Below are 57,671 nucleotides of genomic sequence, written 5' to 3'. Positions count from 1 at the left end.
CAATACTTGAGGTCGCTGACATGAATCCACGGCATTCCATCTGTTTTGATGGCATTTAACCACGAGTCTTTTCCGGCATCTAACGAAACACTCACGATTTCGAATTTATCGCCCTTTAATGCATTATACGCTTTAACTACATTCGGATTTTCGGCCCTGCAGGGTACACACCAACTTGCCCAAAAATCAACCAATACATATTTGCCACGTAATGAAGAAAGTGTAAATGGTTTACCGTTAACATCGTTTTGCGTAAAATCTGTTGCTTTTGCACCTTGTTGGCGGCGTTTGCCGATTTCAATTCTGTTGATTGCGCTTTGGCCTAAAGGAGATGCCTGTAATTCAGGAGAAAACCGATGCAAAAGTGATTCTGCATCTACCGGATCGAACTTACTATCCAAAACATGTGTTGAATAAGCCAATAAACCAGCAAAAGAATTAAGGTGATTTTCTACAAACTGCCTGTTGATACTTTTGATTTTGACCACCAGTTTTGAAATGCTATCGCCAGCCTTTTTTCGATCCTCAATTGATTTTTGATAAACACCAGCCTGATCTTTTTTACCATAAAAGTTCTGCAGGTGAATGATCTTATCGGTGATGGGTTTAATCATCGCTTCGCGTTCGCTATTTTCTTTTTCGGCAACTGAACCAGTAATTTTAGCGTTATAGATTGAATCTTTTCCCTCGATGCTAATTTTCGAATTTTCGATGATGAAACTTTGGTAATCATTCTGTTTTCCAGACTGTTGTGCTCCGCTTCGTCTGATCGCAATAATAGCGGTTTGAGGCTCGGCTAAGTTGCCGTTAAACTCGAACTTTCCATTTTTAATCTCCACAGAATCTGTTTCCCGCCAGGCCGCGTCTTTGTAAAAGGCCAGGTAAGCTTTAGCGGGTTCTTTCAGTTGAGGAACTTTCCCGCTTAGCGTGTATCCTTTTTGCGCTGACACAAAAAAAGGGAGTAGCATTGAAAGTGAAATCAGTAATTTTTTCATTTTTAATATTTATAGGTACGAGTTGTCTTCGATTAATTTCTTAAAACTATTCCACCCACAAAACCAATGCTATATGTATTGGCACCTGATACATATGGGGTTGACGTCAAAATGGTGAAACGGAGATATCTGGCGGTAGTTACTGACGGTAGATCGATAGTTTGTTTCTTCGCGGCGTTGTTAACATCCACTGTATAAGTGCCTTTATCCGTCCATGTTGTGCCGTTTGAACTCGTTTCAACTTTAGCAGAAGTTGTATAGCCCCCAAGTGTTGGTGTTACTGCAGTTGGAAAGAAATAATCCAGTCCTGAAAACGTAACATCCCTTCCAAAATTGATACTTACCCATTGTGGCAATGTGGCTGTAGTAGCGCTGGCCCAGTAAGTTGTACCCGTTGCTGCATCTACAGCTCTTCCGGCCACGTTTGTTCCTGATGTGGATGAAGCTGTGGCCGTTAGTGTATATCCGGTATGGTCTACATAAAGTGCATCGCCCGTATTAAATACATAATACACTACCCTTCGGGTTTTCGGATCTTGAACCTGTCCGTCAACCGCTGCAATTACCAGTGGAAGAACATAAGTGCTGTGGGCTCTCAATGCGGTTTGATAGCTGAGATTAAGCACTGCAGGTTCGGAAGTCGTACTTCCGGCGGAGATCGCTACAGTTGGTTTGTAATAAAGATAGGTTGAGGTTGGAAGTAAAAGTGCGCTACTTCCATATTTGGCCCTGTAATCAACAATTTTTGTGGTATCTGTAGCGAAGGTAACATAATGATCGCCTGATGAAGTACCGCTCTGCATTGCAGCTTTCATCTCCATACTCAATAAGGTTATATTCTTGATGTCCAATGATCTGGCGACCACTTCCGTCGTTGCTGGTAAATCGAAGGTTACACGGCCTTCTGCCAGGGTTTCGCGATCGGCCGCATCTTTTTTGCAGGCTGCAAGCAGTACTATTGCAACTATAGCCAGCACATTAGGTTTATATATCTTCATCTTTTAGGTTCTAATAATTATGGGTTCTGTATCATATCGGGGTTAAAAGCCAATACCTGGATAGGTATCTGCAGCGTATACTTACTGCTATGCGGCTCCAGTGTCGCAATCACGTTATTCTGTGCGTTTGTACGGATAACTGCCGGCATTCTGTTTTCCAGGTCGAATCTTCGCATATCGAACCAGCGCAGCCCATGAAAAGGTAATTCTCTTCTTCTTTCGGCAAACACCTCATTAAGCACAGCATTCTGGTCGGTCGAAGTAAAATCTCTACTTGTAACTGGCGTACCTGTGTAGCGATTACGGCGTACTTCATTCAGGTGGCTGAGTGCTACGCCAAGGTTATTGCTGCGTGCGGCTCCCTCTGCCGCAATGAGGTGCATTTCCTGCACCGATGTGCCCGAATTGGTTAATTGAAAAACAGGTGTAACCAAATTAGCATAAAATAAGGTTGAGCCTCTTACATTACTCGCCCAGTTATAATATAGCACGGTTCTTCTCGCATCGTTAGTCGCAAATGTGCTTTTAAATTCGGCGGTTATCGGCAATCCGATCGCTACAGAAGAGCGGCCGTAAATTACATCAGGATGTGATACCACATTGGTTGTGGTGGGGAAAGTTGCAGCATTGGTATAATCGATAATGGTTGCACGGGTGTTGGCCAATGCCAGTTCTGCATAGCGTTGCGCTTCGGCATATTCTCTCCTGTACAGGTAAACACGTGCCAAAACACTATAAGCCGCACCTTTTGAACCACGGAACCTGGCGTTACTGTTATCAGCTGGCAGATTAGGAATCGCCTCATTAATGTCGCTGATAATGTGTTGATAAATTTCTGCTGTTGTACTTCTTGCGGGTGTTTTCTGACTTACATCGTCTGATGTGATATAAGGTACTGCAAGGTCTGTTGCGGCAGTTGCGGCATCATAAGGTTTGGCATATTCATTTACCAAATAAAAGTAAGAATGCGCCCGGCCAAGTAATGCCTCAGCCCTGATGCTGCTTTTTTGCGATGGAGTGCCGCCTTCAGCTGCGTTGATACCTACCAATACCGTATTAAATAAACTAATGCGTTTATAATGTTCGCCCCATAGGTAGGTAGTTGAAGTAATATCGGTTGTAAATTGTGGCGCCCAGGTGTAGATGAGTTCTGAAAGTGTTGTAGGAGGCGTGTTTACATTTTGTAAATCGATATTATCTGTCATATAATTCATGATATTATCTGCGGAAGTTTCGCTGGTTAGCACCTGATTATTCAGCCACAAATCAAAATCATTGGTCGTTTTTAACAATTGCTTGCCTTTGGGTTCTACATCCAGATATTTATCACAACTACTCAAAACCAGGCAGCAAAGGAGTAACTGGGTGATATATTTAATTTTTTTCATCGGTACTAAATTTTAAAAGTTGGTGAATAAACCCAGTGTGTATGTTGGGGTTAGGTACGATTTTGCATAGCTTCCGGTGGCCATGCTAAAGTTATATCTGTTAAAGCCCACGGTGTATAAATTTGAAGCCTGAGCTTTAATCTCAAAGTTTTTAAAGCCAGCTCTTTTAATAAAAGGCATATTATTTAAACGATAAGAAACGGTTACGTCGCCCAGGGTTAAGTAATCGCCATCAACTACATAGTTGCTGTTGTAGCGGTAAGCCCATGATGGGTTGGTGGCAGTCAAATCAACCAGGTTTGGGATATCGGTATTCAGCTCATCGCCAGCAACCCTCCAGTAATTATTTGCGCCCACCAAAGGCCGGTTATCCGCTGGTGTAGGTCGGGGTACCCGCACCTTAAAGCCGCCATAATAATTTATCATGGCAAAGAAATAAAAACTGCCTACATCTATACGGTTACTTAAGCCTGCGTTTATGCTTGGAAGAGTTGTACCCGAATATTGCACAAGACCTGAGTCTTTACTTGACATTGCTGCCACAATCGGATTGGTTATTGTACTTGTACTTACCACGTACGATTTTCCGCTTGGATCTACAATGATAGGATGGCCTTCGTTGTTAAGGCCCACGGTATTGTACGAAAACATAGCACCTACCGGATAACCACTTACATAACCCAATACATCAAGTGCCTGCGGATCGTATCTTCCTGCCCTGTAAACATCAAGTACCTTACTGCCGTTTTTGGCAATTACCAAACCGGTATTCCAGTTAAATGTTTTAGTAGATATCCAATCGGCTTTGAGGCTAAATTCTAAACCATTATTTCTGATGGTAGCATAATTGATTAAGGCTGAGCTGGCCCCAAGCGTCGGATCGATGGTAGAATTGCCCATTACATCGGTTGTTTTTTTGGTGTAGTAATCGATGCTACCAGTGATGTTTTTGAAAATGTTAAAATCCAAACCCAGATTAAAGTTTTCTGTTTGTTCCCAGCGAAGACCGCTATTGGCATTTGATGCTAAAACGAGCGAAGTAAGGGTAGGGGTGTTTGCCAGATTGTTCAGTGCCTGGGCAATTACCTGCGGAAGAGAAAGTTTAGCCACATTCCCGTTAAAGCCAAAAGCACTGCGTAGTTTCAGCTGGTGCAACCAATTTATGTTGGCCATAAAGTTTTCTTTGTGGATATTCCATGCTGCACCTAACGACCATAATGGTTTGTATTTATATCTCGGGTCGGTTCCAAAAAGGTTTGATTGGTCGATACGGATACTTCCCGATAGCGAATAGGTGTCTTTAAAGGAGTAAACTACATTAGAAAAGGCAGATAAATAGCGGTCATCGTTATAGGTCTGATTAAAGAAACTTGTTAACGAGCCTAGTGTATTTCCGGTAACGAGTGTGCCTCTAACCGCTGCAGCACCATTAAATATAGCAGCATAGTCTACCGGTTGTTGTAGCAAACTCTGGTCGTTGTAACCAAAATAAGAGGCTAAATTACCTTTGTTTAATATACTCCGTATCTCTCCGCCAGCTATGGCGTTAATTGAATGGTTGCCAAACCTTTTGTTATAGTTTAGTTGTGTACGTGCGGTATACCCTGTTGAACTTGTATTTTGCTGACGAAGGAAATCGCCGTCGGGGATGTTTCTTTTGAAAGTTCCACCCGCTGTTACGGTATAATTATTTACCCAGGCATTTACTTCAGAAGCGCCCTGGCCAGCCAAATGCCTGATTTCTGCACGCGATGTTTCATATACGCCGCCAAATAGCAGGTTAAAACCGTTTCCGATGTTGTAATTGAAGTTGGCAATGGTTTTGCTGTTCGTGGTCTGCGTTTTATCGCTTACTGAGTAAGCATCAACCAGCGGATAATAATTTTGATCCAGCAGCCCTTGCGATTGAATGAAATTGTTATAAACTGGCGCATAACTCATCGAATTAATCGCACTGGGATTGCCGTTAATATCTTCATAACGCTCGTAACCCGCAAACTGTGCAGCTGTGGGTATTGGCGCAGCATTAAAGCGTTGTTCCTGGTATTCTGTCGTCAATTCTAAACTTAGCCGTTTCGCCAGTTTAAGCGTAGTTCTTCCTGTTAATAAAAATCTGTTATTATCATTAAGGATCGCGTTACTGGTATTACTGGTGTAATTGGCGGTAATATAATACAGTGCATTAGGAGTTCCGCCAGATACATTCAGGGTATTCGTTTGCGAGGCTGCCGTTCGTTGGAACAGGCGGCTATAATCATCCAGATTGTCATAGCCGGCGAGCTCAGCAAAAGACGTTTCGGCCTGCGCAGGTGAAATAATTCCGGCGGCAAGCTGAGCTTGAATATAAAACGGAAGAGACCTGCGGATACTACCTACGCCGGGGTTGTACAAGGTTGCCCACGTAGATGGTGTAATATTTAGGCTTTGTCTTTCTCTTACATAATTTGCGTTAATGGCAGATGCGTCTCGATCCCAGCGGTACCGGCTATAATCTTCCTCCGGTTTCAGTCCCAGCGTGCTTCTGAAATTGAATTGCGCCGCTCCCGGATTGGCCTGCTTTCTTTCGATAATAATTACTCCGTTTGATGCCCTAACGCCATATACCGTTGCAGAAGCGGCGTCTTTGAGGATGGTAACTGATTTAATCTCATTCGGATCAATCATATCAAGCGTAAGTTCGGTGGGGTAACCATCTACAACAATTAAAGGGCTTTGGTTGGCCGACATTGTAGAAATTCCGCGAATATTGAACAAAGGTCTGGAAGAGGTATTACCGTTGGGGTCCGTGCTGTTAAACATCACCGAGTTATTGATCAGCAATCCCGGTAACCTGTTTACCAGTCCGTCAAGAAAATCAGAACTTACCCTCGATTCGTATTCTCTGGTGCCAATTTGCGAAACAGCACCTGTACTTTGCTCAGGCTTAATGCGTTGGTAACCCGTATTTACGGTTACGCCTACCTCTTCCAGTTCACTAACATCAAGACTTAGCCGAATAACACCCAGGTTTTTTTCAGCCCGCACTTCTCGGGCTTTATAACCAATAAATTTGATGACCAATATTGCATTTTCGTCTACGTTTAGCAGTTTGAACGAACCATCGGCGCCACTTCTAACGGCCTGATTTTTACCTTTAACTGCAATTGTTGCACCAGGTAAGGGTTTGTTGGATAACGAATCTACAATTGTACCGCTCACATCTGTTACCTGGAACAATTCTCTAACACGATCTAATAAGCCAACCGGTTTTGCCCTTAATGTTACCGTGTTGTTATTAATTTCGTAAGTAATCGGCTGTTCGTTAAAAATCTGATCTAATACTGCTTTAAATTCTGTGTTTTTCACGTTGATGCTCACAAGGCTGGCTTTGTTGAGTAACTCTCCGGATGCGATAAAATTATAGCCACTTTGTTTTCGCAACTCAGTGATTACATTCACCAATAACACATTGGATTTGTTAAGGCTTATTTTTTGCGCAAAGCCAGCAGCACTAGCTTGCATAAAGGTTGCGATTAAAATTACGGTGGTTAGTCGCATAATAAGTTTGGTTTTTTGGATATATCGTTTACCTATATCCGGTTTTAGGGTTGATTTTTGATACACTATGTTTGGTTTGTGAACATTCCCGGCAGGCAATAGTTGCCACATTACATTGCTTTCACAGGCAATATTTGCTAAGTTTGTTTCTGGTTAATTTGCAGATGATCTGTTCGTAGAAAAATCGAAAATCTGCTTTAGTTGATTTCAATCGACGCCAATTTTTCCATACCCTGCGTCCAGGCGGGGTATGGTTTTTTGTTATCGTTAGTTTGGTTTAATGGAGGTTATGGTCGTTATTTCTTCATATCATTCAGTTTAGGTTTGTGGGAAAAGCCCCTTGTTTATAGTTGTTTAGGTTTAACGAGATACATAAATTTTTCTTCCCTTAATTTCGAAATGAACATTTCCGGTGGCCTCAAGCGAGATTAATACTTGAGAAATATTGTCAAAACGAGAAACTGAACCCCAAAATGTTCCTTCAGGAATGTGATCAGTATAAATTACATCTACATTATACCAGCGCTCCAACATTCGCATAATTTCTTTAATGCTGAGTACGTCGAACACAAAGTTGTTGTTTTTCCATGCTACGGCCAGCTCAGTATCTACCTTGCTGATATTAATATCTCCATTTATGTTTACGGCTTGATTACCAGGTGTTAGTATTTTGGTCTTTTGGTTTGCGCTTATCTTTACGCTTCCTTCCAACAGCGTGGTTTTAACACCAGGTTCGTTTGTGTAACTATTGATATTAAAATGCGTGCCGAGTACTTCAACCTCTTGCTGTCCGGTTTTAACAATAAAAGGATGCGCTTTGTCTTTCGCTACTTCGAAATAGCCTTCTCCGGTGAGCGAAACTTCTCTTTCATCTTGTTTAACAAAACTTGTTGGGTATTTGAGCGACGATTCTGCATTGAGGAATACCAGGGTTCCATCAGGTAGGATAACCTGCATTTGTTCACCCCGCATAGTTGAAAGCATGTTACTGCCTGTTGCCGCCAAATCGCGATCGACGATTTCATAGACAATCTGACCGGATTTGTTTTTATAAATCTTTACGCCAGATTCCGCTGCAATGTTTCCCGTCATGGCCTCTTTAATTAAAATTTTCCGGCCATCGGCTAAGGTAAGTGTTGCACCCGGTTTGCCTGGGGCAACATCATTTTGATAAGTTATGGTTTGCTTTTTAAGGGTGTTTTGCGAAATAAAATAGTAGGTGCCAATGCTTAGGATAGCCAAAATTGATGCAGCAACAGCAATTCCAGGCCATGATTTTATGCGATTTATTTTTGGTAAGGAGACCGCTTGAGGCTGGTGTTCAATAGACTTCAAAATCCGATTGTGAAGCGCAGAGGCGTTACTCGTGCTAATGCTCTCAATTTCGATTTCAGCATCGATCACTTCATCTAAATCCTTTGTCAATAGGCTATCCCATTCATCCTGGTAGCGCCCGTCTTCCAACGTTTTTAAAACCTGATCAATTTCTCGCTGGCTAGCTTCACCATCTATATATCGCTGAAATATATGGCGTATTTCTTTATTCACTTTTAATCTTTTAATACTAATACAACTGGCGGAGAAAAAACATCCAGTCGATTATAAAAAAAAATGAAAAAAAGTTGTCGGCGGTTGGTGTAAAAATTATTTATGAACCGTAATCAATGCCAGCAGAACTGCCAGGGCATTTTTGTATTTGATATATTCTCTGATCAGTTTTAAAGCCTTATGCATATGTTTATTTACAGTACTTTCAGTAACGCCAAGTTCTTCGGCAGCTTGTTTGTAAGTTAAACCCTGAATACGACAACGAATAAATACTTCTTTTGGCTGTCCGGTTATTGAGTTAAGTGCATCAACCATTAACGAATTACTTTCATTATACTCAATTTCCAGGTCAGTAGTGTTTTCTGTTTCTTGAGCATATTTTCGTATTTCTGTTATAATAGAAACTTCATGGTTTGCTCTTTTCAAAACATTAAGGAGCGTTCTTTTGGCTATGGTGTATAAATAGGGCTTTAACGGTTTGGCAGCATCAATTTCTTTTCTGCTTTCCCATAATTTCACAAAGGTATCGTGAACAATATCTTCGGCCAAATGTGGGGATTTTGTTGTTCTTTGAATAAAATATTTAAGTTTTTGGATATTTTGAAAGTATAGCCTGCTAAAAGCACCCTGATCGTCCTGTTTTAAAAGCTCAATCAGTTCTTTTTCGCTACGTTCGCTATAATTGTTCATGTTTAGGAGAAACGAATCTAGTAAAAAAAATGTTTAACTTTGGTGTTTTGGAAATATCGTAAACAAATATGGGGCGATTGATTGTTTTTTCGATTCAAAACATGCCATATTTTACTTTTTCGACTTCCTTTTACTTATAAAGTACGGCAAAAAATGTAAAGGGGCACTATTTTTCATCATGCACAGGAAATTAACCGGGCGGCTTTCTTTGGTTTTTTTAGCACAACCTGGGGGCCTGCCGTTAAATAGCTCAGCTTGTTCATCATACTATTGGGTGCAAAAAACAAAGGTAATGATGTTGTATCTTCAATATGGCTTCAACATCATTCGATTTCCAGTTGGGAAGCGAATCGCCCCAGCTGTACTAAGTTCGAACCGTCAGTGCTAAAAAACACCGCTACTGTACTTTATGCGCTAACAGGAAACCTTAAAGGGTTGCTTATTAAAAAGCAGCCCTTTTTCGTTTGAATTGAATAGGCCCAAAGAATTTGCGTAATCTGATCATTTTTTTGTCGATTTGCCTCAATTTAGCTATTCATCATAAAGATGATGCCATATTGAATATCTTCGCCCTGAGCTATCTACTGCTATTTATAGTAAAGTTGTTTCCAACAAAACTGACCAACATTGTGCGAATAGGAATAGCACTAAAACGCATGTGATTGGTTTGAGGGCACAGATTTTTAAATCAGTTATTGTTCTTAACCGCCAAAAAAGATGGAACGATCAACTTTTATTCAGGTAGGGTAAATAGTTCGCTAACCAGGTATCAAATGAATAAAATCCACCTATTTTTGCTTACAACAGGCTTTTTGACAGCCTTTGCGCTACATTCAAAAGCTCAGCCTGATCCATCAATTTATACTAGCTGGGAAAATGGATTTACAACTTCCCTGAAGAACACGCTCGACATGGCACTGCCACCGTTTGGGCCTTATTCAGACAGATACAACGGGATATCGCACATCCCGGCCAAAAATAATGGATTTCGTTTTGATGTAATTGTACAGCCGTCTTTTTATATGCGCAATATTACCCCATTAGCCAATGTAAAACGAGAATCTGGCTATCATCCCTGGGAGTCGACACCTGACTTGTCTTTTTTCTCCTATCGTTATCAGTTGGAATGGAAAGATAGGGTGTATTGTGATGTTTCCTTTAATAAAGTTGATGATCAAACCAGACTGATCAGAGCTGAATTTGTAAATAATACCGAGAACAACAGGAGTTTAGCGCTGAACATCTTCAATACCATTGTATTTCCTTTCGAGAAGCGTATTCGTGCGATATTACCTCAAAATGCGGTTTGGCAAAAGGCTGCCGATTATAAAAGTTTTAGGGAAAAAACATATTCGTGGAATTACAATTTGGTTTACGACGGGCAATTGCGTGGACAAGTAAAAGATGAGTTGGCGGTAAGTGGAAACGCGATCATTGCAGGAGCAAATAACACCGTAATTGATTATCTCCGCTTGATCAATAATGGCCGGCTGCGCAAGGGAACGTTATTGCTGCGGTATAAAAAACTAGCTGAAGGGAATACAACCATTCAGGTTAACTTAAATAATGAATTGGCCAATACAGTTGACTTGGGAAGTGAGCGGGAGTTTGCTTTAGCCAAAATACCTTTAAATAAAATTCCGGATGGCGAAGTGACGCTTTCCTTAAAGTTTTTAAATGGTTCTGCGGTGAGGTTAGAAGGATTTACATTGATAAATGAAGAAGACGCTGCTAAAGTAACCTTTACTGAAGATAAACTAAACTACATTTCGAAACGAATAAAAGCAGGATTGCCAAATGCCATTATTCTAAAATATGATGACATTAATGAATACTATGGGCTGATTTGGAGTGATTTATCAGCTGAAAAGAGGGAATTGTTTGATAGTAATGCTGATAAAGCAATAGCTGTTTTTAATAATTTGGTTCGTAGCGGAAACAAACCATCGGAAACGGTTAGAATAAAAGGTAACAATGAGGGTTGGTTCTTTAATATCTTTTCTGCTCCAATTATTGTTAAGCCTCATGAAACAGCAACAGGATATGCCTATTTGGTTTGCGGAACGGACGAAAACGAGGTGACTGAAAAACTGAATGATTTGAATACACGTTGGCCTCAAGCCGAATCTATATATCATCGCCAGCGCGTCAAATCGAAAGAAAGTAATATCAACCCAACGGGCGAAACTTATCGTTTCAGTCAACAATTGATGAAGGCTACTGCACTAACAAACCTGATTTATCCGTCGTTTGCACAAAATCAATTTATAAAGCATACCACGCCTGGTAAAAGGTGGAGTTCGCTTTATACCTGGGATTCGGGCTTTATAGGTTTGGGTTTCTCCGCATTAAATTTGGGGCGGGCTTTAGAAAGTTTAAATGCCTATACAATGGATTCTACCAGGCAATCGGCTTTTTTAGAACATGGCACACCGTTGCCAACACAAGCTTATTTGTTTAACGAAATCTGGAATAAATCGCAGAATCTGGAGTACCTAAAATACTTTTACCCCAGGCTAAAGAGATATTACAATTATTTAAGCGGGGCAGAAAGTTCACCTACCCGAAAGTTGAAATCTAATTTGATTGCAACCTGGGATATCTTTTACAATTCGGGCGGTTGGGACGATTATAGTCCGCAGGTTTACGTACATCAGAAAAAATTGGAAAGTACTGTTGCCCCAACAATCAATACTGCACACCAAATCAGGTTTGCTAAATTTTTAAAGATGGCGGCCTGGCAGCTCGGGCGAAATGAAGACATCAAAAAATACGATGAAGAAATTATTAAGTACACGAAGGCATTACAGCAACTGGCGTGGGATGAAACCTCGGGGTACTACGGCTATGTACAACACGACAAAAGTGGAAACGCTTTAGGAATATTGAGACATTTAAGCGGTAAAAACTTTAATATGGGCTTAGATGGATGTAGCCCCCTGCTTGCCGGTATTTGCAACGAAGATCAAACCCGGAAGATTGTTGATCATCTTTTTACAAAGGGCGAACTGTGGTCGGTACATGGCATAACTGCTATCGATCAGTCTGCTCCCTATTACGATAAAGATGGCTATTGGAATGGCAGGGTATGGATGCCGCATCAATGGTTTTTTTGGAAAACAATGTTGGATTTGAACGAGCCCGACAAGGCCATCCAAATAGCAAAAACCGCTTTAGAGGTGTGGAAAAGAGAAACAGAAGACACCTATAATTGCTGGGAGAACTTTAGCGTTGAAACCGGTAATGGGGGCGGGTGGCACCAGTTCGGTGCATTGTCATCTCCAGTATTAAATTGGTACGAAGCTTTATATAAGGCGGGTACTGTTACACATGGTTTTGATGTTTGGCCAATTAGTGAAAAATTCAGTGCGTTTAATGATGAGTTTAATGGGAAGTTTAAGCTCTTTGGTAGTTCGAGTAAACTTAAATCAACGCTTCTCATTTGCCTCGACCAAAAAAATGCGTATGAAGCGTTTTGTAATGGAGAAAAAGTGCAGCTCAAAAAAATACACGAGGGATTGTATTCGGTTGCGCTTACTGCGATTGATAATGATGATAACATCGCCGACCTCTCGATAGTGAAAAAGAAATAGCCAGCCAGGCGTGTTTCTATTGTGAAGGTTGATGACTGTGCTGGTGTTAAACAGATAATTTTGAGATGATTCGACAAGTTTTTGACCTGATGGCTCATTGGAAAATAGCTAGTTTTGAAATCAGATAACCAAATAGTAAACCATCATCCCTATCTAATCATTTGCTGAAAACGTAATATGATCAGCGTTAATTCAGGAAAACAGCTTAAAGTAAGGAATTAAATTGAGCGTATTACCCGGCGCCATCTGCCGCAATGCTTTTACTTTGGATAGATTGGGATGATACAGAAAAGTTAACCAAATATGAAAGACCCAAAAGAACCAATTGTACGATCTATTGCCCGTTTTTTGTTCGATTATAACTGAACCGCTTGTCGAAAAATTTTAGCCATAACCATACCGCCAGCGCTTTTAGTAGCGATGTACCGCAAAAAGGAAGCTTTCAAAACTGATGCCGCAAGGTAAAAACCAAAAAAGGCAAAATTTCCTCGTGAATGTATCAACTGGTTTATTACAAGCCGATTATAAACTATAACCAAATTAAATATGAATTTAAAAGCCACATGTATAAACACAATGGCCAGAACACTGGTGCAGGTAATTATTGCTACCGGTTGCTATGGAATATGTGCCGCGAGCGTAAATGGAGATCACTTTGCGCTGCATAAAAACTATGCCTTTAAAGTAATAGACATCGCAATAACCGGGAAAGTTGTAGAGGAGGGAACAGGATTGCCATTGCCAGGGGTATCTGTTAAAATAAAAGGAACTTCTAATGCGGTGGTTACGGATAACCAGGGTAACTATCGAATTGTGGTGCCTGATGCACAAACTACACTGGTATTTAGTTATCTGGGGTTTGTACCGCAAGAGAAACTTGTGTCAGCTGCTGGCGTAATCAATGTTACACTCGTGCCCAGCGACAATAAACTGGATGAAGTTGTGGTTGTTGGTTTTGGTACACAGAAGAAAGCAGACGTTACGGGGTCGGTTGTGCGAGCAAATCTCGAAGATTTCAGAAATGCCCCTGTAACCAATGTTGCTAATCTACTGCAAGGAACTGTGCCGGGTTTAAACGTTGGGCAGGTTAACAGGGCCGGCGCCACGCCATCAATTAGCATCAGGGGTGCGAATACCATTGCCGGAAATCAAAATGTACTGGTAATTCTTGATGGAGTGCAATATAATGGCTCGTTAACTTCAATCAATCCTGACGATATTGCTTCTATTGATATATTAAAGGATGCCAGTGCGACAGCGGTGTATGGCGCTCAGGCAGCAAACGGGGTATTATTGGTGACCAGCAGAAAAGGGGTAGCAGGGAGAACCCGAATAACATTTTCTTCTCAGTATGCTACCCAAAATCCGAATATTGATACGAGACCAATGGGGCGGGAGGAATATCTGGATAAGATCAGATACTTATATTATGACCAGGCTTTTTTGGCGCCAACCTACACGGAGCCCAATCCGGCATTCGATCTGTCGAGCGTTGTCGATCGGTCGATGAAAGATCCGCAGGGAAACCTTTTACCAAATGATTTTAGTTGGTATGATGAGGCTTCGCAAAATGGCTATGTGCTCGATAACCAGATTAGCTTTTCTGGCGGCAGTGAAAAAATAAACTACCTGCTTTCGGCTAGCCTTACGCGTAACACAGGCTTTATTGTAAACGATATCTTTAGAAGGAAAAGCTTGCGGGCTAACCTTGAAACTAAGGCGACGGACTGGTTGACTGTGGGTTTGCAGTCGTTCGGTACATTTGTTAATGAAGACGGGGTTGAACCCACAATTGGTACGTTAAGAATCCTTTCGCCTTTGATTCTACCACGCGACGAAAATGGGAACTTATCTATTAACCCTTTTGCTACCAACATTGTCAATCCATTTTTATCGTATGAAACGGATGATTATGACCGTAAAAATTATTTTTTCGCAAACGTTTATGCCAACGTGCTTTTACCGATAAAAGGGTTGAGCTATAAGTTGAACTTTGGCAACAATTACCGCCAAATATTAAATTATGTTTCGAATAGCTACGATGCTAATTTAACGGGACAGGCTTCAAAAGAAAGTACAAATTATTACGATTATACATTAGATAATGTACTTACCTATAACAAAACCTTCGGCAAACACAATATAACGGGTACGTTACTTTATGGTGCTGTAGAGCGCCGACAGGAATATACGCGTGCTTACTCAAACGGGTTTTCGCGACAAACTTTGGGGTACAATGATCTTGCCCAGGGAAATAATCGATTTGCCATATCAAACGGCTTTAGCGAATCTCTGAATTACCAGATGGCTCGTTTAAATTATGGCTTTGATGGTGGACGGTATTTATTGACGGCTACGGTGAGGCGAGATGGCTTTTCGGGTTTTGCAAAAAACTATAAAGCAGCGGTTTTTCCGTCGGTTTCTGTAGGCTGGGACATTTCAAAGGAATCGTTTTTTAAGGCCAGTTGGGTTGATCAGTTAAAGTTGAGAGCAGGGTATGGTACGGTAGGAAACCAAACCCCGAGGTATACTTCACTGGCTCGGGTGAATACAAATGCAGCTTACGTTTATGGAGATGGTGGTGGTACGCAGTTTGGCCAGGAAGTGGGCTCATTGCCAAATCCCAATTTAAGGTGGGAGCGGACTACGGGGCTCAACATAGGGCTTGATTTTACTTTGTTAAAGAACCGCATTTCGGGTACAATTGAGTATTACAATACCCGAACCACAGATTTACTTTACGAAGTGGCATTACCTACGGTTACAGGTTTTAATGTGATACAATCAAACGTTGGTCAGCTCGATAATAGCGGTTATGAACTGTCTATCAATTCAAAAAACATCAATTCGGGCGGTTTTCAGTGGAATACGACGCTAAATTTCTCACGCAACAAGAACGAACTGGTGAAATTATTGGGCGATCGTGATGGAGATGGTGTTGAAGACGACCTGCCGCAAAGCGGATTATTTATCGGGCAGCCGTTGGCAGTAATATATGATTATCAAACTAACGGAATCTGGCAAATCGGAGAACAAATACCGAGTGGTTATTCACCGGGCACATTAAGGATTGTAGATCAGAATGGCGATGGTTTAATTAATGCAAACGACAGGACTATTTTAGGCTCAGGTGCACCTTCGTTCAGGGTTAGTTTACTTAATAATTTTCAGTACAAAAACTTTACATTAAGTGTTTTCTTAAACTCAGTACAGGGAGGCAAAAATTCTTACATCGCCGGTAACACGCCGAGGATGATCAGGGATGATAACCAAATTAGAAATAACCATTTGAGCGGCATTGATTTTTGGACCCCTAACAACCCGGATGGCAGGTACCCAAGGTCTATTTTGGCAGCTACGATACAGCCGGCACTTTATCAACACAGAAGCTTTATACGCCTGCAAGATGTGTCGCTATCGTACAAAGTTCCAGCAAAAGTGATCGAGAAAATTAATTTACAAAGCGTTAATATTTTCGTTAGCGGCAGAAACCTGGCTACCTGGACAAATTGGGAAGGCTGGGACCCGGAAACGAATGAGGGATTGACCACGGGCGGCAGGCCGGTATTGAAAGGTTATTCCTTGGGATTAAATGTTACATTTTAAAAAATTAGAGATGAAAAAGATTACAACTGTTTTACTATATCTAACTGTTATTTTATCAACGTCTTGCAAGAAAACTTTCCTGGATGAAGAACCGGTCGATTTCTTAAGTACCTCGAACGCGTTTGTAACAGCAAAAGATTTCGAAAGTTCTGTTAACAACCTATATAATCAAACGCGTTTCGAGTTTTACAGCAGCTCGGAATCAAGGCCCTTTGATTATATATTCGGCACCGATTTTGTTTTCGATGGTAACCCTGGAGTACAGCGTCATACGCCCATGATTTCTGCATATGCTGCGGCTGGCAGTATCGGAATCCCGTTAAATCACTGGAGCTCTTTGTACAAAATCGTTTCTGAAGCCAATACCATCATCGATCGTATTCAGGATTCTCAATTGTCGGCGGCAGAAAAAACATTGGTAGAGGCACAGGCCAAGTTTTTCAGGGCTTTTGCTTACCGAACGTTGGTGTATATGTACGGCGGTGTACCGCTCAATTTAGCGGAAGTTACCTCTCCAAAAGCCGATTACGTTAGAGCCTCAAAAGCAGAGGTATTGGAGCAAGTGATTAATGATGTCAAATTTTCGGCAGAAAATTTACCTGCAATAACTGCTGTGCAAGATGGGCAAATTAACAACCTTGCAGCCTACCACTTGCTGTCGGAAGTTTATCTTGCTGCAGGCCAGTTCCAAAACGCGGTAGATGCAGCAACTAAGGTAATTAGTAATCCAAATGTAGGTTTAATGACCGCCAGATTTGGTGTTAAAGCTTCTGATGCCACTAAAAATGTTTACTGGGATTTGTTTCAGAAAGGGAATCAAAATCGCAAAAATGGAATTAACAAAGAGGGACTTTGGGTAATTCAGTTCGAAACTGATGTGCCTGGTGGTGGAACGCTATCTACGAGCATTTCGGGATCTTATCAGAGCGAGCGGGCCTTTGGGCCACAATTATCGGGGTTCAGGTTGCCGGGCAGCACGGTGCTACCTTTCAGGTACCCGCTAAGTGATTATAGTGGCGGTAGGGGAATTGGATGGGCAGTATCTACGAAACATTTTTCGGACGGGATTTGGGCAGGTAACTTTAACAACGACTTGCGTAATGCGCCCTTTAATTTCGTTCGGGAATTTAAAGTGACTAATCCTTTACACCCGCGTTTCGGACAAGTTGTTTCAACAATTACGCCGCCTGCAGGGGTAACGGTGCCAAGCCGCTTCCTTTATGCGTTTCAATCGAAGGTTACCACACCGGGCGACCATCCTGATGGAATGTTTGAAGATAAGGCTACTTTGTTGCTTAAAGCCAGCGCCGGAGGCAATTATGCCGATCAATACATGTTCAGGTTGGCAGAAACCTATCTTTTAAGAGCGGAAGCCTATTTGGGGCTGGCTCAAACAACCAATGCCGCCAATGATATTAATGTGGTGCGCCGTCGCTCGAATGCTAAGGATGTTTTGCCTGCCGATGTAAATATTGATTATATTTTGGATGAGCGCTTAAGAGAACTGGGATCTGAGGAAAAGAGAAGGGTTACGTTAATGCGCCTTGGCTTATTGTTCGATAGAGTTAAAAGGTTCAACCCATATTACTCAGATGTGTTGCCAACCTACAACTTGTGGCCAATACCAGCCAGCGAAATTGAGCGTAACAATGGCGCTAAACTGGAGCAAAACCCAGGTTATTAGGATGAATAGGAGCGGGTTAGCAAAAAAAAAGCTGTGGTTGTTATATAACCTGAGGTTTGTTAATAAAGGCGCTTAATGGAGATTATATTTGCTATTTGACATGACCGGTCGTCATCCTGAGCTTTAATTTTTTTTAAAAAATAGATTGCCTCGTGCTTCGCTACAAAGTAGTTCTTTGGGACAATGACGACCGCTTTAAAAACGTGATTCATATTGATTTTAAGTGGCTAATGAGATTGCTTCAATCGATGAAAAATCGATCTCGCAATGACGAAACGTCAATGGTAACTTGATTCACTAAGTATGAAAGGTGCTGAAATAAATTCAGCATGACGGAATGGTTAAGCGATGTGCCTATAACACTTTCGCGATTGCCTAAACGCTTTTAGTCATCCGATGAATACTATGCCACTCGCCTATATTGATCGGATGACTGGTTGCACAAAATAAACAGGGTATTCAATAATCCCAAATACAGGCGCTAATTCTTAGTTGCAGGTGCCAGGTTATTAAATGTAGGTGCTAGGTTATTAAATGTAGCTGCTAGGTTATTAAATGTAGGTGCTAGGTTATTAAATGCAGGTGCCAGGTTATTAAATGCAAGTGCCAGGTTATTAAATGTAGGTGCCAGGTTATTAAATGTAGGTGCTAGGTTATTAAATGCAGGTGCCAGGTTATTAAATGTAAGTGCCAGGTTATTAAATGTAGGTGCCAGGTTATTAAATGTAAGTGCCAGGTTATTAAATGTAGGTGCTAGGTTATTAAATGTAGGTGCTAGGTTATTAAATGCAAGTGCCAGGTTATTAAATGCAAGTGCTAGGTTATTAAATGTAAGTGCTAGATTATTCTTCTTTTCCGGGTTATAATTGGTGATTTGACATGGCGATCGTCATCCTTTCCGGAAACTTCGGGAGGGATCCTAATAGTAAAGCTTTAGGATTCCCGCCTGCGCGGGAAAGACGACTGCAAGCATTAACGTCATTCATATAGGCAACCTGATTTCGATCAGTAAAACTGCTTTTCCGGGTTATAATTGGTGATTTGACATGGCGATCGTCATCCTTTCCAGAAACTTCGGGAGGGATCCTAATACTAAAGCTTTAGGATTCCCGCCTGCGCGGGAAAGACGACTGCAAGCATTAACGTCATTCATATAGGCAACCTGATTTCGATCAGTAAAACTGCTTTTCCGGGTTATAATTGGTGATTTGACATGGCGATCGTCATCCTTTCCGGAAACTTCGGGAGGGATCCTAATAGTAAAGCTTTAGGATTCCCGCCTGCGCGGGAAAGACGACTGCAAGCATTAACGTCATCCGATAGCTATCGGTAGGGGATCTTAATGCAACACAATAGCAATGGATTGATGCGGATAATGGAGACCGCCTGCCTGCAAGACCTGACACGCCCATAAAGGCCAGACTTTTATGGGCTGCTGTTTTTCTTTAATGAATTAAAATAATCTCTCGGAGCCAAATTGAAATAACGTTGGAAACTTTTGGTAAAAACGCTTTGATTGCTATAACCAACGGTATTGGCGATTTCGTATAAATTAAATTTATTTTCGGCAATTAAGCCGGCTGCTGTTTTCAATCGGGTGATATCAATGAGCTCTTTCGGCGATAATGCAGAAAGGGATTTTATTTTTCTGTAAAAGGTCGGACGGCTCATGTTCATGTGGTAGGCAAGCTGATCAACATCCAAATTTGGATCTTTCATGCTTTTACGGATAAACTCGTCGAGTTTTTTGAGGAAAACCTCATCGGTTTTTGAATGTGCCATTACCCGCATATCTTCAAAGGGGGAGCTTGCAAAATGATCTTTAATCTTTAAGCGATTTTTAAGTAAATTGGCAATCTGTGTACGCAGCAGCAGTTGCGAAAAGGGCTTTTGAATGTACGCATCTGCGCCATTTTCCAATCCCTCAATCTGCGCATTAAAGGTGTTTTTAGAAGTGAGGAGGATGATAGGGATGTGGCAATAATCGACATTGGATTTCAGTAGTTTACACAATTCAAATCCATCAATGCCCGACATCATTACGTCTGATATGATGAGGTGTATCACTTCAATATCTAAAATCGTTTGTGCAATTTCTCCACTTTCAGCGCTGTGAACAGTATAGTCTTCTTCGAGGATATCCGACAATAACTCTAAAATTTCCTTGTTATCATCAATAATTAAAATACTTTCGTTCATGCTCAATTAATTTTCTTCCAATTACTTAATTGAAATTCAAAATCCTGATGTATTGGTAAGGTGAGTTCAAATACAATTTGATTTACCTCGGCAGATGTCAAAATTAGCATTCCTTTATGTAAATCTGTAAGCGATTTAGCCAAAGGTAAACCAATTCCAGTGCCTGGTTTGTCTTTGCGCCGCAATCTAAAAAAAGGTTCAAAAATCTTATTTCTGAACTCTTGTGGTATCGCAGGGCCATCATTAGAAAAGCGTATTATAAAATTTTGTGCGCCTTCGTTTGGCGCAATCAATTCGATAGTAGTTGTTGATGTGGCATATTTAATGGCGTTTGAAATCAAATTACTGCAAATTTTTATTAGTGCTTCTCTATCTACAAACGCAATGATATGTTTTTGAGGCAATTTAACTTTCATCACAATTTTGTATTCGGCAGCAAGTTCTTTAAATGTTTCTGCCTGATTTTTAACTACAGCATTAATATCAACGTTAACAAAGTTTAAACCAAACTGCTCAATTTCGGTTTGCCTGAAATCTAACAGCTGGCCAATAAGATCGACCAGGCGTTTGGTGTTTTTCTCAATCATCAGCATGCTCTTTTTAATTCGGGGGTACTGGTCAATACCATCAACAACCCGCTCTACGGGTACGCTAATGAGGGTAAGCGGTGTTTGAATTTCGTGGGCAATGTTGGTAAAAAATTCGATTTTTGCCTGATAGACTTCCTTCACCTTTTCATGCTCAAAAAACTTCAGCTTATTGGCGTTTCTTCGCTCCTGAGCCTGGTGGTAAGTGCGTATGCCGAAATAAAGGAGTAATGCAACGATGATTGTATACAGCAGATAAGCGACATTACTTTTCCATAGCGGAGGCAAAATTTCAATATAGAGTTTGCGTTCTTTACCAACCCAGCTACCTACATTGCTTTGTGCCTGTACCAAAAAAGTGTATTTACCGGGCGAAAGATCGGTAAAGTAGGCATTTCGATTGCTGGCAAGATAGGTCCAGGTATCTTTTACCCCCTTCATTTTGTACTTATATTGAGTTACCTCACTAAGCGAATAGTCTAAGGTTGAAAATTTGATGCTGAAATTATTTTGATTGTAGTTTAAGGTTAAGGAATCGGTGTAGGCGACCGATTTTTTTAACGGGCTGTTTGCCTCGTTTGGTACAATCTCTTTATTATCTATTTCAAAACCAGTGATGTAAGTAGGAGGGCTGGCCTGCGGTTGTGCCAATTGAATTGGGTTAAAGGAGATCATTCCGTCAACAGATCCGAAATACATGATCCCTTTTTGGTCTTTGTAGGCGGAATGATAGTTAAATTGATCGGTAATGAGGCCATTAGCTCTTGTAAACACTTTTATTTTTTCGGTGGCTATATTTAAGCAGATTAAGCCTTTAAGCGAGCTGATCCACAAGTTGCGCTTTTGATCTTCTAAAATTCCATAGAGAACATTGGAGGGAAGACCGTTTTTCTGAGTAAACTTCTTCACGATTTTGCCCTGATGATCAACCTTTATCAAGCCCCCGCCTTCAGTGGCAAACCACATATTTTTATAACTATCCTCTAAAATTCCATAAACAGGAAAATCGCCATCGCCATTTTCGCCTAACCGGATATTACCAGCTTTACCAGTTTTTTGCTGGTAAAAGTACGCACCTTGTTTTGCACTGCCTGTCCATATATTTCCTTTGCTATCTTCAGCAATGGTAAGCACATCAGAATTGTAGGGTATTTGTTTAATCCGTTTAAAGCTTTTTTGTTTCTGGTTGTAAATAAATAAGCCCGATCCGTTATATACCGTACCTACATATAAGGTGCTATCTTTGGATAGCCATAAACTGAGCACAAAATCGCTTAAACTATCGCCTTTGTCATCAATATATTTAAAGCGATTAACAATCAGGCCATTTCGAATATCCATTACCTCGAGTCCATGAAAAAAGGGACCAATAAACAGGTTGTTGCCTACGGCTAATAATCCATGGATATTGGGATAGGAAATGCTTTCTTTTTTATTGGTAACGTTATAAGGTGTAAATTTTTCGGTTTTGGGATCAAATTTGTTAATTCCGGCATCTTCGGTTCCAATCCACAAATTGCCCTGGTTATCGGCGCAAATCTCGCGAACGGCGTTCCCCGATATCGAATTGGTATTGGGAATGGGGTAATATTTCTTGAACCGGGCATTTTCTTTGGAGTAATAGTTAATCCCCCCAAAAAAAGTTCCGGCCCAAATGCCGCCTTTATCGTCTCTGCAAACCGTATATACTGCGTTGTCAGCTATGGAGTAAGGATCGCCAATCTTTTTTTTGAGGTTAATACTCGTTTGCTCAGCAAGATTGTAAATATAGATGCCGGATTCGGTAGCAATCCAAAAATTTTGTCCATCGCCTCTTTCGATATCGCGTACGAAGATTTCTAAATTTTTATCGCCACTTAAGTTTAAATTTTTAACTGTACCACGCTTAACATTATAACACTTTAAACCTTTTTTAAAACAGCCTATAAGTATCTGATCATTATCGATTGGCAGAAGCGCAGTAATGGATCGTAAATTCGGAGCAACGCTTTTATCAATTATTCTAACTTTACTTATTGAGTTAGCTGATGGAATTAATTTACTGATTTCACCGTCTCTGTTACCGAACCAAATGTTCTGGTGTTTATCTATGGCTATACTTGAAGCAGATGTACTGATATTGATCACTTTTTGATCTTTTGGGCTATATTGAAACAGCGAGCCATCGGCAATAATCCACAGGTTGTTTTTTTTATCAACAATAACGTTGTTGATATAACCGTTTACGCCTGCGAGCTTTGAAAAAACCTCGGTAATGGGGTTGAAACTAAAAAGCGCTCTTCCGGAGCCAATCCAAAGTATTCCGGTTTGATCTTCGATAATGCTGGTGATGATATCATTGCCGATATACCCAAATTTATCGGACTTGTTTTTGTAAAGCTTAAAAGTATATCCGTCAAATCGGCTAAGGCCACTGCGTGTTCCTATCCAAATAAAGCCCTTTTTATCTTGTATAATACTTCGTACTGAATTATGAGAGAGGCCATCGTTGGTTCGATAATGTTTGAAATAATATTGACCGCTACAAGCTAACGCAAATAGATGTAGCATGGTTAATAGGAAACATAAAGGTTTAAACAGGCGCATAATAGGTTTAAACAAATATAGGTAAAGTCGGCATATCTCGTTTGTTGTGCCAGTTGCGATGTTCTTGGAGCTGAATTGCTTTTTTGGGAATTAGTTGGTTATGGGCGCCTTTTAAGCTTGTATCTATTCTTTAGGACCAATTGGCAGTACGTTTTTGACATAAATCGACAAAAAATTGAAACGCTGCCATAAATTATATTCATTTACTTTGAGGTGTTTAACCGCCAGCGGATAAAAGCAGGCTACCGATTTGACCTTTAGGCCAGGGTGGGCTGCACGGCTGCCATGTGCCTAAATGGATGGGGTTAAGGTTAGGCAGAATAGTTAACCAAATATAAATCGCTGTACATGTCAAAGTCTGTTAGTTTTTAGGGCTCTTGTGTACTTTACCTTTTTGTTAATATGATCACTTATTGTTTGAGCGCTAAATTCTCTTTTTTAACAGGCGAATGGAATACGCTGTTAGTACCTCAACGGAAAAAATAAATAAGATATGAAATATAAGAAACTGTTTGTTTTGGTGTTTGGGCTATTTTCTTCTCAATGGCTGTTTGGGCAAAAGCGAGGGGTAGACGGGCCCAATATTGTACTTATTATAGCAGACGATATTGGCTGGGGGGATATAGGATTTTTTGGCAATAAGGACGTTAAAACACCGAATATTGATGCGCTGGGCGCCTCGGGATTGGCATTTAAGAACATGTATGTAACCACGAGCAGCTGCAGCCCGAGTAGATGTAGCATCATTTCTGGCCGATATCCGCATAATACGGGTGCGCCGGAACTGCATGATCAGTTGCCGGATGACCAGTTTATGTTTCCTGAGCGGTTAAGGAACATGGGTTATTATACAGCACTATCTGGTAAAAATCATATGGGGGGCGCTGTGAAAAAAGCCTTCAACTTAATTTCACCAGGGAAAGGCCCGGGTGGTGAGGAGGATTGGGTGAGTATACTTAAAGCCCGACCGGCAAACAAGCCTTTTTTCTTGTGGTTTGCTGCGCATGATGCTCACCGCGACTGGCAAACTAACGATAAGGGGGTGGTTTACGATGCTGAAAAGCTTAGGGTACCGCCTATGCTGTATAATGGTATGGAAACCCGAAAGGATCTGGCTTCATACTACCATGAGATATCAAGGTTAGATCATTATGTGGGTAATGTTGTAGGGGAGCTAAAGCGGCAGGGCATTTTAGAAAACACGTATATCATTTTTATTAGTGATAATGGCAGCCCTTTTCCACGAAACAAAGTTCGGCTATATGATAGTGGAGTGAAAAGCCCCTTTATTGTTAAAGGTCCGGGTGTTAAAGTGGGTGAAACTGAAGGGTTGTTGAGTGCCATTGATATTGCGCCGACGATATTGGAAATTGTAGGTTTAAAAAAAGACGAGCGTATACAGGGTACAAGCTTTTTGAGCCTACTAAACGGGAAGCAGCACAGCACACGAGATTTTATTTTTACTGAACACAACTGGCATGTTTTTCAGGGGTATGAACGAATGGTGAGGTACAAAAACTGGGTGTACATCAGAAATGGATTTCCTGAACGCAGGGCAATGGCAGGCGAGTCGTCTAAGTTATTTCCGGCAGGCAAAGAGCTATGGGAAAAACATGAACAAGGCCTGACTAAAAAGAACCAGGAAGATATTTTTCTAATGCCACGACCTGCAGAAGAACTTTTTAACGTTGCGGAAGATCCTTTGGAGTTTACGAACGTGGCTACGGTGGCGGGCAATAAAAAAATGCTTTCTTATTTGCGTGAGGCAGTTGATAGGTGGATAATGGAGACGGGCGATTCGAAACCCAAAAATCCTACTCGGGATCGTGATGATATTGATGGAAAAAAGTTGCCGGGAGAATGGCTTAAGGGCGAAAGACCGGGTGAGGCGAATAAAGCAAGCCGGATGAATAGACCTGGGCCTGTGCTGAAAAAGGATATCAAAATGAAAGAACCGGTTTAACGACATCAAATTAAAAACACCACAATTTAATAAACTAACAGAAATGATGTATAATAGAATATTATCTATGTTAATTGCCTTAATAACCTGCCAGGTGCTATTTGCACAGCATAAGGAGCTGGCTGGTTTCTCGAAAGGTTTTACACCCAACGAAGTGGGTAAGCGTTTGGCTTATCACTTTGTAGATAACAAACATGAGTTTTACGACAGATATATTCATTACGCTGAAGTGTGCACCTGGAATGGTGCTTTGGATTATGCGGTAAGGGCAAAGGACAATAAACTGATTAAATTACTAGTTGATAAGTTTGAGCCATTATTTAGCTATGAAAAGGAATTGTTGCCACCGATGAACCATGTTGATTATAATATGTTTGGCAGTTTGGCCTTTAAACTTTATGAAATAACGAAAGATGAGCGGTATAAAAAGATAGGACTGGCTTATGCAGATTCGCAATGGGAGTTACCGCAAAATGCTAAGCGAATAGAGAAAAGCTGGGCTGATAAGGGTTTTTCGTGGCAAACCCGCCTTTGGATAGATGACATGTACATGATTACGGTAGTACAGGGGGAGGCTTATAAAGTAACTGGCGACCGAAAATACATTGATAGAGCAGCTAAAGAAATGGTGCTTTATTTGGATGAACTGCAACGCGGGAACGGCCTGTTCTACCACGCACCGGATGTTCCTTATTATTGGGGGCGTGGAGATGGCTGGATGGCGGTAGGTATGCCGAATTTATTGCGCATGCTGCCTACCGACCATAAAGACCGACCACGGATTATGGAGGGCTACCTGAAAATGATGCAAAGTTTAAAGCAGTACCAAAGGCCAAATGGCATGTGGAACCAGTTAATCGATGAATCTGATTTTTGGGTGGAAACCTCTGGATCGGCAATGTTTACTTATGGCTTTATTATAGGGGTACAGGAGGGTTGGTTAAAGGCGAGTGAATATGCACCTGCAGCGAAAAAAGCCTGGCTGGCAATGATTCGCTATATCGATTCTCGCAATAACGTTACTGAGGTATGTATTGGTACGGGTAAAAAAAATGACAAGCAGCATTATCACGATCGGCCACGCAACGCGGGCGACTTTCATGGTCAGGCGCCATATTTGTGGTGCAGTGCAGCACTGTTGGAAGAGTAGTTTTTTGATTCAGTTTCATCAGCGGTCGCCAAAGCCTAATGATACGTTAGGCGAAGTGATATTGAAAAGCAAACGTCATTGATTTTTTCTGTGGGGATTTCAGGTGAATATTAGACACTGGATATCAACCCAAAGTATGCAGTCGGCTTTTGACGCTGAAGAGAAGGAAATTTGAAATAATCTCTTCGCAAGATAAAAGTTCATCAGAATTTTATCTTTCAATTTTTGAACATGTCAATCTGCTCTGTCAAAACTTCAAACCTTATAAATAAGTGAAGATGGCAATGGAATCTATCGCTCGGCAGCCTTCAACTGATTTTCTGGCGATACCATAGCAATCAACAACTGCAAGCACTACCGTCTGCCAGTGGTATGAGTTATGATCAAAAAGACGATAACTTCGGCCAGTGAAATAAACCTGGTATTTTTGTAGCTCGTTTGTGTTTAACGAATATTTTCAAAGAGAAAAGAGGCATATCAGAATCAAATCTGAATTATGCCTCTTTTGCTGATTTGGTAGCGGTTACTGGACAAATTTCGAATTTTTTCCTGCCTGATTTACAGGAATTGGCTAAAGTTGCGAATTATTTCAAAACTTAAAAGATCGTTACTAGACAATTTTCGAACTGGTTAATAGGCAATGCTTGATACCCAAAATTAATCTTTTGAGACTTGGATTATTATATAATTAACATATGAATATTACACACTCGACTTTAATACGTATTTGCAATGCATCAAATTTAGATTTTACTTTGTCAAATATCGTTTGCGGCTAGGAAATCACTGTAGCTGGAGATTTCGCTGAAATTGACCACCCCGTTTCGGTTTAAACTGTATCTCACTTGAAATAAATACCGACCGATTCATAACTGTTCCCAAAGATCAGATCGGGGAAAATCCTAAACGGGCCGTTCTTCAAAAATATTACTAGGCACATCGGCAAAGTCAAATGGTAGATCTATCGCAACTTAAAACTTTAAAGGATTCCATTGACAAACGATTAAGTACTAATTACACAGGTAAAGCTCCCAGCTGATTTAGCACAGGGGTCATCAGGTCAATTTCAACATTTGCAGTTTCAAGCGTTACAATCAAACTATATCTAACAATAGAATCGGTTTTCCCCAGTTTTTTGCGACTTCTATACCAACCTGGCTTCGGATAAATGGCGATCTTATTCCTGGCCGACATATCCGCTCCGGACATCGTCACAAAATCCTTCTTGATGGAACCCCTGGACCTTACCCTTTTAATTGACCATTTTTCCTCCGTCCTGTCGATTTGATCATCTTCGAGCTCAGAAGCCTTTGATATCCGCCGTTTGAACATCTCTAATGGTTCATTTTCTTTGATTACAGCAAATTCTAAAGCATGTGAGTGATAATGGAAATTATTCACATAGCGCTTATTTTTGCTTCCTGGATTAGGTTCAATAAAGTAAGATAGCGTGATTTTTAATGTAACATCCTGATCAAAAAGTTGATTTAACAAAACGTCTTCTGGCCAGGGTAAATCATAAAGGTGATACTCCCTGCTTTTTCCAACCGAGCTGACCAAATGATAAGGTTGGATTTCCCTTTCAGCGATCAGTGTCAAACTGTTATTAGCACTATAAAGAGCATTTTCCAAAATAGGCACGCCGTAACCGACTGATCTTAACAACAGTTTTCGGTCAGTTTCATTTAGTGCCTCAAAAGAACGGTTATTCAGCATGCCGGCAGTCCAGTCTGCAGCGTGTACCATTAGAGCTCTTATTGTTTCAGGCCAGAACTCCGGATAAAAGGTGCGCAGCTCTGCCGCCATTTTAGCCGCTAAGCCTGCAGCTCCGCTAGTATCCCCGAATGGCATAAAGGTATAACTAGGAAAATCTCTATCGGCGGTTAACATTTTCAAGTCGTAATGATCTGAAACATATACGCCATCAGTACTGCAGTTGCCGCCTTCCATAACGATATCAGGTTTGATCGGCCATTGACTTTCCCATAGTGTCGAAGTAGAATTGCTGGGCGACATCGCGCCATTAGGGGCCAAATGAATATGCCCGGTCGCAGGATCGATCCTGTCTTTTCTCGTGTAACTTCCAACAGTGACTGCATTATATGCCTGTGCCGGATCATGTATAGATTCCCTCAAGTTCAAATCGGGATAATCATCGTGATTTTCGGTGATCACATTTCCACTGCTCACGATCACCAGTTGGGGGGCGACAGGTTCCAGGGCAGAGCCAAAAGCTATTTTGTCTATTGCTGCAGACCATGCAGATGGCCGGCCCTTAAAAGCAAATTCCTTATCAGTAATGGTCATACAAAAAACGCGGGGATTCTCAGGACGGTCTACTAAAGGCGTACTGGTCGCATATTCAGTAATAGCTCCGTATAACTCAGGGTCATTTGCATCAGCCTGGTTAATTATTTTAAAAGATTCCAGCCCATGTAAGATCCTGATGCGGCCAGGTTCATTTAACGCATCAACCATATCTCCATAAAGAGTCAGCCCTGCTACGCCCGTACCATGACCACCATTAGGCCAGTCATCTCCGGTTCCCCAGTCGTCTGGCTTAAACGACCCCATGTGCGCATCTGGAAGAAATGGCTGTATCAATGGATGCGCGTTGTTCACTCCGCTATCAAGTAAACAGATCAGGACAGAATTTCCGTTTATTTCAACGTCAGTCCGTTCCAGTAATTCCGACATCCACTCGGCGTGATCCTGATAGTCCTGATCTTTATGGCAGATGAAATCAGCCGTTTCCTGTGGTTTTCTAAGCTCAGATAAATTGTCCAAAAGCATAATGGAACGGGACAGTTGGATGGCAGTTCCTTTGACCAGGCGAACCCGGTGCTCTGCAAAAACCAGTTCGGATTGGCCGACCTGAACACCCGTTAAAGCTAGGTTTTCCAAAACCCTGGCTATCCTGAATTGGTCATTGCCAGTTTTTCTAAACCAAACTTCCCACCAGAGATCTTCATTTTCATCTGGAAAATCTATTTCCGGTTCATCAGCCCAAAATGATTTCAATGTTGCCGACTGAATGCTTTCAATATTCAAAAATAATTTATAATATTTTGCATTTCCGGTATCCACTCGTTCGCCGGTGATTTTGTCCTTTCGGAAAATATTTTCATTAATATAAAGCCGGATTTTTTCAATGAAATTGCTGATACCACCCTGGGTCATCATCATTGTGACATGATATCGAAACCTATGGTTTTCTTCAACATCTTCCTGCTCTTCGCGTATATTCAAAATTTGGAAAAGTGGATCTGTCTTATCCTGATCCATACTATTGAAATCTAGCTTGTAACCCCATTCAGAAGTGAACTCCACATAGACAGCTTCATCCCTAAGTATGCCTTCGGGCAGATCCACCTCAACAGGAATATCAAATCTTTGGCGGATGGCATCGAGCTGGGCTAGGATGCGGTTGCCGTGTTGGTTTCTATTCCGCTGCGCAAGGTCGAGGTTGCCTGAGAACGTTTTTTTTGGGTAAGCATAGTCTAAACTTTGGGCAAAACCATCAAGTTTGATGTGTTTTTTGGGATTCTGTCTGGCCATGTTTAAGAGGAGTTTTTTTAGATAAAGATTTTTCTATTTCCAAAGAATCCAACTTTGTAGCGCCGGATAAAATCATTTCCTTAATTGCCTCTTCACATGCCTTGGTTATTTCCGAATAATTAAGGCCTTCCGCCAACTTAGCAAGTTTGGTATAATTCGGTTTCTTTGAGAACGAAAAACTTCTGGTTGTTTTTTTTATACTTTCGCCAATTTGATTAAGGTTTGGCAGTGGATAGTTGATCACATCGTCAAATCTTCTGAACAATGCCTTATCCAGACTTTCAGGAAGGTTTGTCGCAGCAACAATAATACTATTGCTCTGATCTTTTTCTATGTTTATTAAAAAGCTATTTAATACCCGTTTTATTTCACCAATATCCTGGCCCTTATCGCGATGTGAGCCAATGGAATCAAATTCATCAAACAGATAAACCGCCCGATGCTCTTCCATGGCATCAAATATTAGCCTTAACTTGGCTATAGATTCACCCAGATATTTGGACATCAGCCCATCAAGGCGGATAATATATACCGATAAACCCAATTCCCCAGCAATTGCCTGGGCAGTCATCGTTTTTCCTGTTCCAGGTAGACCGGTCAGCAACAATTTCCTCCTGGGACTAAGATTGTGTTTTTTTAACAGCTCCCAGTTTTTTTGCTCGTTGATTACTTTGTTAAGCGATTCTTTCACGCCCAGATCCAATACCATATCTCTTAGGTCAATTCTGGGCTTAAAGACCTCGATAAGTTCTTTGAGCTCTCTCTTGGGCGCAGAAATCGAAACAGTCTTGGGAGAATCTAGATAGGCAACCGACTTCTCTTTTCTGGCCCTCTCAATCAATTGCTTAAGTTCTTGGGCGACAGTTGTATGTCCCTGTCTCGCTTCAGAGGCTGCGATTTGCATAGCAGTTGTAAAGAAGCGATGTTCATCATCTTCTGCGTACGATTTGATTAGACTTTTAATTTGATCTGCTGCTGCCATTATGCAAAAATACGTTTTTACCTGATGATTAGCTAGCCCCCGCAAAGGCGAACACTAATTTAAATAAACTTTGAAACGGTATTATTAAAGATAAATGCCCTCAACCACATCCGTTACAAAAACTTATTAACAAATTAACTTTTTGTTCAATAATTTAAGTGACTTGAGAAAACGCAAAGGCTCCATGTGCTTTTTGATTTGGAAGAATTTGTTAAGTTAATCGAGTCCGATCTGGATTTTAAAATATCCCTTAAAAAGAAGGTTGATGAGGCAAAGCTTAGCAAAAAACCTTTCATAAAATTTATTTAATGCTAACTGCAATAAATACTAGGGAACAATCCCCTAATCAAATGGAAGTTTCAAAATCAACTTATCTTTAGAAAAATTGTTTTAGGTATTCTAATTTATTCAGATCTAAGTATATAAGACTAGCGAACTATTTCAATAGGTATTATGTTAGATTATTCGAAGGAGCCTACAAGTTTAATTTTGGCTTAAATAGATGTTATAGTATTTGGTCTCCTGCCTGCACTTTAATAAGTCGATAAATTGAATAAACTCCTGGTATCATGGGTAACGCGGCGGTCCACATCCCTGCAAAATAATATTTACCTGTTGTTTTGTAAAAATAGTTAGGCATATTTTCAATTGGCACTCCCCGTATAAATTGGCTTATTGAATTTATGTTTGAGGGCTGAATTTTTGGTGTTAGTAAAGGGAAAATAAAATGGGTAAATTCTGCTACGCCTGGGCCTATGAATATAAACCATGCAATGAATCCTGCAAATGGTATTTTATAATAAAGACCCAATGAAGTGAGCGTATAAATAGTAGGCCCTACAATGGCAAAGATTATTAAAAAGCTTTTTTCACTCCATGGTATATTAAACAAACGGCTCATAGCAGGGCCAAATCCAGTTAGATATTCTTCTAAAATATGAATTTGAAGCGCTGCAACAGTAAATATAAACAGTGGAAGAATTATCGCAGGGTTTACAGGATTTCTTAGGTACGTGAAGTACCAGCAAAAAAAGGCAATAACAGCGGATCCTCCTACAATAATTACGGGTGGTAACCCGATATTTATATAACCCATCACAGGAGCTGTAATACAAAATGATAGTGCCGCAAGTAAACTTATCTTCTGAGGTAGACTGAATTTTAACATCGTGTGCTGATTTAGTTTCTCCAAAGTTATCAGCGAGAGATATAAAATTTTTTATCAAATGATAAAAAATTATTTGACGGCTCTTATCCTACTTAAAGAAACCTGCGTTATACCTAGATAATTGGAAAGATCACCCAGACTAATTCGCTGAAGCAGTTCAGGATATTCTTTTACAAAATTGAAATATCGCTCGGATGCATTATCTTCTAGTAGCTCAGTTATTCGTTTCATCATATTAATTGATGCACCTGAAACAAGCTCTCTGTAAAAGGTTTCCATACAATGGTGTTTTTTGCAAAGTAAGTGTAGTTGAGTATAGCTTAAGCATATATAGGTAGTTGGCTCCAGAACATTAATAGCAAATTTAGAAGGTGACTGGGTTAGGAAACTATCAAGCACTGTAAAAATGGATCCTTCAATGAAAAAGCGCATAATAAATTCTTTGTCCTCTTTGAAGAAAAAGGTTTTACACAGTCCATTCTTAACAAAATATATATTTTGGCAAACCGCACCTTTTCTCAGCAGTGAGCGTCCCTTTTTAGCTGTGAATATTTTGATAGCATCAACTAAATCCATTTTAGCTTCTTGAGTTAGTGAGTGAAGCTGATTATAAAATTGTTCGAAATCCATATGGTGTGCCGTAATGGATAAAGTTATCATTATTAACGAAGACGCACAATGGAACAGCAGTGAGTGTTTTAATTCTCATTATTATAGATACCAAGGCAGCATTTCTGGTTTTCGGCTATTTTTCTCCAAGCTCTTTTGGTGTCGGGCAAGCAAGCTCGGAACGCATTCGCCTTCTATAAACCATACCTCGATATTTTCAAATATTCCAGGTGCGGCTTTGTTTCTTGTAGGGAAAGGCTCATGGTAGTTAATTGTCTAAAGAAAGTATACGCCACTGCATTACCCAGCAGTTGTATTTAAGGCTGTAATGCATTCTGAATGGAACGCTGTATTTATTGCTTTGTAGCAAAAACCATAGGCAACATCCCGGTCAGGATTACCTTTTATAACGAAGGTTTTGGAAGAGAATTTGTGGTTTCAATCTTCGAAAAAGATTCTTTGATACACCGCCACTTGGTCCGCTACATTTTCATCTTTGCGGACACTGCTAATGCCAACGGTAGTTTGACAGGCTGACTACGCAGCACTTTGATGTTTTTCACAATTCAGGATGCATGAACCCAAATAAACCGAATGATTTTGTAATTCAAAAAAGTAGCTTTGAATAAATCAATATTTATCTTGTCATTTCCTCTCGTATTCGCTACAGTCGTTTAGTTTTTCGATTTTGTATAAAGGTTGAGCAGCGGTACATCTACACACACCGACAGGCTATAGCGAACATAGGTGTTTTTTGAATAATCATTGGTTGTACTCGTCACTTTTCTGAGGTTAGGCCCCGTTTGCACACCGAAATTTACGGAAATTGGTGTTTTGGCAATCCCGAGTGACCAGAACAGGCCTGGAGAAAAAATGTCAGCTAATTTAATCGTCGGTACTTGTTCGGTAGTCGAATCCTCAAAACGATATGCAGCGATGGCACCAAGATCTACGAAAGAGATAAACAGCGATGATGAAAAGCCGGATTTGCCTGTGGGAATAAAGCAGAATGGCCATGGCAAAAAGCTATTCCCTTTACTAATCGACAGGCCAATGGGAGCTGTAATTCCGTAGCTATTAAATTTAAATGGCTTATTGGCATCAACACCTTTTATCACCTCGCTGCCGGTAAAAAGCCCTGCATAGGCATTTATGGATACGTTAAAGCTTGTTTGCCGTTTTATACTTGAGCTACCTGCTGGCAGCGCCACGGATTCGATAGCTGCGGCTACTTCATCGCTGTTTTTGGCATCAATCATGTTCGCCATAAAAGCACTGTATTTAGTCAGTTTCTCCATCAACCCTGATGACTTTGCGGCAGCAGCGGGTTTGCGAGAGCGCTCCGTATTCAATTCCAGTTGCATTGCTGCGGGCCTTACATAAGCGGTTTGGTATATCGAAATTACATGGTTTGCTACGGCCGCGTATCGTTTGCGGTTAATGGCTATAGCAAGATCGGTAATATGATTTACAATGGTAAAATAACCGCTGGTGTTGGTTTCAATGCTGTTTAGCCCGTTAACACTGGATAAGCCGGGGAGATCAGCAATGTTTACGGCAGACTGGATGAGCTGGGCGGTTTTCTGGATATAACCGGCATACCTTTCTATTTTTACCGAGTCTGTAGCTTCCCTGTTATACGCGTTTATTAGGTCGTTCAACTCTTCGATTTTGTTGCCCAGGGATAGGAAGTACGTTTTATAGTTTTGATAGTTTGCATCAAACCGCGTTGCATTTTCGCTGGTATTTAGTAGTTGATAGAAATTCTTGCTGGTATCTGTTGAAAAGGTTATTTTATTGTATTTAATCTTTGCGGTTTGAAGCACTAATCCGATGTAAATCTGCAATGTTTTCTTGTTAGTTACCATTGTTCTAACCTTATCTATACCTACCCAGTACGTATGTTTAGTGGTATCAGTTTCTTTCAACGATTCGCTAAAAAGCTGTAAGGATTGTACAGCGCCCTTTAATATTTTGGCAGCAGGCTGATCTTTCCCGGTGATGCTATCCAGATAACTGACAGGGTACCCATCAACGATGTCGCCGGGATGGGCCCGGTCCTTAACGCCCGCGGCGATGTAACAACCCGACCTTACTGCAAATGCAAGTTTCTGGTTTTCATCTTTGCTGAAAAAATCGGGGTGATTGGTAATAATGGAAGGCAGATTTTCGTCGATTGCAAGAAAATCTGAACGGAAAGCTTCCCTGAGGTTGCTAAGATAGTTACTGTAGCTATAAATCTGCACATCAATGGCACTGAGTAAAAGGTAAGTATCGGGGAAAACCGATTTTAAATCGGGGTAGCTGGCAATGTCTTCTTTAAATTTCTTAAAAAATGCAATTGTTAGTTCTTCTTTAGCCCTTTTTACAATGAATTTAGCGAAACCATCTGCAATTTTTGTAACATCGAGGCCGCCAATTGCACTGCCTAAACTACTTATATTGCCACCACCAACTGCCTCTGTTCCTTCAATGCTGTTCCAGATATTATCGGGTATCGAGTTTTGTAAAAAATGATTGTCGGTTTGCTCCTTTATTCCATACTTTTCAAATAAGAATTTCTTAATTTTCGGCTTGTTAGCGGGATCTTTAATTAACTCACTAAGTAAAATTGCATCATTAATGACGGAGCTGTATGGGTCAATTTCGGCAGCGTTAAAGGTTACGGGCGAATCGGAAGCAACGGCCGAAATGGGCTGCTCTTTAGGCAAATTAAACGTTGTTGCCGCCTGCGGTTTTAGGTAGAAAGTGCCCAAAGAAATTTTGTTTAGTTTAACGGTAAAGGTATCAGAAACCAGTAGTTTGCATTGAGGGCATTCTCTGATTTTGCGGCTAGGCTGTATTGTTACGGTATAACCTCCTTCGGTATTTTTGCCAATGCTGCGGTCTAATATATTTCCTTCGCGATTTTGAAGTATAGCGCCATTGTTTAAAATATCGAAAGTTTTGCCTTTAAAATTTTTATCAATCATAAAGGTGTAAGCGGTGTTTGGTTCTGCTGATACGGTTGGCGATACTGTTCCAGAAGCATTGATCCGATACGTTTTCTGCGCAATAGCCAGCTGGCAAAGCAATACAGCAACAGTAAATAGATAAGCGTTTTTCATATTAAATGGTTTCTAAGTTGAAGGCTTTTAATGTTTCTTGTATCGGCAATACAAGCGAAAAATTATCTGTTCTGCCCAGAAGAATCCCAATAAGTTTTTTAGAATCGGTATGGAAGATGCAGCTTCCTGAATCGCCTCCAACTGAAATAGGACGGGCAGTTTGCCTGTCGTTTGTTGACCCTACAAGGATAACGTTCGCTTTATAGCTATCACCGGTGTCATAGCTAACATCAAGGCCCACGTTATAATCAATAATGTAAGCTGCTGTTGTTTTGCCCTTTCTTGATAACATGGTAATATTTTTTAAGGGCGTTTTAACATCCTTGTCTTCCACGGTATAAAAGCCATTTTGGAACTTCTGATAATTAGCGTCATCAGGTACGTTTTCTTCAATGCTCGCTACTGCAAGGTCCTGCTCATAGTTTAACATCTTATACGCCCAGGTTCCGGCAATTTCTCCGTCGAGTATTACCCGAGTTTGCCGGGCAGGATCTAACTGGCCATTAAAAAAGTCATCATAGCGTCCATGAGAATAAATATGCCCCGAGGTAACCACCCCCGTAAAGGCAGGGTCGGTAGTTGATTTTACCAGGCAGCAGATTGAGCCAAAGTAGGTTGGAAATTGGGGTGTACTAATCTCAGAGCGCAATTGTGAGTATTGGATCCGGGCAGTTCCGCTACCCTTAACAATTTCAGTTTGGATAAGGCTTGTACTATTATCAGGCATTTTCACCGCTAAGGATGAAGGTATCCCAGTGTCGTTCTTGTCTTTCAAATAAATGGCTACAACATGGCTTTCGGGCATATTTGGGTCTGCTATGGTATCACTTAGTGTAAGTATGTTCGGGAATTTTACTTTCAGGTACTGTTCGTTTTGAACAATTGCCAGTTTGGCCAGTTCTGCGCTGCCGTATTCAAGCGCTGCTGTTTTGGTTTTTCGAAATTCCTTTACAACCGCCATTTTGCTTTCGAAAAAGCTCTGCGTTGCTTTTGCCCCGAAGGTGAAGGCGATAATGCCAACCCAGTACCCATCAATACCCATATCTGCGAGCGATTTGACATCTTTTGACCAACCAATTTTTAACATGAGCATGCAGATTACATTGGTCATCATAAATACCACAATACGCATTGTACTTAGTCCTTCATTTCCTTCTAAAAGGGAAGGAAAAGCCAGTGAAAAGCCAAGCGTGGTGATGAAGAAAGAGATCGATACAATATTGGCAACAGGAGCTTCGATACGGAAAGAGCAAACCATCAACGAAACTATTCCAACGGCCATCAGGCAAAAGCCTATAAACCGAAGGGCAGTAAGTTTGCCTTCATTTTTTTCTATAATATCCCTCATACTATCAGGTTTTAGTTGTTGGTAAATGTGGCTGTGTTTAGCTAAGTAATGATGTTAAGTGGGGTGTAGGTTTAAGGGTTAACAAACCCCTGCCAGGCGGTTTTGCAACATATTGCTTTAAATTGCGTTGTTAGCTTCCATGTAATTTGGCAATCTCAAAATGCATTCCGTCCTGCCGCGAAAAATGGCCACCCCAGTAAAATCCGTTATCGTTGGCCAGGCCTACCAGTTCCCTGACTGATCCCTTACGGCCTACCAATGCAGGAACTTCTTTAAGGCCGTTCCAGGCTACGTTGATATCAAAAGCGGTCCCAAAAGCGTGGTTACTTAAAGTTGTGCGGCTGCCTCTGATAAACCGCGGATTAAAGCTTCCACCCCAGGTGAGCACCAAATGCAACAGCCCCGCCTGCTCCCAGTCAGACCACATTTTCTGCACCTGTTTCGCCGCCAGGTGGTGAAACCACATCTGGCTGCCGCCGAAAACTTTCATCTGCGGAATGGGCACCTTAATGATGTTCTTCTTTTGCCAGTCGCCCTGAATCTCTATATGCTCAGGATCGCCGGGAAGAGGGTGGTGAACAAAAGAAAATGGGCCGAATAACTGCTGCTTTTGGTCATCAGTTTTAAGCGGTGAAAAGTTGGGTTTGGCTGGCCAGTTTAGGGTCTGTTTATCCGTAACCGGATCGCTTGTTACACCAAAGCCCTCCATCATGGCCGCACCATAAGTTTTATCGCCCACCACCCCGTCGGGACTCAACCCGTGCAAAGATTGAAATGTGCAAGTGGCTTTAAAGGTATTGAGCCCGTATTTGCCATCTACTATGTCCCAATAAATATTTTTTCCCCGCAGGAAATATTGCCAGTCCTCTACCTGGCTTCCTTTACTACCCATTCTGATTACTGCTAATCCCATTGTTTTATAGTTTAAGTGAATGTTTGTTTACATTATTGGCGTTTTTTGGTGTTGGGGCTGCGCCCGATTGATGGCACGATGGAGATCATCCCGAAAGGATGTGCATTTTTCGGGTTTAACATGTTTGTTCTGCGTGTAAAATTTGCGCAATGGGGCTCGGTAGTGCTGCCCTGATAGGGTGGGGCGCAGTGCTGATGATAAGCCATACAGGTTGCAGGGCAAACCCTGGTCGGAGAACCAACCGGATTAAACGTAGCATAGTGTAGCCTACCCGTAAAAAGGCGCTTTTCTTTTAGACTTTCGCGTGTCATGGTAAAACATTTAATAAAGATGCTTTAACAAGAAAATACTTGGGACGATGACGATCTCAAAGGCTGAGCGACGGATGGGGTTTGGCTACAATTAAGGGCCTCGGAAAAGAGAGGCTTTTTATGTTTTGATGGATCTGAATGGTTGGCATGCGTTTGGTTAACGCGTAACTAAGCTACTCATTTCCATTTAATTAACAATACTTATTTTTAAGTAAATTTTTATTAATCATTTTAAATAGCAAATGCTCAGTGCTGATCATCACCGTTGTTAGCTTTAATCGATTAATTACCATGATTGATCGATTTTTCAGGCGCATAAATCATATAATCTGTTGCGGTTCTAATTAAAGTGTTTATATTCAGTTATATAATATTTGTTTTCAGTCTACAATAGTATCTTCTATTTATCAGGCAGTTTCTCTTAAAGGCCATCTGGTTTGGGTGGGGATTGAAAAAAAGCTATATCATCGCATGGTGAATACCATGATTACCCGTTGATTATTTATCGCTTAACAGCCAGCGCGGTTTTTGCCAAACGGGGCTATAAACAGGCCTTGCCATGGATATCATTACCGACCTTAGTGCCCGTGCAATTTCTTTCCTCTCTACGTATCGTGAGGTATGCAGGATTTTGGATGTACCTGTAAATCTCGATGTTGAGCAAATCAGAAAAAATAAGTCTATCATCGGAAATAAAATGGATGAAGCTTCTGAAATAAAGCAGGCCGAAGTTTCCTCCCGTATCCAAGGACTGATCTGGCGGTGTGCGCTGAAAGAAAAACCTATAGATTTTTTGACTACTACGGTTTTACGACTGGTATCCTTTTATAAGGGTAAATACCCTGATGAACCAAAAATTAAAGCGCTGGATGAGCGGCTATTAGAAAATTTAGCAGAAGACAGCCTGTACAACATCAGGGAACGTTTTCGCCTCATATTATATCGAATACCATCCACGCGGCTGCTGCTGGTGCAAACGCTGGAATATATGCCCTTGCAGGTAGTATTGGTCATTGTGAAGAAATCCAGACCTTTAGAAAACCGGCTTTATCAGGTTTATGGCGAAGGCATCGAAAAATTAGTTTACGGAAAGTCGCTTGCAAAAGCATTCTGGACGGCCGAAAACAAGGCCAGGGCAGAAAAATTACTTGTAAAAGATGGTTTTTTACGCAATGCATTACGGAAGAAAAAAATAGCTTTACCTTTCGAAACGCTTTTGAGCCAGGAGCTTAACGAAGTGAAGGCCTCCAGGGTTGCTCGTCATATTGTTTCGGAACGGCGCCCGGCTGCCGAAAATATTCCCGATCCGGACCCGATCCGGTTTGCCGGGAATTTGAGGCTCCGCGGGCTTGCCCTTTCCGGGGGTGGCATTCGCTCGGCTACCTTTAATCTGGGCGTTTTACAGGGGCTTGCAGAGCGTAATGTGCTGAAAAGCTTTGATTATTTATCAACAGTTTCTGGCGGAGGTTACATCGGCTCGTGGTTAATTTCGTGGATGCAACGGGTAGGATCAGTAACTGCAATTTCGACACTGCTAAACGCCAAAAAATCTGCCGACCCGATGAGTGAAGATGTCAGGCCGATCAGGTGGTTACGGATGCACAGTAATTACCTTGCGCCAACCACAGGTATTCTGTCTATAGATTCCCTAACCATGGGGCTTACCTGGCTAAGAAATACACTTATCAACCAAATACTTTTGGTATTAATACTATGTACTGCGCTTTCTGCCGTTGGTTTAATGTTCGAATTGTGGAATTATCCCTATGTTTTTGTGCAAACCTATACCGAATCTTATCCCTGGATTTTTAGCGTTGTAATTTTAGGTTTGGGTGCTTTATTAACGGGGGCCGGAATGCGTACGTATGAAAACCAGGACTTGCGGGGCAGGTTTGGATCGAGTAAAAAATTGCCGGCATCGCTGGTTGCCTGGGCAATGGCCAGTGGTTTAGTAGTTAGCGCATGCCTTAAAAACCTGCCCGAACTTAAAGAGTGGCCGTCATGGAGTTTTACCAACGTATTTTTTGCTGTTTCTGTTACCGGCCTGCTGTTTATGCTGGGGGTTGCCTGGTGGGGAAATTACCATAAAACGATACTGAAAGAGAAACAGTTCTCTTTTTTTACGGCCCTGATTGTTTATTCGGCACTGGCTTCTGTTTGTTCGACGTTATTGCTGGTTTGTTGCGCAAAAATTATAGCACAATTTCCCGATACTTTTTTGGGCGATAGGTATGCCAGAAACAAATATGCCTTTGTTTTTGGCCCCCCGCTGGTATTAGAATGCCTCAGTTGCGGTGTTATATTGCGGATGTTGCTGCTCGGAAAGCTTTTTGCCGATGAGCGCAGGGAATGGTGGGGGAGAATGGGCGCAGTAATACACCGGTTTATTCTGATCTGGATCATGGTTACTTTTGGCGCATTGCTGATGCCACAAATTGTGAAAGAATTTTATTACAATAAACTCCCTCAGTTACCTGCAATTTTGGGTGGTTGGGGAATCATCATCGGTTGGGCTGTTCGAAAAGCCTTTAACCCCGGTTCTCCTTCGGCCAACAAAGCAAAAAGCGGTTTTAGCCTATCGGAAATTTTCGTCAGGTTTGCTCCATATCTTTTTATGATCGGTTTTTTTCTCATTGGCGCTTCGGCCCTGGTGGGTATTCAAAAAATTTTTAACATTGTTCCGCACGGAGAACTTAGTCAGTGTATTTTATTTCTCTTAATGACAATATGCCTTGGCGGTCTGTCGTGGTTTTTAGGGAGCAGAATTGGCGTTAATGAGTTTTCGCTTCACCATTTTTACCGGAACAGACTGGTAAGGGCTTATCTTGGTGCAACACGTCGGCGATCGTCCCGAGAATCAACCGTTAACAGTTTTACCGGTTTCGATCGTCGCGACGATATTCCAATGGCCGATTTTAAAGTCTCCAAAGGTTACCGCGGACCTTATCCGATCTTAAATTCTGCTATGAACGCAAGCTCCGTTTCCGAGCTCGATCGTCAGGACAGGAAAGCAGAATCTTTCATCTTTTCGCCTTTATACTGTGGTTTCGATTTCAGTTCAAATCGGTCGGCAGGTAACACCAGCAATGGCATATTTCAATACGGATATCGGCCTACTGAGAAGTATGGACAAGCAGGCGGGCCCACTCTAGGTACTGCTATGGCCATTTCCGGAGCCGCAGTAAACCCAAATATGGGCTACCATACTTCGGCACCCACCGCATTTCTGCTTACCATGTTTAACGTTCGTTTGGGTAGATGGATCGGAAATCCCAGGCTACAGCAGTGGGAGAATTCTGACCCAGGTTCCGGGCTTGCTTACCTCCTTTATGATATGGGCGCTAAATCAGATATCGATAAAGATTACGTATGCCTCTCTGATGGTGGCCATTTTGATAACATGGGAATTTACGAGCTGATTCGCCGCCGTTGTCATTATGTTTTGCTGTGCGATGTAGAGGAAGATGTAAACGCCAGTTGCGAGGGGCTAGCCAATGCTATTCGGCGCTGCCGGATCGACTTCGGCGTTGAGATTGACATTAACCTTGAACCATTAACGCTGATTGATGAGAAAACTGGCCGTGTGGAAGCCCAGTCGGTAACAGGCACTATTCATTATCCGGGAGATCAGAAACCCTCCGGAACTATTGTCTATCTTAAATCTTCCATACTATCAACCCAGAGCGTAGATGTGCGGCAATATTATCTGGCAAACGGTTCCTTTCCACAGCAATCTACAGGCGATCAATTTTTTGATGAGGCCCAGTTTGAGAGTTATCGCAAACTGGGTTACGATGCCATTATGCGAGCGAGCCTGTAAATACCATTGGATTAAATCCCGTTTACCAGACCTGTTTCAAAAGGCTTAACCGCCATCGTTTTTATCAGGTTACTTAAATGTTACTGATGGTTGACTTTTGCCACGTGATGTTGCACTGCGGTATCGGCGGCTTCTTTTAGTGTGCCAAAAACCGATAAAATTTTATCAATTTTTGGGCGTTGATCATTAATACTTTTCTTCATTACTTTAAGGGCATTATCCGAAATTTGCCATCCCAGGGGCAATACGGGCCAGTTTCCCCCAATAAGCTCTGATGTGGGTTGGATTTTATTGTAACTGTATTTTTTGTTGCGTTGTGCAATAACGCTGTTTATTGTGTCGGCCTTTAACGCATTGCTGCTGATTGTTTTTAAAATGCCCTGCAACGGCGCTATAATTTCATACATGTTTTTATCGCGAACAGGATGTTCTGCAGCCAAAATGCTGTTACTGATTGAAAGCAAATTGATGGATATATTGAGCGCCCTGAATTGCGGCTCGGCAAGTACGCTTTCAAAAACTTCGATCACCTGACGTGAAGTTTCTGCACCCGAATTTTCAATTGTTCCCCCGTCGGTAAAATGATGCTTCTCGTCAAATTTCCCTGTGGGGCTTACGTACGGAAAACGTGCGCTTAAAAAAGCTGCCGCAGAAAGTGGAAGGTCCTGGTGTTTTGCCCTCATCAGGTCCTGAATAAAGATACAACCCGGAAAATCATCCCGATTAAGCAATACCGGCGCAACAATTCCTTTTTTTCCGGTATTAATATCATAGGTGTTACTAAAAAGGAGCGGCAATTCCATATTTGATTGTTTCCAGGCCGCTCTCAAAGCAACACTATAATCCATCTTATATTTTTCTTTCAATATTTTTTCGAAACCAATTTCCTGCAGGCGCGAACGGTCATCGTACCAATTGCCGCCGATAACAGACATGAGCACATCTCTTCCAAAAATACCCACCACATTAGCGGTTAAATAGTCGTGCATATAAATTTCGTCGTTTTTCGGGAAAAATCTTGTGGAGGCGAGTTGGTTTTCGGCAGCCAATCTATCGGCCGTTAGAAAGGAGAAACCAACAGTTCCGCCTGATGCACCCGAAAACGAAAATACATGATGTTGAAAGTCGTCGGCTAACATCCTGCTGCCACGGGCATTGAGCATCCGCGAATCGAGTTCGCCAATAATCATTGTAGCCCATACCGATGCCCTGATGCCGCCGCCGTAAGAATTAACAAAAAATACTGGATAGGGCCTGCCATGGTCTGCTGCGTAGCTTTCAATTACTCCACGCCTGAAACTAAGCCAATTGCGGATGTGTGCACGTAATGAGTGTTGCCCGCTAGCTTCGGCTTTAACGGTATGGACTTTATGAAAATCACTCATTTTAAAATAAGAGATAGAAACGCCCACCAAAAGTAACAAAGTAATCCACTGCACATTGGTGCGTTTGCCCAATATGAGCAGGTACGAAAATAGCAGAAGGTAGCAAATGAGCGCAGAAATGGCAATGGCCAGTGTAAAAAACCTAAACTTGGCAGTGAGCGCAAAAAGGATGTACGGGATATTGAAAAGAATAAAAACCAGTGCCAGTAACAGGCCGGAAATGAGCACAATGGGCCCCACTTGAATGTTTTTGACCAGCTGGATTTTCGACCGGTAGGTTACAGAAATTAAAAAGGCGAAGGAAAGCAAAAAAAGATTGAGTGAAAGGTACGACAGCCGGCCATATTCCTCCACATTGGTGTTTCTGATGAAGTAAAAGCCGATCATCACTGCAAAAAGCAGCGCCATTACGGTGAGGTAACGGCTAAAAGAAAAAATGTTATTGGGTGCAAAGAAAGTATCGAGCGAGTTATGGCGCAACATTTGCCAATAAGCAATTAAAGCCGCCAGCAATATTGCCAGCACTGGCACATCATCCAAAAGATAAGGCATATGGTACCGTTTCATTGTACTTAAAATACCCACGGCAGGGATTAAAAACGAAAGTACGCCCAGTAAGCGGGCATAATCTACCGTGCTTTTGTGCTGCATAGAAAACCCTTTTGGCACTGTTAACAGCAGATCGGTAAACCCGCCCGCATACAGCTTAGGCAGGTACCAGTTTAACGCCGCCAGCACCGAAATACAAATCAGAAAAATGATGGTCCCCCAGAAAGAAGTATTAATCGTAATCAGCAAATCCTGTCCCTGGTCTGAAAAGTTCAACAGCGCAAAAAGCACAAACAACACAATAAGTACAATACGGAAAGTCCAGCTGAGGCGCAATGCAAACAAGGTATTTGCCGACAGAATAGATAACCAGCCGGTTAAGCGTTTGAAAAAACTGATGCTCCAGCCAAAGAAAAACAACATGCAGCCCAGCAGGATAAACTTAAACAATGCCAGATAAAAAACACTCATTGCAACCCCGTTTTCCACAAATTTGGCTAAATGGATCATGGAGGGAATATTTGGATTAAGCTGCTCAAAATGACGGATTGCTTGAAGGATGTAAAAATTTTCGGCTACATCCAGCACCCCAATCAGTACCGCTGTACCCGCAAATATTTTAAATTGCCGTTGGCTGATGCTGGCAGTAGATGTAGATACCCCTTTAAAAAAATACCAAAACAGCAGTATAAAAGTCGATACGTAAAAGAAAATAAACCCAAAATCGGCGTTAGTTTGGCGTTTAGCAGTCTGTAACCCCGTTATAATCGAACCCGATTCTTCCGGGTCTTTCCAGTTGCGTTCGAATACGTAATTGCCTTCCCTGTTCCATTCCGAAAAAATACGATATTGTACGCTATCAGAGCGAGTAAGCTCCAGAGAAAAAATCCCTGCTTTGGCAGAATCAGAGAACAGAAGATGATGGTTTTTCATCACCATGCTTCCGGTAACCAATAAACCCACAATGGCTACCAGAAATAGCACCTTTAAATGTTTCATAATGAAGGGATTAAAATGATAATGTGGTTAGTGAAATAAATTTAAGATTTAAAATTGGCTTACCATCATTAAATCTTCAATAGGATCAGGTTTTTTCGGATTGCTTAGCCAAAAGGCACTTGATTAGTTAAATTTCAAAAGCACTACCCCAATACCTAATTCATTAGCCGGTTCTTTGCTTTAGCACAGAAACTGTTCAGTATGATGTTTGCGCCGCTCGCCAGTTGGATATTTTTATATTGGTAAGTCGCAAGCTGGGAAAATTAGCTTAACTTTACCTGTTTTTTACTTTTGATGATCCAGCCCAACCAGATTTCAGGCAATACATTCCTGCTTGAAGCATTATCGCTATCCAATGACGCTACGGCCATTTACACGAGCGAAGAACTGCATATTGCCTTCGTTAATAATGGAATGCTTCGTATTTGGGGAAAAGATAAAACAGTGGTTGGCAAAACCTTTGAGCAGGCCATTCCGGAAATTGTTGGCCAGCCCTTTACGGCGCTTCTTCAAAATGTTTGGCGTACCGGTAAAACCTTTAAAGCACACAATACCCCTGCAAACCTGGAAATTGGCGGCGTACTGGGAACTTATTATTTTGATTTCGAATACCGGGCGTTGACGGATGAAACGGGTTTAACTTACTGCCTTTTGCATACTGCAACCGACGTAACCGAACGTGTTGCCGCTGAGCAGGCGATTAAATTTGAAGAAAGCCAGAGGGAGGCGTTAGAAAATGAACAGGCCCTTAATGGGGAGCTAGCGGCAACAAACGAAGAGTTGATGGCGGTTAACGATGAGCTTCAACTGGCGCAGACTACCTTGCAGGAGCTCAATGAAGATTTGGAGATAAGGGTTGCTGAGGGTACTCAGGCCGCCGAATCTGCCAGGCACCGGCTGGAGGCAATGGTGATGAACACCCCTATTGCGATGGCAATTTTGAGGACTAAAGACCTCATTGTCGAAATTGCCAACGGACCGATGCTCACTGTATGGCGAAGAACGCTTGATCAGGTGCTCGAGCGCAGTCTTGTAGAAATTTTTCCCGAGTTGCATGGCCAGCCCAATCCCGAGCGGATGCGCGGGGTGATGGAAAGCCGTAAACGATTTTCCCTTCCTGAAACAGAAGTGATCCTGGGCACCGTGGATGGAACGCTTAAATCGCATTACGCCAGGTTTTCTTACGATCCCATCTTTGAGCAGAACGGGGAGGTAGAATCGATATTAGTCACGGTAATTAATATTACTGAAGAGGTGAACAACCGAAAGCAATTGGAGATGAGCAGTGCTGCACTGAAAGAAAGTACGAATAAACTCGCCTTAATTAACAGGGAGCTTTCTGCTATCAATGAGGAATACATGGTCATCAATGAAGAGCTCGAATCGGCAAACCAGGAGCTTGTTGTTGCACAAGCGCAACTGCTCAGAGAAACCCAGGAGAAACAGCTGGCCAACGACAGGTTGAGCGCTAATGAGGAAAACCTGAGAAACATTGTGAAACAGGCGCCTGTAGGCATGTGCATATTGCAAGGAGATCCGCTCTTTGTGGTAGAGATAAATGATATTTTTCTGGAGATCATCGGAAAGCCGCGGGAAGCCTTTGATGATTTGCCCTACTGGGAGGTGAACGCAGAAGCCAAAGCCTTTTACGAACCAATTACAACGCAGGTTATTTCTACCGGGTCTACCTATTATGCAAATGAGCATGAAATTGCCCTCATGCGGAACGGCAAGCCGGAGACCGTTCACGTCAATTTTGTTTATGAGCCGCTAAAAGACGCGGATAACAAGCCATTTGCGCTCATGATCGTTGCCGTTGACATTACTACGCAGGTGCTTGCACGCAAAAAAATTGAGGAAAGCGAAAAACATTTCCGTTCCCTGGCCGACATTGTACCGGCCAAGATCAGCAATGCATTGCCTGGCGGAGAGGTCACTTTCTTTAATCAACAATGGCTGGATTACAGCGGGATGAACTTTGAGGACCTGCGGGATTTCGGCTATCACGAGATGATGCACCCCGATGAGATTCCGGAATTTCAGCGCCGTTTAAAAGCGGCCGCTGCTAAAGGAGTTGCACTTGAAATGGAAATGCGCTTTAAAGATATTAATGGCAATTACCGCTGGCACCTTAATATAACCTCACCTATACTCGACTCGCAAGGGCAAATCACCATGTGGGTGGGCAGTACTACCGACATTGAGCGGATTAAGGAAGAAGAACAGCGCAAAGACGACTTCATCGGAATGGTAAGCCACGAGCTTAAGACACCACTTACGTCGCTGAATGCTTTTTTACAGATCCTACAGCGAAAAGCCCGTAACATTGATGACAGTTCGTCTCTTGGGCCTCTGGACAGATCGCTAAGCCAGGTAAAAAAGATGACCACAATGATTAATGGCTTTTTGAATGTTTCGAGACTGGAGGCTGGCAAGATCAATATCGATAAAAGCAGTTTTGAGCTGGGTGAGGTGATGAAGGAAATTGAGGAAGAATTTATGATCATGATCAGCAGTCACCAGATTAGATTCTCCAGTAATGGCGAAGTGCAGATTAATGCAGACCGCGATAAAATAAGTCAGGTAATTAGCAACCTGATTAGTAATGCCGTAAAATATTCGCCAGGCGGAAGCACCATTTGGGTTAGGTCGGAAACAGTTGACAAAGAAATTAGGGTGAGTGTAAAGGACAATGGAATGGGAATTAGTGCCGAGGACCAGCCAAAGCTTTTTGACCGTTATTACCGCGTTGAGGGTCAGCAAATGAAAACCATTGCAGGTTTTGGAATAGGGCTCTATTTATGTGCAGAGATTATTTACCGCCATGCAGGAAAAATTGGTGTAGAAAGCCAGATCGGCGAAGGCAGCGAATTTTGGTTTAGCATTCCTTTATGACAGGTTAAAAACACCAATCGTGATGCTTATGCTGATCAGAATAACCAGTTCGATTAATATTTCAGGCGGAAACTCTGTTATTTCTTCCGCCTAGCAGCCATAATTTCTCTTATTTTATCAAAAGGTTCTACGCCTGCTCTTGAAGCCCATTTTTCGTAAGCGGCAGACATCGTTGCCACTTGATTTGGTAGGGCATTGGCAAGATCATGTGTTTCCGATCGGTCTTTCAGTAAATCATACAATTCCCATTTTTTTGGTTTTCCTGCTTCATATTCGCAAACCAGCTTAAAATTGCCGTCCCTCATAGCCGCATTACCTTCATGTTCCCAAAAAATAGGCTGTTGATGAACTGATTTTTCCTTTCCCCGAATAACTGGCATCAGGCTTTTTCCTTCCATTGGTAAAATTGAATTCCCTTTAAACTGAGTTGGATATTTTGCGCCGGATACATCGACGATTGTGGCCATAATATCTGGCAGAAACCCATATTGATCAGTAAATTTCCCTTTTGTTGCATTGGAAATACCTTTTGGATAATGCACAATAAGCGGGGTACTGATTCCACCTTCATTTACCCAATGCTTATATTTTTTAAACGGCGTATTGGAAACATTCGCCCACGATTGCCCATAACTGAGTAAATAGCCGCGTTTAGATCCTAAATTTTCTTTCAGGCCACCACCTAACTGGCCGCCTTCGGCACAGGCTCCATTATCGGCCAGAAAAAGAATTAGTGTATTATCCATTTGTCCAGATTGCTCCAGCATGGCAATTATTCTCCCGATATTTTGATCCATCCTGTCAATTTGAGCTGCGTAAATAGCCATTCTATAATCCATTTCGTCCTTTTTTTCAGGTGTAAGCTTTTCCCAGTCAACACCGTCTTCCTCCGTTAACTTTACCGACGGAAGAATTACACCCATTTTTCTCATCCGGTTAAAGCGCTCTTCCCTTAACTTTTTCCATCCTGTTTTATACTTGCCTCTGTATCGGTCAATATCCTTTTTGAAAGCCTGCAACGGCCAATGCGGACTGGTATAAGCCAGGTACATAAAAAACGGAGCATTGGCGTTTTTACTGCTTTGCTGCATAAAATCAATGGCATTATCGGTAATGGCATCGGTGAGGTAAAAGTTCTCGCCCTTTGGTTCTACGTGCTCATTCATGAATGTTAATCCCCTCGATCCGGTTGGTTCGAAGTAATTGGTAGCGCCCGCCAGAATGCCATAATATTTATCGAAGCCCCTTTGCAATGGCCATCTTTGCAATCCATTATAGCCAAGGTGCCACTTGCCCGACATCAGCGTTTGGTAACCAGCAGTTTTTAAAACTTCGGCAATAGTAACGCATTTGTTGTTTAAAGCGCCCTGGTAACCCGGTAAATTCATTTGGAAAGCGGTGCTATCTTCCGGGTCATTTGTCATGTGGCCAATACCTGCCTGATGTGGATAAAGGCCGGTCAGCAGTGAAGCTCTGGTTGGGCAACACCTTGCCCCGTTATAAAATTGCCTAAAGCGTAATCCGTTTGATGCCAGGCGATCGAGGTTTGGGGTAGATACCTCACCGCCGTAGCAACCTATATCCGAATAGCCCATATCATCGGCAAGGATAAGCAGGATGTTTGGTGCTTTATCAATTTTTAATGATTTTTTAACAACATCATAAGTCGTAAAAGATGCCCCGGTAATAACTGTAGTTACTATTATGGCAAAACCAATTGATAATTTTGTAGTATACCTCATCATTGTTAAACGTTTAAAATTCAGTTTGCACCTTTAGCAAATAACCTCCAACCACAATTGTGCCCTGGAATCAATTTGTTTCCTGCTGGTGGTCTATGGTTTGTAGACATCTCCTTCGACTGTTCGTCTTTCCCACGCAGGCGGTGCCGTACGCCTAATTTTGCATTAGGCTCTCCAGTCAAGCTACCAATGACAGACATTTGAAAGATCGTCATTGCGAGGAACGAAGCAATCTCATTCCGTAAATCAGATTGCTTCGGCTCGCAAAGGCCCTGCCTCGCTACAAAGTAGCCCCTTTGGGGCAATGACGACTCGGTGAAAAACTTGTCATCCCAAGTTCTTTGTTCATTTTCGAATATTGAATTTGCTGGAAACCGCATCCTTGTAATCATTAAATTATATTTGGTTATGCCCGAAACGTGGAAGCTCCGTTACAAATTAAACCAAACAATTTGAACGTTTTCGATCAATTTGATGCCTATTTGTCTCATTTATAAAAATCAATTGAGCTTTGGTATGGATAATAGTTTACAATTATTATCATTGTATGCTCAGCTTAGCTTTACTTTGCAATTTGCCCTGGTGCACGAATTGATTTTCTACTAACCAAAATGATGATTTAAGCTATACTGATGATGAGTTATAAAACGGTAATAATATGTTAATGCATTTTTGTTTCCTTTTTACATTGATGTTAAAAGTTGTCATTTCGTCGGCTCAATCTTATTACTTCCAAAATTATCAGGTTGATGATGGCTTATTGCACAATACGGTTACGGCAATAGCGCAAGATTACAGGGGTTTCATCTGGATTGGTACAAAGGGTGGGCTGAACCGTTTTGATGGCTATTATTTTAGAGATTTCTCTATCACTGAAAAATTGTCGGGAGAAAATTCCATAACGGTTTTGCGAGAAGATAAAAAGCGGGTTTTGTGGATTGGGACACTAAATGGCCTGTTTTTCTTAAACGCAGATTCGGAAAAAGTGCAAAGGCTAACTTTGCCATTGGGCTATGTTGGAAGTATAGCCTGCGATAAAAATAATAACCTCTGGGTTACTTCGAACGGAAAAGTTTACCACTATCAACCATCAACCGGCAAATATTTCGACACAAAAATTGGCGGCAGCAGTACGGAGGTAGATCGCAATGGCCTGTTGTGGATAGGCACTCATCAAGGGGTACTTAAAACGCTTGAAACTGGCAATCGGAATACCAATTTGAATAATCTGCAAACCACATTCAGAACCAATGTACGTTGGCCCATCACCCGCATTCTGCCTACCAGAGAATTTGTATTGATGGCTACAACGCATGGCCTTTATAAATACAACTTAAAAGATGGCAGCACCAAAGCACTACTCACCAAAAATGCCGATGGAACGGATGTATATGTTCGGGATCTCAAAATCCTTTCGAACGGTGAATGTTGGCTGGCCACCGAAAGGGGAATTTACATTTACAATCTTACTCAGGATAGCTATAAAAATATTCAGCACAAAACCGGCGACTATTATTCGCTCAGTGATAATGCGGTATACTGCTTAATTCAGGATGAACGAAAAGGCATTTGGGCGGGTACTTTTTTTGGTGGGGTAAACCATTTATCCACAGAAAATAATGCTTTTGAAAAGTACTTTCCTACCAATTTAAAAAATTCTATTTCGGGGAAAGCTGTTCGCGAAATTTGCGGAGATAAAGACGGGTATGTGTGGCTGGGTACCGAAGATGCAGGAATTAACAAGTTTGATCCTAAAACGAAATCATTTACGCGATTTTCTGGTGTGGGGCGTACTTCAGATTTATCTTATCCGAATATTCATGGATTATTGGTGCAGAACGATCAGATTTTTGCCGGACCTTTTTTGCAGGGATTGGAAATTTTAAACAGACAAACTGGCAAACTGTATAAACGATTTAACAATATTATCCGTCCCAGAAGCCATATCAAAGCTTTTGTAATGTCTATCGCCAAAACAAAAAATGGGCAGATTCTTGTTGGCACAACTGGTGCAGGTTTGTTTTCCTATCTTCCAAAAGCCCAAAAATTGGTGCCTGTTCCTCAAATTCCTCAAAATTCTTACGTTTATGTTATCGCCGAGGACCACGAAGGAACCATTTATACAGGCAGTTTAGGAAACGGGGCTTTTTTCTTTAATCCCAAAACAAAGCGATACGGGAGCATCAGGTTTAAAGATGAAAGTGACCCTAAATCCATGGAAAACATGATTCAGGGGATTTATGAAGATAAACAGCAGATTCTTTGGTTTTGCACTGAAGGTGGTGGATTGATCAGGGTGGCAAAAGATCGTAAAACGTTTAAGCGCTTTGGTACCAAAACCGGTTTCCCAACCAACAACGTATTTAGGATATTGGAAGATGACCATCAAAATCTTTGGATCAGTTCGCTAAAAGGGCTGATTTGTTTCAATACCAAAACAGAAAAATTTAAAGTTTACTCAAAGGCCAACGGTTTATTAACCGATCAGTTTAATTACAATTCGGCCTATAAAGATCAGTATGGGAAAATGTATTTCGGATCGGTTAAGGGGCTGATTGCTTTCCATCCGGATTCGTTGAGGAAACAAACGCCAACGCCGCCAATTTACATTACCTCGCTCCACATCAGCAGCAACAGCGCTGCCGAAAATACAGGCCAAACTCAAAAACCGATTCTGGCTACCGATTCTATTGTGCTTAATTACAATCAATCGACGTTTGATGTGGAGTTTGCTGCACTGGATTACGCTGCTCCGGATCTTATTCGATACCAGTACCGAATGCTGGGCCTGAACAAACAATGGACACAGATTAATAGCAATAGAAAAGCTTATTTCACTAATCTGGCGCCTGGAAAATATCAGTTTGCAATTAAAGCAAGAAGTAATATCGGCTTGTGGCAAACTCCGGAAAAAGTGCTTTTTATAAAAATTTTGCCACCTTTTTACAAATCTACAGCCGCTTACATTCTTTATGGCATATTGTTAATCTCGTTAACTTCGTTGATTATCTATTTTTACCACAGGTCTATCGAGATCAAAAATCAGCGTAAGCATCAACTTTTTGCGCTGAATAAAGAAAAGGAAATTTATCATTCCAAAATCGAGTTTTTTACCAATATCGCTCACGAAATACAAACGCCACTTACTTTGGTTAAAGGCCCGATAGACTGGGCTTTGAATAAAGTTAACGACCCCACCACGGTAGAGCGAAATCTGGAGCTCGTAAAAAAGAACATTCAACGGTTAATTACGCTCACCACACAAATGCTCGATTTCAGGAAAACCGAGGAGTACAACTTTGCGCTGAATTTTGAGAAGGTAAATATCAATAAGTTGATTATTGATCAGGTGGAAATTTTTTCGCTTGAGCTGTCAAAGCAACAGTTACAATTGAATTTGACCTTACCTAAAAGAACTTTACATGCCTGGGTAGATAACGAAGCCTGTACCAAAATAATGAGCAACCTACTTTCTAACGCTGTAAAATATGCTGGTAGCTACATCAATATCAGTATGAAAGTATGCAACGCCGAAGGGAAGCGTAATGTGGTGATCAGGATAGAAAATGATGGGGAAATGATTGATGCGGAACATCAGCAGAAAATATTCGAACCTTTTTACAGGGTAAATCACCAAAAAAGTATTCCCGGATCTGGTATTGGGCTGGCACTGGCAAAGCACCTGGCAGAAATGCATCACGGGAAATTAATTTTGATCCAAAATGACGAAATCAATATATTTGAACTAACCATACCTATAAATCAAGAAGTAAAACTCGATTTAAGCTAACCAATTATTAAATGCCGCATACAATTTTGCTAATAGATGATGAGAAAGATCTTCTCCAGTTTATGTCTGAAGTGCTGAGTGAGCATTATCGGGTAATTACGGTTGATAATGGTTTGAGTGCATTAAAAGAATTGGGCCAACATGCTATTCAACTGATTATTAGCGACGTGATGATGCCCGGTTTGGATGGTTTCCAATTGTGCGAGAAAATAAAAGCAAGCCCCGAATACGCCCATATTCCCATTATTTTGCTTACTGCAAAAAATACTTTCACAGCCAAGATTGAGGGTTTAAGGCATGGTGCCGATGCCTACATCGAAAAACCGTTCTCTTATGATTTGGTATTGGTACAGGTAGATAATCTGCTCAAAAACCGATCGAACGTTAGAAATCATGTTCTCCAAGATCCTTTTGGTCACCTCCAGTTCGAAGAGCGGTCACAATCAGACAACGATTTTTTAAAAAAATTAGACCAGTATATCCTTAAAAATTTAAGCAACAGCGATTTCGATATTAACGATTTGGCCGTGCACATGCACATGAGTCGCCCTACATTGTACCGACGAATTAAGCAACTGCTGAACGTTCCGGTAAAGGATTTGATTACTCAGGCCAGGTTAAACAAGGCAGTTCAGTTAATGGCAGAAAACAACCATAAAATTTTTGAAATTGCGCAGATTGTCGGCTATAACTCGCAAACTGTTTTCGGTAGAAGTTTTCAGCGCTATTTTAAGCAATCGCCGGTAGAGTACATTTCCACTTTACGCGATAAAATTAACGGCAGTAACGGATAGAGTCATAGATTCATCCGATGCCTGATAACTAGAGTTCGATTAATAAACGCCCTCCGTTGGTTTTTATCGCCTATCTAACATGAACACACGTCACCCTGTCCCTTACCTAGCCATCGTGTGGACACATCTCCTTTTGCCCGTTCGTCATTCCCACGCAGGTGGGAATCCTAATGCAAGGCACCGAATGTTTGTGCGTTAGGATCCCCAGTCAAGCTGAGGATGACGACCGTTCTTGTAAAACGCCTTAAATATGTTGTCAATTTGGTTATCCGATGACTGTTGACCGACCGCATTTTAGTCATCGGATGAATACCTGACCCGTTTGCTATATTCATCCGATGACTGCATGATTTTATTATAGTCATCGGATGAATACCTGACCTGTTTACTATATTCATCCGATGACTGTTGCAAGGCACCGAATGTTTGTGCATTAGGATCCCCAGTCAAGCTGAGGATGACGACCGTTCTTGTAAAACGCCTTAAATATGTTGTCAATTTGGTTATCCGTGACTGTTGACCGACCGCATTTTAGTCATCGGATGAATACCTGACCTGTTTGCTATATTCATCCGATGACTGTTGACCGACCGCATTATAGTCATCGGATGAATACCTGACCCGTTTGCTATATTCATCCGATGACTGTTAACCCAAGCATTTTAGTCATCGGATGAATACCTGACCCGTTTGCTATATTCATCCGATGACTGTTGCAAGGCACCGAATTTTTGTGCATTAGGATCCCCTACCGATAGCTGTCGGTACAAGCTAACCAATGACAGAAATAAGAAAGTTCGTCATTGCGAGGCACGAAGCAATCTCATTTCGTAAATCAGATTGCTTCGGCTCGCACAGGCCCGGCCTCGCAATGACGACTCGGTGAAAAACCTGTCATCCCAACGCATTTTAGTCATCGGATGAATACCTGACCCGTTTGCTATATTCATCCGATGACTGTTGACCGACCGCATTATAGTCATCGGATGAATACCTGGCCGTTTTGCTATATTCATCCGATGACTGTTGACCCAAGCATTTTAGTCATCGGATGAATACCTTACCCGTTTGCTATATTCATCCGATGACTGCATGATTTGAGATAAATCATCTAAAGATTGAATTAAATCGACTTTCTATTAATACTACATTCGTATCATCCGTTAGTGATGCAGGGAATGATAAACTGTCGTTTTCTGCTGAACAAATCGATTTAGTAAAATAGACGATTAAAAAATCATCTCATTAATAACCAAATATAACTCAACTATGCTGAAATTATCTGCAGTTATTTGGCTGCTCTGTGCCTGCGTTCTGCCGGCATACTCCATTAAACATGACGAGGGCCTATACAACAAATCATTTTTATGGCAACAAACAACAGGCACCATTCAGGGCGCTGTTACCGATGAACAAGGAGTTTCCATCCCTGCTGTAACCGTTAGCGTCAAAAACAAAAGTGCAAAAGCGGTTACCGATGCCAATGGGCGCTACAGCATATCTGCTAATGCTAATGATGTGCTGGTTTTTAACTACGTAGGTTTTAATCGCCAGGAAGTTGCCGTAGCCAATAGACTTACGGTTAACGTTAAGCTAATTACCTCGTCTGAAGCTTTAACAGAAGTGGTTGTGGTAGGTTATGGCCAACAGCGAAGAAGCAGTGTAACCGGATCCATCGCCACGGTAAACTCAGCAGAGTTAACAGAAACACCGGTGCCCACCGTTTCTCAGGCTTTAATTGGCAAGGTGGCAGGGGTAACGTCAAGGGCTCCAGATGGTAGGCCCGGTGCCGAAGCCCGTTTACAGATTCGAAACCTTGGCGACCCGCTTTATGTAATTGATGGCGTTCCATCAGGAGCACAACAATTCAATAACCTAAATTCAGAAGATATTGAAAGCCTCTCCATTTTAAAAGATGCTGCTGCGGCCATTTATGGGTTAAGAGCCTCAAACGGTGTGGTATTGGTACTAACAAAAAAAGGCGGGTTAAATAAGGAGAACAAAATTAATGTAAATGCCTATTACGGTTTACAAAGTTTATTCCGTTTCCCTAAAGCTGCCAATGCCGGCGATTACGTGAGGGCACTTGCCGAGGCAGATATCAACCAAAATGGTACATCTGTTTGGACGCCGGAAGAAGTAAGCAAGTGGCAGCAGGGCATTCCAGGTTATGAGGGGTTCGATTGGTCGAGCTATATAAAAGACTATGCCCCGCAATCTTATATCAATATTAACACCACCGGGGGCTCGCAGAAAACAAGCTATTATCTTTCCCTTTCACGTATGGATCAAGACGCCGTATTTGAGGGCTATAACTTTAACCGAACCAACTTACAAAGTAATATCGAAACTAGAATAGGGCAAAGGTTAAAGGCTGGAATAAAAATTAATGGCAAAATCGAAATCAGGGATTTACTGGGGCTGCCTGGCGATGATGACTACTTTAATGCCTTGCTGGGCCAGTTCAGAAATCTGCCCACCGAAGGGCCATACGCCAATGACAATCCCGACTATCCGGCTACCAATAATAATTTCGCTACCAATTATGCCACTTTCGAATATTCTGGCTATAACAAAACAGAACGACGCACGCTACAAACCACGTTCGACCTCGAATATAAATTTCCGGTAAAGGGGTTAACAGCAACTGGAATGTACTCCTTTTTTTACAATAATTTATTGGGAAATACTTACGAAAAAACTTACAAAACTTACACCTATAATGCGGCCGCCGGTGCTTATAACGTTACAGGTGGTCAGCAAAACCCTTATCGCTCTAGAGATAATGGGTATATCATCGATAATGTACTTCGCCTGCAGCTAAACTATTCCAATAGTTTTGGCAAGCACAATGTAAGTGCCATTGCTGCTATGGAAACTCAGGAAAGAGTAGATAAATTATTCTTTGTGCGATCTCAGCCCGTAAGTAATGAAATTGATATTATTAACTTTTTTAATGAGCTGCAGGCCGTGAGCGACCGGGTAACGGAAGAAGCGAGAGCCGGGTTTATTTTTCGTGCCAATTACGATTTCGACAGCAAATACCTGCTCGAAATTGGTGGGCGGTACGATGGATCGTGGCGTTTTCCTGTAGGCCACCGATGGGGCTTATTTCCTTTTATATCTGGCGGATGGAGAATTTCTAAAGCAGGTTTTATGCAGGGAGAAGGCATTCAA

28 protein-coding genes (2 of these 28 running past the window's edge) are annotated in these 57,671 nt (G+C 41.6%); 10 read left to right on the top strand and 18 right to left on the bottom strand.

The annotated features are described in order from the left end of the window. From IZT61_RS06615 to IZT61_RS06590, 6 genes are all read right to left on the bottom strand, one after another. Nucleotides 1-995 carry the 5' portion of a TlpA disulfide reductase family protein gene (locus IZT61_RS06615; RefSeq protein ID WP_196100383.1) on the bottom strand. 139 nt of this gene lie to the left of the window's left edge, so only the first 995 of its 1,134 coding nucleotides appear in the window; it begins with the start codon at nucleotides 993-995; its stop codon lies off the left edge, out of view. A gap of 32 nt (nucleotides 996-1,027) precedes the next feature. Continuing rightward, nucleotides 1,028-1,993 (bottom strand): discoidin domain-containing protein, encoded by a 966-nt coding sequence (locus tag IZT61_RS06610; protein ID WP_230383884.1) that lies wholly within the window; start codon nucleotides 1,991-1,993, stop codon nucleotides 1,028-1,030. 17 nt (nucleotides 1,994-2,010) lie between these two features. Continuing rightward, nucleotides 2,011-3,381, bottom strand: a complete 1,371-nt coding sequence (locus IZT61_RS06605; RefSeq protein ID WP_196100382.1) for a RagB/SusD family nutrient uptake outer membrane protein — start codon at nucleotides 3,379-3,381, stop codon at nucleotides 2,011-2,013. A gap of 12 nt (nucleotides 3,382-3,393) precedes the next feature. Then, a complete protein-coding gene (locus IZT61_RS06600; protein WP_230383883.1) occupies nucleotides 3,394-6,984 on the bottom strand; it encodes a SusC/RagA family TonB-linked outer membrane protein in 3,591 nt (1,196 codons plus the stop codon). A 294-nt stretch (nucleotides 6,985-7,278) separates the two neighbouring features. Then, complete coding sequence (locus tag IZT61_RS06595; RefSeq protein WP_196100380.1) at nucleotides 7,279-8,466, bottom strand: FecR family protein; 1,188 nt, start codon at nucleotides 8,464-8,466, stop codon at nucleotides 7,279-7,281. 96 nt (nucleotides 8,467-8,562) lie between these two features. After that, nucleotides 8,563-9,156 carry an RNA polymerase sigma factor gene (locus IZT61_RS06590; RefSeq protein WP_196100379.1) on the bottom strand — a complete coding sequence of 198 codons (594 nt, stop codon included), beginning with the start codon at nucleotides 9,154-9,156 and terminating at the stop codon, nucleotides 8,563-8,565. A 773-nt stretch (nucleotides 9,157-9,929) separates the two neighbouring features. Here IZT61_RS06590 and IZT61_RS06585 point away from each other — a divergent pair. The 3 genes from IZT61_RS06585 to IZT61_RS06575 all read left to right on the top strand — a co-directional run bounded on the left by IZT61_RS06585 (nucleotide 9,930) and on the right by IZT61_RS06575 (nucleotide 18,039). Then, the gene (locus IZT61_RS06585) at nucleotides 9,930-12,749 is read left to right on the top strand and encodes an MGH1-like glycoside hydrolase domain-containing protein (RefSeq protein ID WP_196100378.1); all 2,820 of its coding nucleotides are present in this window, start codon (nucleotides 9,930-9,932) and stop codon (nucleotides 12,747-12,749) included. 546 nt (nucleotides 12,750-13,295) lie between these two features. Continuing rightward, on the top strand, nucleotides 13,296-16,355 hold the full coding sequence (locus IZT61_RS06580) for a SusC/RagA family TonB-linked outer membrane protein (protein WP_196100377.1): 3,060 nt from the start codon (nucleotides 13,296-13,298) through the stop codon (nucleotides 16,353-16,355). A gap of 10 nt (nucleotides 16,356-16,365) precedes the next feature. Further along, the gene (locus IZT61_RS06575) at nucleotides 16,366-18,039 is read left to right on the top strand and encodes a RagB/SusD family nutrient uptake outer membrane protein (RefSeq protein WP_196100376.1); all 1,674 of its coding nucleotides are present in this window, start codon (nucleotides 16,366-16,368) and stop codon (nucleotides 18,037-18,039) included. Nucleotides 18,040-19,464: 1,425 nt separating this feature from the next. Here the strand turns inward: IZT61_RS06575 and IZT61_RS06570 are convergent. Together IZT61_RS06570 and IZT61_RS06565 are read right to left on the bottom strand one after the other, a co-directional pair. Continuing rightward, nucleotides 19,465-20,238 (bottom strand): response regulator, encoded by a 774-nt coding sequence (locus IZT61_RS06570; protein WP_196100375.1) that lies wholly within the window; start codon nucleotides 20,236-20,238, stop codon nucleotides 19,465-19,467. 2 nt (nucleotides 20,239-20,240) lie between these two features. Further along, on the bottom strand, nucleotides 20,241-23,375 hold the full coding sequence (locus tag IZT61_RS06565; RefSeq protein ID WP_230383882.1) for a ligand-binding sensor domain-containing protein: 3,135 nt from the start codon (nucleotides 23,373-23,375) through the stop codon (nucleotides 20,241-20,243). A gap of 529 nt (nucleotides 23,376-23,904) precedes the next feature. Between IZT61_RS06565 and IZT61_RS06560 the strand changes: the two genes are divergently transcribed. Continuing rightward, complete coding sequence (locus IZT61_RS06560; protein ID WP_196100373.1) at nucleotides 23,905-25,374, top strand: sulfatase family protein; 1,470 nt, start codon at nucleotides 23,905-23,907, stop codon at nucleotides 25,372-25,374. Between the two features lie 43 nt (nucleotides 25,375-25,417). Further along, complete coding sequence (locus tag IZT61_RS06555; RefSeq protein WP_230383881.1) at nucleotides 25,418-26,524, top strand: glycoside hydrolase family 88/105 protein; 1,107 nt, start codon at nucleotides 25,418-25,420, stop codon at nucleotides 26,522-26,524. 1,014 nt (nucleotides 26,525-27,538) lie between these two features. Here the strand turns inward: IZT61_RS06555 and IZT61_RS06550 are convergent. From IZT61_RS06550 to IZT61_RS06515, 8 genes are all read right to left on the bottom strand, one after another. Then, nucleotides 27,539-30,082 carry a S8 family peptidase gene (locus IZT61_RS06550; protein ID WP_196100372.1) on the bottom strand — a complete coding sequence of 848 codons (2,544 nt, stop codon included), beginning with the start codon at nucleotides 30,080-30,082 and terminating at the stop codon, nucleotides 27,539-27,541. Beyond that, entirely contained in the window at nucleotides 30,045-31,064 is a 1,020-nt protein-coding gene (locus IZT61_RS06545; protein WP_196100371.1) for an AAA family ATPase, read from the bottom strand. Before IZT61_RS06545 ends, IZT61_RS06550 begins: the two co-directional genes overlap by 38 nt. A gap of 505 nt (nucleotides 31,065-31,569) precedes the next feature. Next, a complete protein-coding gene (locus IZT61_RS06540; RefSeq protein ID WP_196100068.1) occupies nucleotides 31,570-32,232 on the bottom strand; it encodes a hypothetical protein in 663 nt (220 codons plus the stop codon). A gap of 69 nt (nucleotides 32,233-32,301) precedes the next feature. Continuing rightward, nucleotides 32,302-32,862, bottom strand: coding sequence for a Crp/Fnr family transcriptional regulator (locus IZT61_RS06535; RefSeq protein ID WP_196100067.1), 561 nt, complete (start codon nucleotides 32,860-32,862; stop codon nucleotides 32,302-32,304). A 653-nt stretch (nucleotides 32,863-33,515) separates the two neighbouring features. Continuing rightward, complete coding sequence (locus IZT61_RS06530; RefSeq protein ID WP_196100370.1) at nucleotides 33,516-35,948, bottom strand: hypothetical protein; 2,433 nt, start codon at nucleotides 35,946-35,948, stop codon at nucleotides 33,516-33,518. Between the two features lies 1 nt (nucleotide 35,949). Then, a complete protein-coding gene (locus tag IZT61_RS06525) occupies nucleotides 35,950-37,296 on the bottom strand; it encodes a hypothetical protein (RefSeq protein ID WP_196100369.1) in 1,347 nt (448 codons plus the stop codon). Between the two features lie 130 nt (nucleotides 37,297-37,426). Further along, nucleotides 37,427-38,209, bottom strand: coding sequence for a M15 family metallopeptidase (locus IZT61_RS06520; RefSeq protein WP_196100368.1), 783 nt, complete (start codon nucleotides 38,207-38,209; stop codon nucleotides 37,427-37,429). A 32-nt stretch (nucleotides 38,210-38,241) separates the two neighbouring features. Next, a complete protein-coding gene (locus IZT61_RS06515; protein WP_196100367.1) occupies nucleotides 38,242-38,520 on the bottom strand; it encodes a hypothetical protein in 279 nt (92 codons plus the stop codon). Between the two features lie 559 nt (nucleotides 38,521-39,079). Between IZT61_RS06515 and IZT61_RS06510 the strand changes: the two genes are divergently transcribed. Then, nucleotides 39,080-42,340 carry a patatin-like phospholipase family protein gene (locus tag IZT61_RS06510; RefSeq protein ID WP_230383880.1) on the top strand — a complete coding sequence of 1,087 codons (3,261 nt, stop codon included), beginning with the start codon at nucleotides 39,080-39,082 and terminating at the stop codon, nucleotides 42,338-42,340. Between the two features lie 80 nt (nucleotides 42,341-42,420). Here the strand turns inward: IZT61_RS06510 and IZT61_RS06505 are convergent, their stop codons facing one another. Further along, a complete protein-coding gene (locus IZT61_RS06505; protein WP_196100366.1) occupies nucleotides 42,421-45,273 on the bottom strand; it encodes a hypothetical protein in 2,853 nt (950 codons plus the stop codon). Nucleotides 45,274-45,567: 294 nt separating this feature from the next. Between IZT61_RS06505 and IZT61_RS06500 the strand changes: the two genes are divergently transcribed. Continuing rightward, entirely contained in the window at nucleotides 45,568-48,168 is a 2,601-nt protein-coding gene (locus tag IZT61_RS06500; protein ID WP_230383947.1) for a PAS domain-containing protein, read from the top strand. A gap of 77 nt (nucleotides 48,169-48,245) precedes the next feature. Here IZT61_RS06500 and IZT61_RS06495 read toward each other — a convergent pair whose 3' ends face one another. Next, nucleotides 48,246-49,913 carry an arylsulfatase gene (locus IZT61_RS06495; RefSeq protein WP_230383879.1) on the bottom strand — a complete coding sequence of 556 codons (1,668 nt, stop codon included), beginning with the start codon at nucleotides 49,911-49,913 and terminating at the stop codon, nucleotides 48,246-48,248. 661 nt (nucleotides 49,914-50,574) lie between these two features. Between IZT61_RS06495 and IZT61_RS06490 the strand changes: the two genes are divergently transcribed. The 3 genes from IZT61_RS06490 to IZT61_RS06480 form a co-directional block, all read left to right on the top strand. Further along, a complete protein-coding gene (locus tag IZT61_RS06490) occupies nucleotides 50,575-53,700 on the top strand; it encodes a ligand-binding sensor domain-containing protein (RefSeq protein WP_196100364.1) in 3,126 nt (1,041 codons plus the stop codon). Nucleotides 53,701-53,711: 11 nt separating this feature from the next. After that, a complete protein-coding gene (locus IZT61_RS06485) occupies nucleotides 53,712-54,494 on the top strand; it encodes a response regulator transcription factor (protein ID WP_196100363.1) in 783 nt (260 codons plus the stop codon). 1,269 nt (nucleotides 54,495-55,763) lie between these two features. Beyond that, nucleotides 55,764-57,671, top strand: the 5' portion of a protein-coding gene (locus tag IZT61_RS06480; RefSeq protein ID WP_196100362.1) for a SusC/RagA family TonB-linked outer membrane protein. It continues 1,221 nt past the right edge of the window; the window shows 1,908 of its 3,129 coding nt (coding positions 1-1,908); it begins with the start codon at nucleotides 55,764-55,766; the stop codon falls past the right edge of the window.

Source organism: Pedobacter endophyticus (genome assembly GCF_015679185.1).
Taxonomy (GTDB): Bacteria; Bacteroidota; Bacteroidia; order Sphingobacteriales; family Sphingobacteriaceae; genus Pedobacter; species Pedobacter endophyticus.
The sequence above is the reverse complement of the archived record's forward strand: the minus strand, read 5'-3'. Positions and strand labels throughout refer to the sequence as shown.

Excerpts from the sequence above, each read along its gene's own strand:
- IZT61_RS06570 (WP_196100375.1), bottom strand. The coding sequence starts at position 20,238 with ATGAACGAAAGTATTTTAATTATTGATGATAACAAGGAAATTTTAGAG.
- IZT61_RS06525 (WP_196100369.1), bottom strand. The coding sequence starts at position 37,296 with ATGAGGGATATTATAGAAAAAAATGAAGGCAAACTTACTGCCCTTCGG.
- IZT61_RS06575 (WP_196100376.1), top strand. The coding sequence starts at position 16,366 with ATGAAAAAGATTACAACTGTTTTACTATATCTAACTGTTATTTTATCA.
- IZT61_RS06515 (WP_196100367.1), bottom strand. The coding sequence starts at position 38,520 with ATGACACGCGAAAGTCTAAAAGAAAAGCGCCTTTTTACGGGTAGGCTA.
- IZT61_RS06585 (WP_196100378.1), top strand. The coding sequence starts at position 9,930 with ATGAATAAAATCCACCTATTTTTGCTTACAACAGGCTTTTTGACAGCC.
- IZT61_RS06485 (WP_196100363.1), top strand. The coding sequence starts at position 53,712 with ATGCCGCATACAATTTTGCTAATAGATGATGAGAAAGATCTTCTCCAG.
- IZT61_RS06560 (WP_196100373.1), top strand. The coding sequence starts at position 23,905 with ATGAAATATAAGAAACTGTTTGTTTTGGTGTTTGGGCTATTTTCTTCT.
- IZT61_RS06510 (WP_230383880.1), top strand. The coding sequence starts at position 39,080 with ATGGATATCATTACCGACCTTAGTGCCCGTGCAATTTCTTTCCTCTCT.
- IZT61_RS06550 (WP_196100372.1), bottom strand. The coding sequence starts at position 30,082 with ATGGCCAGACAGAATCCCAAAAAACACATCAAACTTGATGGTTTTGCC.
- IZT61_RS06495 (WP_230383879.1), bottom strand. The coding sequence starts at position 49,913 with ATGATGAGGTATACTACAAAATTATCAATTGGTTTTGCCATAATAGTA.
- IZT61_RS06540 (WP_196100068.1), bottom strand. The coding sequence starts at position 32,232 with ATGTTAAAATTCAGTCTACCTCAGAAGATAAGTTTACTTGCGGCACTA.
- IZT61_RS06530 (WP_196100370.1), bottom strand. The coding sequence starts at position 35,948 with ATGAAAAACGCTTATCTATTTACTGTTGCTGTATTGCTTTGCCAGCTG.
- IZT61_RS06605 (WP_196100382.1), bottom strand. The coding sequence starts at position 3,381 with ATGAAAAAAATTAAATATATCACCCAGTTACTCCTTTGCTGCCTGGTT.
- IZT61_RS06520 (WP_196100368.1), bottom strand. The coding sequence starts at position 38,209 with ATGGGATTAGCAGTAATCAGAATGGGTAGTAAAGGAAGCCAGGTAGAG.
- IZT61_RS06610 (WP_230383884.1), bottom strand. The coding sequence starts at position 1,993 with ATGAAGATATATAAACCTAATGTGCTGGCTATAGTTGCAATAGTACTG.
- IZT61_RS06590 (WP_196100379.1), bottom strand. The coding sequence starts at position 9,156 with ATGAACAATTATAGCGAACGTAGCGAAAAAGAACTGATTGAGCTTTTA.
- IZT61_RS06545 (WP_196100371.1), bottom strand. The coding sequence starts at position 31,064 with ATGGCAGCAGCAGATCAAATTAAAAGTCTAATCAAATCGTACGCAGAA.
- IZT61_RS06535 (WP_196100067.1), bottom strand. The coding sequence starts at position 32,862 with ATGGATTTCGAACAATTTTATAATCAGCTTCACTCACTAACTCAAGAA.
- IZT61_RS06555 (WP_230383881.1), top strand. The coding sequence starts at position 25,418 with ATGATGTATAATAGAATATTATCTATGTTAATTGCCTTAATAACCTGC.
- IZT61_RS06580 (WP_196100377.1), top strand. The coding sequence starts at position 13,296 with ATGAATTTAAAAGCCACATGTATAAACACAATGGCCAGAACACTGGTG.
- IZT61_RS06565 (WP_230383882.1), bottom strand. The coding sequence starts at position 23,375 with ATGCTACATCTATTTGCGTTAGCTTGTAGCGGTCAATATTATTTCAAA.
- IZT61_RS06500 (WP_230383947.1), top strand. The coding sequence starts at position 45,568 with ATGATCCAGCCCAACCAGATTTCAGGCAATACATTCCTGCTTGAAGCA.
- IZT61_RS06505 (WP_196100366.1), bottom strand. The coding sequence starts at position 45,273 with ATGAAACATTTAAAGGTGCTATTTCTGGTAGCCATTGTGGGTTTATTG.
- IZT61_RS06490 (WP_196100364.1), top strand. The coding sequence starts at position 50,575 with ATGCATTTTTGTTTCCTTTTTACATTGATGTTAAAAGTTGTCATTTCG.